The sequence below is a fragment of the Flammeovirga agarivorans genome (assembly GCF_012641475.1).
GTDB classification, from domain to species: domain Bacteria; phylum Bacteroidota; class Bacteroidia; order Cytophagales; family Flammeovirgaceae; genus Flammeovirga; species Flammeovirga agarivorans.
Map to the genome: position 1 here is coordinate 1 of NZ_JABAIL010000006.1, position 57,671 is coordinate 57,671.

38 protein-coding genes (1 of these 38 running past the window's edge) are annotated in these 57,671 nt (G+C 34.0%); 29 read left to right on the top strand and 9 right to left on the bottom strand.

Annotated elements, in window-relative coordinates; all coding sequences use genetic code 11:
• Nucleotides 1-600 precede the first annotated feature (600 nt).
• The 4 genes from HGP29_RS18935 to HGP29_RS18950 form a co-directional block, all read right to left on the bottom strand.
• Nucleotides 601-2,109, bottom strand: coding sequence for a DUF1254 domain-containing protein (locus HGP29_RS18935; RefSeq protein WP_168883995.1), 1,509 nt, complete (start codon nt 2,107-2,109; stop codon nt 601-603).
• A gap of 425 nt (nt 2,110-2,534) precedes the next feature.
• Nucleotides 2,535-3,305, bottom strand: coding sequence for a hypothetical protein (locus tag HGP29_RS18940; protein WP_168883996.1), 771 nt, complete (start codon nt 3,303-3,305; stop codon nt 2,535-2,537).
• Nucleotides 3,306-3,426: 121 nt separating this feature from the next.
• Nucleotides 3,427-4,308 (bottom strand): ParB N-terminal domain-containing protein, encoded by an 882-nt coding sequence (locus HGP29_RS18945; protein WP_168883997.1) that lies wholly within the window; start codon nt 4,306-4,308, stop codon nt 3,427-3,429.
• Nucleotides 4,301-5,293 (bottom strand): ParA family protein, encoded by a 993-nt coding sequence (locus HGP29_RS18950; protein WP_168883998.1) that lies wholly within the window; start codon nt 5,291-5,293, stop codon nt 4,301-4,303. Before HGP29_RS18950 ends, HGP29_RS18945 begins: the two co-directional genes overlap by 8 nt.
• Before the next feature lie 1,083 nt (nt 5,294-6,376).
• On the opposite strand from HGP29_RS18950, the gene HGP29_RS18955 reads away from it, so the two are divergent.
• The 5 genes from HGP29_RS18955 (at nt 6,377) to HGP29_RS18975 (ending at nt 11,320) form a co-directional block, all read left to right on the top strand.
• Nucleotides 6,377-7,546: a replication initiation protein gene (locus HGP29_RS18955; RefSeq protein WP_168883999.1), complete on the top strand. Its 1,170-nt coding sequence runs from the start codon at nt 6,377-6,379 to the stop codon at nt 7,544-7,546.
• Nucleotides 7,547-7,730: 184 nt separating this feature from the next.
• The gene (locus HGP29_RS18960) at nt 7,731-8,366 is read left to right on the top strand and encodes a M15 family metallopeptidase (protein WP_168884000.1); all 636 of its coding nucleotides are present in this window, start codon (nt 7,731-7,733) and stop codon (nt 8,364-8,366) included.
• Nucleotides 8,367-8,406: 40 nt separating this feature from the next.
• Nucleotides 8,407-9,219 (top strand): DUF4846 domain-containing protein, encoded by an 813-nt coding sequence (locus HGP29_RS18965; protein WP_168884001.1) that lies wholly within the window; start codon nt 8,407-8,409, stop codon nt 9,217-9,219.
• Between the two features lie 56 nt (nt 9,220-9,275).
• Entirely contained in the window at nt 9,276-9,827 is a 552-nt protein-coding gene (locus HGP29_RS18970) for a DUF1353 domain-containing protein (RefSeq protein ID WP_168884002.1), read from the top strand.
• A 212-nt stretch (nt 9,828-10,039) separates the two neighbouring features.
• Entirely contained in the window at nt 10,040-11,320 is a 1,281-nt protein-coding gene (locus HGP29_RS18975; protein WP_168884003.1) for a thioredoxin family protein, read from the top strand.
• A gap of 53 nt (nt 11,321-11,373) precedes the next feature.
• On the opposite strand, the gene HGP29_RS18980 is transcribed toward HGP29_RS18975, so the two are convergent.
• The 4 genes from HGP29_RS18980 to HGP29_RS18995 all read right to left on the bottom strand — a co-directional run bounded on the left by HGP29_RS18980 (nt 11,374) and on the right by HGP29_RS18995 (nt 15,037).
• The gene (locus HGP29_RS18980; protein WP_168884004.1) at nt 11,374-11,835 is read right to left on the bottom strand and encodes a hypothetical protein; all 462 of its coding nucleotides are present in this window, start codon (nt 11,833-11,835) and stop codon (nt 11,374-11,376) included.
• 160 nt (nt 11,836-11,995) lie between these two features.
• A complete protein-coding gene (locus HGP29_RS18985; RefSeq protein WP_168884005.1) occupies nt 11,996-13,441 on the bottom strand; it encodes an FMN-binding glutamate synthase family protein in 1,446 nt (481 codons plus the stop codon).
• Nucleotides 13,442-13,550: 109 nt separating this feature from the next.
• A complete protein-coding gene (locus tag HGP29_RS18990) occupies nt 13,551-14,180 on the bottom strand; it encodes an START domain-containing protein (protein WP_168884006.1) in 630 nt (209 codons plus the stop codon).
• A 149-nt stretch (nt 14,181-14,329) separates the two neighbouring features.
• Complete coding sequence (locus HGP29_RS18995; RefSeq protein ID WP_168884007.1) at nt 14,330-15,037, bottom strand: CatA-like O-acetyltransferase; 708 nt, start codon at nt 15,035-15,037, stop codon at nt 14,330-14,332.
• A 170-nt stretch (nt 15,038-15,207) separates the two neighbouring features.
• On the opposite strand from HGP29_RS18995, the gene HGP29_RS19000 reads away from it, so the two are divergent.
• From HGP29_RS19000 to HGP29_RS19060, 13 genes are all read left to right on the top strand, one after another.
• The gene (locus HGP29_RS19000) at nt 15,208-16,608 is read left to right on the top strand and encodes an ATP-binding protein (protein WP_168884008.1); all 1,401 of its coding nucleotides are present in this window, start codon (nt 15,208-15,210) and stop codon (nt 16,606-16,608) included.
• Nucleotides 16,609-18,270: a response regulator gene (locus HGP29_RS19005; RefSeq protein WP_168884009.1), complete on the top strand. Its 1,662-nt coding sequence runs from the start codon at nt 16,609-16,611 to the stop codon at nt 18,268-18,270.
• 2 nt (nt 18,271-18,272) lie between these two features.
• Nucleotides 18,273-19,202, top strand: a complete 930-nt coding sequence (locus HGP29_RS19010; protein ID WP_168884010.1) for a bestrophin family protein — start codon at nt 18,273-18,275, stop codon at nt 19,200-19,202.
• 172 nt (nt 19,203-19,374) lie between these two features.
• Nucleotides 19,375-19,605 carry a hypothetical protein gene (locus tag HGP29_RS19015; RefSeq protein WP_168884011.1) on the top strand — a complete coding sequence of 77 codons (231 nt, stop codon included), beginning with the start codon at nt 19,375-19,377 and terminating at the stop codon, nt 19,603-19,605.
• A 261-nt stretch (nt 19,606-19,866) separates the two neighbouring features.
• On the top strand, nt 19,867-20,280 hold the full coding sequence (locus HGP29_RS19020) for a hypothetical protein (protein WP_168884012.1): 414 nt from the start codon (nt 19,867-19,869) through the stop codon (nt 20,278-20,280).
• A gap of 199 nt (nt 20,281-20,479) precedes the next feature.
• Complete coding sequence (locus tag HGP29_RS19025; RefSeq protein WP_235958329.1) at nt 20,480-21,889, top strand: sulfatase family protein; 1,410 nt, start codon at nt 20,480-20,482, stop codon at nt 21,887-21,889.
• A 118-nt stretch (nt 21,890-22,007) separates the two neighbouring features.
• On the top strand, nt 22,008-23,585 hold the full coding sequence (locus HGP29_RS19030) for a sulfatase family protein (protein ID WP_168884013.1): 1,578 nt from the start codon (nt 22,008-22,010) through the stop codon (nt 23,583-23,585).
• Nucleotides 23,586-24,003: 418 nt separating this feature from the next.
• Nucleotides 24,004-25,044, top strand: coding sequence for an NPCBM/NEW2 domain-containing protein (locus HGP29_RS19035; protein WP_168884014.1), 1,041 nt, complete (start codon nt 24,004-24,006; stop codon nt 25,042-25,044).
• 197 nt (nt 25,045-25,241) lie between these two features.
• Nucleotides 25,242-27,224 carry an alpha/beta hydrolase family protein gene (locus HGP29_RS19040; RefSeq protein ID WP_168884015.1) on the top strand — a complete coding sequence of 661 codons (1,983 nt, stop codon included), beginning with the start codon at nt 25,242-25,244 and terminating at the stop codon, nt 27,222-27,224.
• Between the two features lie 71 nt (nt 27,225-27,295).
• Nucleotides 27,296-28,846 carry a sulfatase-like hydrolase/transferase gene (locus HGP29_RS19045; protein WP_168884016.1) on the top strand — a complete coding sequence of 517 codons (1,551 nt, stop codon included), beginning with the start codon at nt 27,296-27,298 and terminating at the stop codon, nt 28,844-28,846.
• A gap of 45 nt (nt 28,847-28,891) precedes the next feature.
• Nucleotides 28,892-30,292 carry a sulfatase gene (locus tag HGP29_RS19050; RefSeq protein ID WP_168884017.1) on the top strand — a complete coding sequence of 467 codons (1,401 nt, stop codon included), beginning with the start codon at nt 28,892-28,894 and terminating at the stop codon, nt 30,290-30,292.
• Nucleotides 30,293-31,042 (top strand): hypothetical protein, encoded by a 750-nt coding sequence (locus tag HGP29_RS19055; RefSeq protein WP_168884018.1) that lies wholly within the window; start codon nt 30,293-30,295, stop codon nt 31,040-31,042.
• 43 nt (nt 31,043-31,085) lie between these two features.
• Nucleotides 31,086-32,999: a hypothetical protein gene (locus HGP29_RS19060; protein ID WP_211093341.1), complete on the top strand. Its 1,914-nt coding sequence runs from the start codon at nt 31,086-31,088 to the stop codon at nt 32,997-32,999.
• A 151-nt stretch (nt 33,000-33,150) separates the two neighbouring features.
• Here HGP29_RS19060 and HGP29_RS19065 read toward each other — a convergent pair whose 3' ends face one another.
• Nucleotides 33,151-34,677, bottom strand: coding sequence for a sulfatase (locus HGP29_RS19065; RefSeq protein WP_168884019.1), 1,527 nt, complete (start codon nt 34,675-34,677; stop codon nt 33,151-33,153).
• 274 nt (nt 34,678-34,951) lie between these two features.
• Here HGP29_RS19065 and HGP29_RS19070 point away from each other — a divergent pair, with 274 nt between their 5' ends.
• The 11 genes from HGP29_RS19070 to HGP29_RS19120 form a co-directional block, all read left to right on the top strand.
• Nucleotides 34,952-36,433 (top strand): sialate O-acetylesterase, encoded by a 1,482-nt coding sequence (locus HGP29_RS19070; RefSeq protein ID WP_168884020.1) that lies wholly within the window; start codon nt 34,952-34,954, stop codon nt 36,431-36,433.
• Nucleotides 36,434-36,635: 202 nt separating this feature from the next.
• Entirely contained in the window at nt 36,636-38,468 is a 1,833-nt protein-coding gene (locus HGP29_RS19075) for an alpha-L-fucosidase (RefSeq protein WP_168884021.1), read from the top strand.
• Nucleotides 38,469-38,574: 106 nt separating this feature from the next.
• Nucleotides 38,575-41,001 (top strand): hypothetical protein, encoded by a 2,427-nt coding sequence (locus HGP29_RS19080; RefSeq protein WP_168884022.1) that lies wholly within the window; start codon nt 38,575-38,577, stop codon nt 40,999-41,001.
• Between the two features lie 819 nt (nt 41,002-41,820).
• Nucleotides 41,821-43,341: a formylglycine-generating enzyme family protein gene (locus tag HGP29_RS19085; protein WP_168884023.1), complete on the top strand. Its 1,521-nt coding sequence runs from the start codon at nt 41,821-41,823 to the stop codon at nt 43,339-43,341.
• A gap of 14 nt (nt 43,342-43,355) precedes the next feature.
• Nucleotides 43,356-44,270 (top strand): T9SS type A sorting domain-containing protein, encoded by a 915-nt coding sequence (locus HGP29_RS19090; RefSeq protein WP_168884024.1) that lies wholly within the window; start codon nt 43,356-43,358, stop codon nt 44,268-44,270.
• A 34-nt stretch (nt 44,271-44,304) separates the two neighbouring features.
• Nucleotides 44,305-46,683, top strand: a complete 2,379-nt coding sequence (locus tag HGP29_RS19095; RefSeq protein ID WP_168884025.1) for a hypothetical protein — start codon at nt 44,305-44,307, stop codon at nt 46,681-46,683.
• A 428-nt stretch (nt 46,684-47,111) separates the two neighbouring features.
• Nucleotides 47,112-50,312, top strand: a complete 3,201-nt coding sequence (locus tag HGP29_RS19100; RefSeq protein WP_168884026.1) for a SusC/RagA family TonB-linked outer membrane protein — start codon at nt 47,112-47,114, stop codon at nt 50,310-50,312.
• Nucleotides 50,313-50,328: 16 nt separating this feature from the next.
• Nucleotides 50,329-51,954 (top strand): RagB/SusD family nutrient uptake outer membrane protein, encoded by a 1,626-nt coding sequence (locus tag HGP29_RS19105; protein WP_211093342.1) that lies wholly within the window; start codon nt 50,329-50,331, stop codon nt 51,952-51,954.
• A gap of 16 nt (nt 51,955-51,970) precedes the next feature.
• A complete protein-coding gene (locus tag HGP29_RS19110; RefSeq protein WP_168884028.1) occupies nt 51,971-53,602 on the top strand; it encodes an Ig-like domain-containing protein in 1,632 nt (543 codons plus the stop codon).
• A 77-nt stretch (nt 53,603-53,679) separates the two neighbouring features.
• On the top strand, nt 53,680-55,008 hold the full coding sequence (locus tag HGP29_RS19115; RefSeq protein WP_168884029.1) for a hypothetical protein: 1,329 nt from the start codon (nt 53,680-53,682) through the stop codon (nt 55,006-55,008).
• An 18-nt stretch (nt 55,009-55,026) separates the two neighbouring features.
• On the top strand, nt 55,027-57,671 hold the 5' portion of the coding sequence (locus tag HGP29_RS19120) for a T9SS type A sorting domain-containing protein (protein ID WP_168884030.1). The gene runs 1,936 nt beyond the window's last position; only the first 2,645 of its 4,581 coding nucleotides appear in the window; it begins with the start codon at nt 55,027-55,029; its stop codon lies beyond the right edge, outside the window.

Consider the following 57,671-nt stretch of genomic DNA (forward strand, 5'->3'; position numbering starts at 1 on the left):
GAATTGTCTTTTATGGATCCGCTTTCGCTGATCTTGTAATTACTTTTCAATACATTAAAAGAACGTTTGAGCCATTGCCCAATGAACTGTATATCAGTTTGTTTTATGCTACTCCGTTTGAGAAGCGAGTGCAAAGGTAAGAACTAAATTTTAATCTCCAAACTCTTTTTGAAAAAATTTTATTTTATTTTTTCGAGCTACTTTCTGAAGATTTTCAACCTCCCATTCTCTGCTTAAAAAGCCCAACGTTTTAGTCTTTTATAACCGCCTCTTTTCAGAAGCGAGTGCAAAGGTAAGAAGAGAAATTTAATATGCAATGCTTATTTGATTTCATTTGAAATTTTAATTTACATCACTGTCTTCTTTGCAAAATGTTGAAATGAATAGTACTTACTAGAAGTGTTTTTCATTTGGCCTTCCGTTTGAAGGGAGTGCAAAGGTAATAGCTAACTTGATAAATGCAATACCATTCATATATTTTTTTATATAAATTTCATTAAACTACTTATTATAAGTACTATATAAAAATTATCCTCTATTATTTAATGGTTTTTTAAATTCATGAACCATTAAATAATAGAGGAGTATATTCTTGGATTATTACTTTCCGATATCTAAAGTTGAAATCTCTTCAATTTCATTTAATCTCCATTTCCCATCAATCCATTCTTGTTCTGGCCCGTAATTTCTAAAAATTGTGAACCATGATTTCCCAGGTATTGTCTGTAACCAGTTTCCTTCTTTTCCTTCTATAGGTTCCGGTGAAAAGTATATATCAATTGATCCATCTTCATTATACACTAAATCTTTTTTATTACTATCTAAAGATGGGTGGACTTGATTTGTTTGAATCATGGATCTTGTTTGTGTATCATATAAAGTAACCGCCCAGAATCTTGCAGTAGGAACATCTGCATCTATATGCAATACATAAGTCTTGCTACCATCATATGCTACACCGTCTTTTGCAACATAAGATATCCCATAGTCTGAACCCTTTCCTGCTATCTGCATTGCCATGGCTGGAGTAATTCCTGTATAAGGGTAGTGGAACATATCTCTTGCCTCTTTCTTGACGGCACCTTGATCATTAAAAAATACATCTCTATCCGCAAACCCCATTCTCCAAGAACTATTAGGGTCATCCTCATAAAGATTTACTCCTTCTCGTCTTGGATACCATACAATCGATCTAGCACTTGCATTACCCAAAGCCACTGCTTCATTTAATATTCCGACCATTCTTTTATCAGGGTTGAACTCAACACCCTTTTCGATTCCTATAGACCTGAATGTACCTAAGATTTCAGCATCAAAAGTTGATGTAGATTCATACTGTACCATTTCATTGATTTCATTATAGAACTCAATATTATTTGAATGAATAGTATTCATTTCTTTTCCTGTAGCATGTATGAAATTCATGTCATCTCTCAATTCAGGTTGACTAGCTGGATACGATCTATATTTTGCAATTACATTATCTATTGTCTTTTGACCTCCATTCATCCTTAATAACACCCAATTGATATGAGATTTTGAATAGACTGGAAAACAACCTTCTGGTATTTCTCCTTCGTATCCGACGGGAAGAATCGCATATTTCCCTCCTTTGCCTTTATCTCTACCAATCATTCCTAAATCACAGATGTAATTGAATGACATATCATTTACGAATCCCAAAGCACCGTCAGGAATTTCAATAATTACTACACCATCTCTTTTTGTATCAACAAAACCTGTGACATACATTGTTGAGGTATTAGCCGTTAAGAAAAGTGATTTAGAATCCATCATGCCATCAAATATCAATGTAGAGTTCGCAGTGGTGTTGCCCATTTTATAATGACCTTTATATAAAGACCAAATTGAAGCATATTTCATCCCATCCATAAAAGCGGTATATGCTCTAGATTTATCCATGAAATTATAGGCTGTTTCAACCGTTTCTTTTGAAGGTACACCATCAAAGAAGTTTAACTCTCCTTCTGATGTCTCAATCTTATCTGGAGTAATGACACTCTCAGGAATATCTGTTGACATTTTATATTGAGCGTTTGCTAATAACGAAGATGATAACAACAATGTAGAGAAGATTATTTTTTTCATGATAACGATTTTTGTTTTGATTTACTTAATCTAACGTCATCACATGAGAAGAAGAATATTAAATTTTAATCCTGTTTTAATAAATTTTATTCGTTCATGAAAATTTTCTCTAAGAATACATTAAAAGAAGTGAGGCTGATAATGATGAACTCATCTTTCGTTTAATCAACACTTCATTTTAAATGGTTCCATGCGCTTACATATTTAATTGATTTATGTAAGTGGCCAGTACATTGGTTGATATTACAGTCTATTAAAGAAATAGTTAATGACAAGCAGAACGAAATATTATGAGTTCTCTTCGTAAATAAGTGATTTTAAATAATCTATTCTAAGATAAAAAATAAAGGTCCCATTTTGGGACCTTTAATGGAAAATGTCAGAAATAGAATAGAGGTCCCAAAATGGGACCTCCTGTATAATAGTTAAAAACCAATCTTTTGCTGTGAGGGTTTGAAATTTTGTAATAGAAAAAAAGCTTCTTCTTCAGGCAAATTGAAATAATCAACTAACATTTTAATATTAGAAATTTCACCTTCTTTTATTAATTCTATAATCTTAGATTTTTTCTTATCCACTTCATTTAAAGTTAATAGTTGATTTTCATTTTCAACATTAATTGATTTTCTACTTTTTGTTTCAATTGAAGAAGCTAGAAAAGCTAATAAAAATAATATTACTGAAAAACATCTAAATTGATTAGCAAGAATATTAGCTTCTGTGAGATCTTCTTGCTGTTGAATTAATAATTGTTCTCTTTTTTGTTCTGCGGTTTTAAGTTGTTTTTGTGAATCTAGGAACGTTTGATATAATGCCCAATTCGTTTTTCCTTTTATAGTATGGTTTGAACTTCGCTGGATTGTTGCTTCAATATTTTTGATTTGTGTCTCAATTTCAACTGTAGAAGCAATGCCAATACTTTCTTTAGCATGTACAAACTGTCCATTCCATTCTGAATAAAAAACAAAAGCTGTCAATGATAAAGATAGTATGATGTACTGATTTAAAGATTTTGTAGCCTTATAATATATGATAGACTGATAAGTATAATGGTGGGAGAGAAATACAATAAAGACTGATATCAGTAAAGATGGTAGAAAGGATGTGTGTTCTGATAAAAATAAAAACATCACATAGGAACTATAACACATTGAAATCACTACCAAAGAGTAATCAATGATTTTTACAGGTTTCATGAAAATAACTATATTTGAATTAAACAATTTGTAGTTGATGGGGTGAGATACTTCAACTACATCGCAGGGAATCTGCAATTGGATTTATTGGGATAGTCAAAATTGACTATCCCTTTTTATATTAAATATCTAATTCGTATTTAGATATTAATTCTTTTATTGACTCTTCCATTGATAATTTTTCGGCTTTACCTAATTCCTTATCTAATGGAGTATCTATTAATGTTCTAATCGTTTTATTTACCTTATTAAAGGTAAAAGGCTTAGGAATATTATTTACAGCTCTTGTACTTGCTTTTTTCTCTACAGCCTCAAGTTCATTTAATAAGTACTTTTCTAAATCTTCAACGACAATTTCTTCAGTAGCTAAAGCTTTAGAAGCATCTTCAAACTTAGCAATAGTAATACTATGTTCTCCATCAAAGTATGCATGTTTGAATTCATCGGAAACTTGATCCAATAATTCAGCAATAGTGGCATCCCTTAAGATTGTATTTTTTCCAACACCATATTCTTTTGCTAATACATCATACAGTTTTCCTCTACCGGTAGTATACCCAACTTGTCCTTTGTGGGTTAAATAATGATGTCCTCTGTAGAAAGACATTTCTCGTTTAGAAAGGTTTCTTTTACCGATTTGGTTCTTGATCATCCAAAGTTTTGCATCTTCGATATTGTCAATATCTACAATTACTTCTTCAAATTCGTATCCATAATCAGCCCCTCCAAGTTCATTGACTATCTCAAAACGATTGTGCCCATCTAAAAGGATCTTTTGACCATTCTCCATATAGAAGAAGGTTAGAGGATCTCTTACTCCTTCTTTTTCGATTGATTCTTTTAAATTTTGACGTTCTGAACTCGTTAGTGGGCGAATCCATTTCTTTAATTCAGGTAAAACATGGACAGAGTCAGTTGACATTTCTTCCTTCTTCGAATCGATTAGCTTGGATGATTTATTACTATTTGGTAAAAAATCTCCGATATTAATTTCATTAGACATACTCAATAAATTCTGTGGCTAAATTTGTATGTTCTTCCATACCTTTTTTAATTCCTTCTTTTTCTTGTCTTTTTAGAGACTCATCTTCAAATAATGAGAAGATGTCTTTACCATAAAGTGGGCCTTTATTATAAGCCATATCTCTTACAGCAATTTCAGTATTGAATACTTTGTAGTTTGTTGAACGAAGTGCCTCCTTATATTTATTCATATCTTTTGTTCTACCTGATTTGGTGAACAAGAAGCCTAGAATTTCAAGGTTAGGATTTTCTTCTTTATAATCATTGATGTGATTAATTACATTATTAATTCCTCTAAATGCAAATTCTGAAGCGTCTACAGGAATTAAAGCTCTATTGGAGGCAATCAAACATGCATCATTAGTGATTAGGGCAAATGAAGGAGATAGATCAAAAAAGATATAATCATACTCCATTTCAATTTTATCAATTACTAATCGCTTTACCAATTTATAAGAAGAAGGACCTGAGTTCCTATTTAAGTTTTTATTAGTAAAGTCAAGATTGGTAGTTGATGGAATAATATGTAAGTTTTCCTGATATTTTAAAATGGAATCATTTACATTACAATTTCCTTCAATTACATCGGATAACTCTCTACTCTCAAATTGTTGAGGATCTTTGTATCCTAAATGTTGTGTTAAGTTTCCTTGTGGATCAGCATCAATTAATAGTACTTTCTTACCCATTCTTGAAAGTGCTGCTCCTAAATTACATGCAGTTGTAGTTTTGGCTACACCACCTTTGTTATTAATAATAGAAACTACTTTAAATTTATCCTTTAATTTTAATCCAAGTGGGGTAAGTACTTGTATTAGTTTTTCAATGTACTCTGGCTTTAAGTTCTGTTCGCCATTTAATGCTTTGTATAACGATCTAGTAGGTATACCAGCCTTTTTTTCTACTACAGAAATCTTCAGCATTTCATTTTCCCCTACAAAATCAAGAATATCTTTTTGTGTCATTGATTGTGTTGAATTTAAATTTGATAATACAAATCAAAACAAATTTTATTGAATCAAAAACAATTTAGTACTTTTTTTTACTTTTTACACCTTAAATTAATCTATAAAGTACTTTTTTTTACTCTTAGGGGAATTTTTTTATCTAAATTGAGGTGTAAATTTTATAAAGTAAACTAAATCCTAGTAGTTAGACCATAATATGAGTATAAATACAAGTAGTTTACTCAGTTTTGGAACCATAAATTTATAGATCATAGTGATTAGACCGTATTTCAATCATTAATCCTAGTAGTTGGACCATAAAAGATCCCTTTTTTCATTAATTTTTATTCCATTAGGGTTCTAATTACGGACTTCAACTAGTATTTAATATATTCAATAGAAAAAAATATAACCAAAAGACTATATTTAATAGTACTTTGTTATTTAAACTTTATATATTCTTATTATTTATACTAATCATAACTAACTGATAAACAGTTTTATATATCTAATTTGTATAGTAGTTAGACCATATATATCATAGTACTTTACTCTTTTAATCCTAGTGGATAGACCGCAAGTAGCATAGTAGTTTGCATAAAAGGTATAGTAATTAGAACAAAAGTATAGTAGTTAGACCGTATATTTAATGATATTTTAGCTATTCTAATCTTAAAAACTAGTGAATAGACCATAAAAATGTACTAAAGTATAGTGAATAGACCAATAAATGAGCTTTTCCGGTTAGTTCAAGACTATTCATTGGCTCATTTCATACAAATTGTATGGTCCAAAGACTTGTATTTATTAAACCATAGTAATTAGACCATAAGTATTTGAGTAAAGTACTATGTATTAACCCTAGCATTTAATTATGAAATACTTATAAAGTATAGTAGTCTACTCTTTAAACCATAGTAATTAGACCATATATTTTAGATAATTTCACTAAAAACTAGTGCAAGTCCGAAATTTTTCTTCAGTTTTATTGTAAAAACTAATGTTAGTCCGTAATATGCATCGGACTTAACTTAGTATTAAGCTCAAAAATTAATAGAGAATCTGATTTTTTACTTCAAAACTCTAAACTTTTTTACTGAAATGAATAATATTTTAACCAAAGTATGGGTAAAAAGACATAATAACCTTGTGAGGGCTCATCAAAAAAATACGATGAGTTTAACTGCCCAAAAATTATTATTGTTTGCATTTACAGTGAAAGACCAGGACTTGGACAAAGTACTTGAGTTTAGAGTGGCCGATTTTCTAGGAAGAAATCCTGGAGGTAAGGATATTAAGAATATTGATCAAGCTTGTGACGAACTTTCTTCATCTAAAATTAGAGAGGGTAGTGGTATCAATGATGCTGATTATGAATCAGATGAATTTAATAGAAAGTATATTACTTTATTTGATACGATTGAATTAAACAAAACAAGAGTAGCATTTAAGTTTAATAGAACTTTTAAAAAGTTTTTGGGCCCAGCCAACAATTACACTCAATACCTATTCAGTAACCTGAAGGACATGAGGTCTCCACATGCCGTTCGTTTGTATGATTATTTGATTGGTGGTGTAGGTAAATACTCAGAAAGAAGAGTTGAGTTACAAGAGCTTAAAGCAGTGTTAGGTGTTGCTGATAAAAAATCGTACAATGTCTTCAATACTTTCAAAAATACTGTTCTAGAGCAAGCAGTGAAGAGTATTAATCAGACTTCAGACATACATTTAGCTTATCAGCCCTTAAGAATGTCTGGTAGAAAGTATACTCATATTTATTTTACTTTTAGTAAGAAGCAGGAGATAGCTAAGGTCGAAGCATCTAATGATATGGGATTAAGCCCAGAAAATGCTGCTAAAATTGCTTCTATGAAAGAAATGAACTTGCCTGAGGCAATTATTCAAGCAACCGTAAAAGAGCTTCTGAGCCAGCAAAAATCGGCTCCAATTGATATTACTGAGGTAGAGGTAGTTACTGAACAGGAAAAAACATCTTCAAATATTGCAGGTGCAGGGCAACAAGATTTATTCTCACAAAATACTGCACAACCAACTGGTGATGATTTTGAAGAGAAACTACATAGATTACAGATTAGACTTAAAGAAATTGGTCTAACTCAAGCTGTAATCAAGGTCGCTGTTGTAAAATATAAGAAGAACCCTTCATTGAAAATATGGGGTGAGATAAATAAGGTGAAAATGGCTATGCGTGATAATGCACAGTTTCCTAATAAACATACTCTAAAAAAGTGGATTGAGGAAGCTGCATAAGTACATGTAACATTAAACACTAATTACCGATTGATGAAGACAACAATAGCTATAAACACTTAAAAAACAGTTAATTATTGAAAATTATCTAAAATGGTATATTTCAAAAACAAGTTCGGAAAATTTATTGTGTGTCATTAGACTAAAATATTTGCTTTAGGAATGATTCTTCTACCATAGTCTAATGAAAAGTCTCTATAAAAAATTAATCATTGTATGTTTTAGTTTATTCTTATTACTCGGTGGTATCACAGGGATTTGGTCGTATGATAAGTATTGGTGCGTTATTGATTCATCCGAATTAAAACACCTTACCGTCTATCAATCCGGAAACATATCTGGAAGTAATTTTAAAAATATCTATCTGCATAAATCATTTATCAAGAATATGATAGAATTAGATTCTATGTTAGAAAAAAATGGTCTTGAAATAAGGGTTAATCAAGGATATAGACACAAAAGACATCGATTAATAGGTGCAGTTGTTTCTCCTTCTTCTGTTTCAAATCATCTAGCAGGAGAAGCTTTAGATTTCTATTTAGTAGGAAAAGAAAAGAATTACTATCACAAGGATTTAAAAAGGGAGAACTATTCTCAATTGCCAAAAGAGGTCAAGCAATTTTTTAATGATGTAAGAAATTCTGCTTTGTTACGATGGGGAGGAGATTTCAAAAGAGAAGATCCCATTCACATCGATTTCCCGTTAAATCAAAGAAACCGAAAACTGTACCATCAACAGGCAAAATTATGTTTTCAAGACTATGAAAATGCCATTTATACTTATGATAAAGTATGGAATCAGCTTAAATCGAAGTTGTAAGGTAGCTTATCATTAACAATCACTCTAAATACTTCACGATATGCTAAAACATATAATTATATACCAAATATTAAGCATCATATGCTTGTTTTCAACACAAAAAGGCATTGCTCAAGATACTGTTAAAGATAGAGTGAAACCTCCTATTGGGTATACAAGGGTAACTGTTGAGGAAAACAGTTTTGGAGCATTTCTAAGGAATATGTCTCTACTACCAAGTGGAAGTCCAGTATTAGATTACAGAGGTGAAGAAATCTATGATCAAGACAATCATATTGGCATTATCAACTATGATGTAGGGCATAAAGACCTACAACAATGTGCTGATGCAGTAATTCGATTACGTACAGAGTACCTTTGGTCACAAGAGAAATATGATAAGATATCATTTCATTTTACAAGTGGAGATGTTTATAGTTGGGAGGATCATAAAAAAGGGATTAGGCCTATTGTGAGTGGTAATAAAGTAAGTTTTGCTTCTAAAAAAGGGTACGATGATTCTTACAGAAATCTAAAAAACTATCTTGATTATATCTATATGTATGCTGGTACTATATCTATAAATAAAGAGATGAAAAAGGTAGGACTACAGGAAGATATACATATTGGGGATGTCATTGTAGTACCAGGTAGCCCTGGACATGCAGTAATAATTATTGATGAAGCTGAAAATACCTCAGGAGATAAGGTTTTTCTACTTGCACAAGGGTTTACACCAGCTCAGTCTATTCATATTTTAAAAAATAATGGTGATGTAAATTTGAACAATTGGTACTCTATTAAGAATGGAGAAACAACAACTACTGCAAGGTTTGTCTTCTATGATACCAATGTTCGTAGATTTAAAGATTGATGATATTATTAATTTAAATTATATTGCACATTAATAAGTAATACAAAAAGTAAACTATGACTCTTCGACTAAATCCACAAGACAACAATTACTATGAACTCATTGATAATGGGAATTATAGAATTTCACAAGAATTGACTATTGAAATTGATAACTTCTTGGGTAATGATCTTACATTTAAAGTATTACCAGGCTATATCACAGACTTTAGAACGGGTCCAAAGATAATTGTAGATCTATTAACGGATGTACCTCAAATTGGAGATCTTCGTACTGCCATGTGTTGGTTAATTCATGATATCACTTATGATGGACTTTTACCTAGAAAAGAAGCTGATTTGCTTTTATTTCAGATGTTGGAGGAGTTGAAAGTTGAAAACCCAGTTAAGTATGGAGATTTCAATTCTAATACAATATATACAGGCCTCAGAATGGTAGGAATGTTTGCTTACAAACGAGAGGGCTATTTAGCTGATAACTATAAAGTGATCTTCTCAAAAACACCTTCTGCTAGTCCCTCAGAAGATATTGATACCACAGTGAATATTGAAAAAATTCAGTTGGATAAGATAAGAAGTGCAGCAAAAGAGCTTAATATAAATTTATAACAGCGAAGCTAAATCTTAAGGCAAATACATGTGTTCATCCTTTAATTATTGATCACATATTCTTCTATACTATTGCATAAACTATAAATAGAGAATTCATTAAATGTCCCCAAAGATGAAATCTCTCTTCTATATATTCTATTCTTAAATACAATCTAAAAACGCAAACTCAATAGGAGTTTAAAATGAAAATGAAAGACAAACTATCAATAATGAGAACCTTAATACAGGTGATTTTACTGTTATTCTCATTCAATTTATCGGCTCAAGGTGTTCGTACTATTCATGGGAATGTAATCGACAATAAGAACAGACAGCCAGTTGCAAATGTTCAAGTATCATCTAATCATGCTTTTCAAAGCGTTCAGAGTAACGAAAAGGGGGAATTTACGCTTGAAATTAATAAAAGTGATGGACGAGATACTCTAAAACTTGTACACGCTAATTATCAGATTGCGTATCATCCTCTAAAAAAATCAAGGGATTATTGTATTGTATATATGGAACCCGGTATGCCGACACTAGAATTTGATGACGATGTAAAAGAATTAAGTACTGTCACTGTAAAAGACAAAAAAATTAAACTTGAAAAACCTTTTTTATCTATCTCATTGGATTCTGCTCTACAGTTAGCTTACCAAGAAAACAAACAGGTTTTATTATATGTATCTACCTCTTGGTGTGGTCAATGTAAGCTACTTGATAAAAAGCTATATCAACAAGATACTGTAATCTATCGGTTAAAAAATGATGTGATTGCAGTGGAAATCGATGCAGATACGTTTGAAGGAGAAAAGGTGAAAAAAGAGTTTACAATTGCTGGCTATCCTACTTTTTTAATGCTTAATCCTCAAAGAGAAGTGACGAATAGAAACGTTGGGATCATTTTTAAAAAGCATAATTATGATAATCCCAATGGACTTTTTGAGTTCATTGATCAAGGATATCTTAATAATGGAAACAATACAGTTGCTATTTCCAATGAAGAATTAAAGCGTATTCAACAACGGAAGAAAGACCATGAAAAAATGCGAGTGGGCTTAAGGTTTGCTATGCATTTTAATTCTGCTGAGACGACAACAGAAGAAAATAACAATCATACAGGCTATGAAATAGGAGCATTTGTTCACTTTAATAAAAAGAGATTTATGCTTCGTCCTGGTTTGAGTTATTTAAAAATTAATGATGTTTCTTCACTGCTAGTTTTTTCGGACTTAGGCTATGCTTTTTATAAGAAATCTACTTTAGGATTACCTTCAGAGATCAAGTTATTAGTTACTCCTTTTTACCAGTACAACTACTCATTATCAGACAAATTGATCAATGCGAATAATTTTGGAATGAGATATGGGTTTGATTTTCAGATCGGTGGAGAAAGTACTTTAGGATTTACCTTGTGCTATCAACATAGCTTTGATGAATATTATACAGCTTCGAATGTTGGCTTCAGTGGTATTTATTTCGGAACGAACTTAACTTTATTTCTACACTAAAATTACAATGTAGTATCCTAAGGTATCATCATTAGTATGTTACCTTAGGAATATCATAATTGACTAAAAAGGTGATAAGATCGAATGATAAATGTGACATTCTTTCTTAGGCCTTTTTTTATTTTTAAATCGTGAATGATCATGTATTGACATCCATTTTTTTGAGTATAAAAAAGAACATAATCTTGTTCAGGGACTCTTTTGATGGTATCAAATGAGATATTATATTTTGCTTCGATGACCGCCATAAATTCTTCTAATTCTGAAGCAGTCATACGGTTATAGTACTTTCTTTTATGGTTATAGTCTGGAGAAAATGATATGGAATATATTTGTGCTTCGTCTGTTGTATCCCAAGCAAGAAAACCATCCATTTCACAGAACTGTTCCTTTTTACCAAAACGATTGGAATGTTTGTTAGAAGCATCTTTTAATGAAATACCATTAATATCTTGAGCAAAATTTAATGATGAAAATATCGTAAAGAATATAATTGATAAGGTTAATTGTTTCATGATCAAAAGTGAGTTAATCAATATCGATTGACATATTGTTGTACTTTGATGAATTATTATTGAGATGAAATATGTATTGATATATACTTAAAAAAAGGAATTGAATGCTATAAGCTTATGCTCAATTCCTATCAAAAATTAACCTACCTATTTGATATCTTTAGTTATGAATCAATTCTTTGTTTAGTTCTGATATATCATTGCAACCAACGGTCTTCATAATCTCCAAAAAGGCATCAATTGTATTTTTATGATAATTATACACTCTATTACTCTTAACAGTAGGGTCTAATCCCTCTTGTAATGCTTTATCCTGTGTTGCAATTCCTGTAGGGCAAGTATCTGTGTGGCAACGTAAAGATTGAATACAACCTAAAGAAAACATAAACCCTCTGGCACTATTACAAAGATCTGCACCTAAACAAAGGGCTTTTAATAAAGTAAACCCGTTCATTACTTTACCTGCATATATAATTTTGATTTCTCTTCTCACTCCCTTTTCCTTTAATACTTGGTCTACAAACACAAGAGCATCTTCCCCCTTCATTCCGATATGATCCGAATATTCTAAGGGTGCAGCTCCAGTACCTCCTTCAGATGCGTCGACTGTAATAAAGTCTGGTATATTTCCTTGAGATACACAATAATCAATCAGTTGCTCGAATTCTGATTTAACACCTATACAGAGTTTAAATCCGACGGGTTTTCCATGAGAAAGCTTTCTTACTCTTCCAATAAATTTTGGTATATCTTCAATACTTGAAATTTCCGGATTTAATGGGGGAGAGAATACATCGGTATGAGGTTGAACTCCTCTTATTTTTGCGATTTCATTTGTATTTTTTGCTGCAGGTAAAACACCTCCATGTCCTGGTTTTGCACCTTGTGATAATTTTACTTCTACCATTTTGACTTCAGGAAGTGCTGTCTTTTCAGTAAACTTTTGGTCATTGAATGAACCGTCATCATTTCTAAAACCAAAGTTACCTGTACCTATTTGTAAAACGATATCACCTCCTTGTTGGTGGAAAGGTGTGAGGCTACCTTCCCCTGTATTATGATAAAAGCCTCCTAGTTTAGCACCTTTATTTAATGCAATAATAGCGTGGGCACTTAAAGCACCAAAGCTCATGGCTGATATATTTAAAATGGAAGAATTATATGGTTTATCACAATTTGAATTACCTATCAAAACTCTAGGTTGTGTTTTTCTCTCTTTCCCAGGAATCATAGAATGACCAACCCAAGAGACTTCATTCTTATAAAAGTCTAATTCACTACCAAATGGATGAAACTCTTCTTTATTGTCTGACCTTGAGTTAATTAAATTGATTTCATTTTTTGTGAATGGATGTCCACTAGTGTTGGTTTCAATAAAATATTGTTGTAGTTCTGGTGCGATAGCTTTGAGCATATATCTTGCATGTCCCACTATAGGATAATCTCTGAGGATGGCATTTTTCTTTTGAAGTACATCATACCAACCCACAAAAATCAAAATAATAAGAAGGGTTAATAAGATGGATTGATCAGGTAAATAGAAATATGTTAAAATTAAAATAGGGAACAATAGAATACTGATAAGTATATAAGTTCTTCTGATCATCTTTAATAGGTTTTGGTAGAAAGGTTTTATCGCAACATTAATTTAAAGAAAAATGGGAATCAAACCTATTAAAACCTTTTTGTTATTCCTGATCGTTTTATTAATCCTACTATCTCATTTTATCGATTAAGCCTCTATGTATTTCTCCATCTTCACTTGCCAATAGATAAATTGATTTGAGCGTATTGATGGGCCAGTTTCTTTGTATCATATTGACAAATAACTTGGGCATTTTACCTTTTGGGTCTACTTGTATCTCCACCGTAATGTTGGTCTTATTGGGTGTGACCTGCACAAGTGTATATTGTAATAAATATAGTTCTCCTCTTACCCGGTCATTTCTTAATGGAAATTGTGGACTTTGAATAGATTTTGTTGAGAAGGTAACCGTAGGTAGGTATTTTTTATCAAGAACTTCCCATTGAGACTGTAAAACATATTCTCGATCTTGTATGGGCCACATCATTTTATAATGCTCATACGATTTAAAGGATAGTGCTTCTTTATCAACATTAAAAGAATAATGTTCATTAATGCGATTGATCCATTTTTTTCTTGATGCTATATCTTCTAAAACAAAAGCAACTCGAGGTAAACCAATAGGAAAAGTGGTACTGGCTTTAAAAGTTTTCAGATGATTTTGGGCATTCTCATTTATCTCAAGGTTTGCATTGATCTTTGAAGAAATAGTATGCATACCTAAGTGTCTCCAATTCTCTACAATAGTGTGTGTACTCATTTCATTCATAGCTTAAGGTCTATTATTATGACAACATTTAGCTTGAAATAATTCCTTGATCGATAGGTTATTTTGAGTACAAAACTGTATAAGTTGAAAAGAGAAAAGATCATCAATAAAGGGTAAACTGAATTGATGATCTTTTTATATTATGCTGGATTAATAATCTTGTCTAGGTCTTCCATGAACGCTGAAAGTACAAAAGGATCTAGGTTAGAGTGATCAAATGTAACAGATAAAGGAATGAACCATTTTTCTCCTTGCTGATACCTTTTACCAAAGTAGAAGAATGGCCTTGCAGAGTCTAATGCGGAAGCATGTAATTGAAATCCTGTAAACTGTAAATTAGGAAGGTTTCCAATAAAGTGAGCAGTCGCCCAAACAATAGGAGGTAAAGGTTCAAAATTACCATCACCTACTTTGTTAAAAGCACGATCTACACATTTTCTATAATTCACAAAAAACTCTTCTAAGGTAGAGAAAGCAGGGTTTTCTACTAAGATTTCAGTAAAACGAGTATCTCCACCAACAGCAATTGGAGAAAAAACAGGAAGATTGTCAAAAGAATACCATTCACCTTCAATCATTCTGTAATTAAAGTATGGATGTTTTTTCATATTTTGAACAAGTGCCCACATCAGAAAACCTGTAAATGATGCTCCTTGCATCTTTTTTAAGGTATTCTTGTAGTAATCCATTCCCTTAGTTACATCCACCTGAAGTGTCATCTGTAAGTTAGGTTCTCTAACAATCTCTTTATTGTGGAAGAAATTTAATGACCACTGTTCGTAAGAACTGATCTTACTGAAGTCAATTTTTTTACCACCGAATTTCTCTAAAATCTCTTGCTTTTCCATAATACCAATGTTTGGGCTACAAATATGAAAATTATAAATCGATTGACCTTTCCTGTTGACTAAAATTAAGAATTAGTAAAGGTTGTAATTCTTGTAGTGGATATGATCATAAATATCTTTTGATATCGTATAAAATCCACTATTTTAGATAGACCAAAACAAAAAACACTATGCAGACTATCACTGTCGAACAAATTAAATCAATTCCTACTTTTACTAATGTTCCTGACGATCAATTACAATGGATGATTGATAATGGTACTTTAAAAAAGTTTACCAATAAAGAAAAGCTGTTTGAACCTGGATCCAAAGCAGAGTTTATGTTTATAGTTCTCGAAGGAGAATTTAGAGTATATCAGCTGAATGAGAAAGAAACTAAGTTCTTGGATACGGTAGGAAAAAACACTGTATCGGGTGTATTACCTTTTTCGAGGATTCAGCAATATTCTTCCTTATGTTATTCCTGTGGTGATAGTTATTGTTTTCTATTGCCAAAGGAGAAAATCGGAGATATGATTCGCAAGCATTACGAGTTAACCGAATGCTTGGTACATTCAATGACCACTAGAGTAAGGGAATTTACTAAACAAGCATCACAGAATGAAAAGCTAATGGCGTTAGGTAAAATGAGTGCAGGCTTAGCCCATGAGTTGAATAACCCAGCTAGTGCAATGGCTAGAAGTGGTAAGGAGCTGAAAAGGCATTTATCATCTGTACCTCAAAAATTTAAAGCCATCATGAAAATGAGTGTGGATGATGAATCAATCGATTTTGTGAACGAGTTGATTCATTCGAAACTAAAGGCTGATCTACTTCCATTATCCACTTTGGAGAAAAGTAACCTTGAAGACGATCTATTAGACTTTTTAGAGGAAAAGAATGTGAACGATGCAGATGAGATTGTCGAAGCATTAGTGGAATATCAATTTGATGAAGATGAATTAGAAGAAATGTTTGATGTGACCGGAGAAAAGAATTTCGCTCCAACAATCATTTGGGTAGCAAGTCAGTTGGTCACAGAAAAAATGGTGAACGATATAAAAGACTCCTCTGACCGTATTTCATCACTGATAACATCTATCAAATCTTTCTCTTATATGGATAGAGGGCAGGATATGACCACTACAGATATTCATGAAGGGATTCAATCCACCCTAAAATTATTAGAACATAAAATCCAGAAACAAGGACATCAGTTAGACCTTAAGTTGGACGTTAACTTACCTCATATTAAAGGTATGCCAGGACAATTAAATCAGGTTTGGATGAACATTCTTGCCAATGGTATTGATGCATTAGAAGAGAAAAAAGGAGTGATTACAATTGTTACTTCTTTTGATATTGAAAATGTAAAAATAGAACTGATTGACAATGGATCAGGTATTCCTGAAGAAATTCAAAACCGAATATTTGAACCCTTTTTCACTACAAAAGGCGTTGGAAAAGGCACTGGTTTAGGGTTGGATATTACCAAAAAAATAATTGACAGACATCAAGGAAAGATCAAAGTATCAAGTACTCCTGGACATACAAATTTTACAATAATACTACCAATCGATAATAAAATATAGATGGCAAAGAAACCGATATTATTACTCGTAGACGACGACCCTCAGGTATTACAAGCGGTGAAGGGTGATATGAGAAATAAATACAAGAAAGAGTTTAAAATTTTAGCTACAACTTCTGCTCAAGAAGCGTTGGACTTAGTGAGAGAGCTCAAAAATAAAGGAGAAGATATTGCCTTATTTTTGAGTGATCAGAGAATGCCAGAGATGCAAGGAGTGGACTTTCTTGAGAAAGCAAAAGAAGTGTACCCTACTGCAGGTAGAGTGTTATTAACAGCCTACAGTGATACAGATGCAGCTATTAAATCTATCAATGCAGCACAAATTGATTATTATTTATTGAAGCCTTGGGATCCTCCAGAAGAGAAATTATACCCAGTTATAGATGATATTCTGTTAGAGTGGCAAGCAAACCATAGGCCTGCATTCCAAGGGATACGCATTATGGGGTACCCTTTCTCTAAATTATCTCATGATATAAAAGACTTTCTTGCTACGAATCTGATCCCTTACAAATGGTTGGATGTAACTAAGGACGAGGAAGCAATTCAACTTGTTGAAAGTAATCAATTAACGTCTGCCGATCTTCCTGTAGTAATTATGGAAGATGGTACTATTGTTAAACAGCCTGCACCTTCAGAGTTAGCAGGACACTTAGGTTTTAATGATGCAGCGAAAGAGGAGGTCTACGATGTTGTGATTATTGGAGCTGGTCCCGCAGGTTTGGCTGCTGCAGTATATGGTGGTTCCGAAGGGTTGAAAACCCTGTTAATTGAAAGAAAAGCCCCGGGAGGTCAGGCAGGAACAAGCTCTAGAATTGAAAATTACTTAGGTTTTCCTAAAGGTTTAAGTGGTCAAGACTTAGCCAGAAGAGCGATCACACAAGCTACCCGATTTGGGATAGAGTTTTTGAACCCGAAATCAGTAAAAAAAATCGATTTCGTTGATAAGTATAAGGTATTAACCTTGGAGAGTGGTGAAGAAATCAAATCCAAAAGTATTGTACTCACTACAGGTGTAGATTATAGAAAGTTAATGACTGATGGATTACCTGAGCTTACAGGTGCTGGGGTCTATTATGGAGCAGCAACGACTGAGGCCAATTCATGTAAAGATTGTCCTGTATTTGTTGTTGGAGGGGGAAATTCTGCAGGTCAAGGTGCCATGTATTTATCTAGGTTTTCTAGCCATGTAACAATATTGATACGTAGAGAGGATCTCTCCTCCACGATGTCTCAATATCTAATTGATCAAATTGCTGCAACACCAAATATCACCGTTCAACCGTTTTCTCAAATTGTAAAAGCCAATGGATCTGAACAGTTAGATAGCTTAGTGATTGAAGATATAAAATCTAAAGAAAAAGAAGAACATAAGGCAAAGGCAGTATTTATTTTTATTGGAGCAAAACCATATACAGAGTGGCTTCCTGCAACTGTCACAAAAGATGAAAAAGGATTTGTAAAAACAGGTAGAGACCTGACAGGAAACACCTTTAAAGCCCAATGGAAAGAAGAAAGGGATCCTTACCTTTTAGAAACGTCTATTCCGGGAATTTTTGCGGCAGGAGATGTCCGTTCTGGTGCAATGAATAGAGTAGCCTCAGCTGTTGGAGAAGGGGCAATGAGTATTTCTTTAGTTCATAAATATTTAAGTGAGTTCTAAATATGATTATCTATAAGGCAAATGACAATTGGTTTGGCGACATTAAACACCTAGCTAAAAGCTGGACCATGGTGAGAGTAATGAGAACAGTGCTATTTTTTGGTGTATACACCACTATAGTATGGTTACTTCATCTGAATTTTTTTCCTGAAAAAGACCAAAGTGTAATCAATTCGGCATTTTCATTTCTTGGTGTAGTACTAAGTATTTTGTTGGTATTTAGAACTAACAGTGCTTATGATCGTTGGTGGGAAGGAAGAAAACAATGGGGGGCATTAATCAATAATACTAGAAATTTGGCAGTTTATGCACATACCATTTTACCCAAAGAAGATAAGGGTATTCGCTTTTACTTGGCAGTACGCATTAGTAATTTTTGCCATGCTATGGTGGAACATTTAAGACAAGGTACAGATTTAGATCAACTGATTCATTTAACGGAATCAGACCATAAGAAGTATGGAAAAAGAGCACATGTACCGAATGCAATTACTCATGAAATATATGAGACTATTGTTCACCAGCATAGGGAGAAATTAATTACTGATCCTGATTTGATAAATTATGGACCTCTTCATAAATCGTTATTGGATATCATAGGAGCTTGTGAGAGAATTAAAAAAACTCCTATTCCGTTTTCATATGCAGTCTTTATGAAAGTATTTATTTCAACTTATGGATTATTGTTACCATTTGCACTAGCACCTCAGATGGCGTTTTGGTCTATTCCGGTAGTGATGTTGGTAATGTTCGCCTTTGTTGGGATAGAGTTAATGGGTGAAGAAATTGAAGACCCATTTGGTTTAGATTGTAATAATTTACCAACGGGTGATATGGCCAATACAATTCAGAATAATGTATTTGAAATTTTTGAATTGGATGAAGAGGTAGTAAAGAATGCAGAACGTAAACTTTATGATAAAGTATTCTAAAGTGCTAATAGTGAGTTCATTTTATTAATAATTGTTTCTCTCTATTATCATTTATTGAAGTTCGTGTGATAAAAATTATTTGTAGTTTTCGGTAAAAGTAAATATGTTTATAGCAAGACACCTTTAGTATTATAAATTTTACTTTTCTAGAACAATTAACTGTGTAATGACTATGAATAAGCAACAAATCACCGACTTGATTGAACAAGAAGTGGCACAAGAATCTCAGCTTCTACAAACAGCGACAGAGTATTCTTATTCTGCTGCAACTATCTTGTTTTCAAATGTCAAGAAAAAGATCCAATCTTCGTACACTATTGATGAAGAACTTCTCAACGATGTGCTAACAGATATGAAATATGATATCAGAAAAGAGTTACATACTCAAAGTAGACTATCATAACTACTAGACGTTAGTACGGTAAGAAACAATAAAGCGGTCTATCCTTTAAATTAAGGGTAGGCCGCTTTTTTATTTAGAGTGTTCCATAATCAAACAGAATGTAATATTTAATGAACGTTAACGAACACTTACCTATTCTGATATACTTTAAAATACATGTATAAATAACTGAAATTCAGTATTTTATAATTTTTTGGTACACTTGTAGTTTATGTAGTAGTGTGTGCAAACATATTATATTACTCTTAAAATAACATCATTATGAAAACTCTATTCTCAGCAACGCTATTGTCTCTTTTTGTACTGTTATCATCCTTTAATACAGTTTCTGCAGAAGAGGCACCGGCAGAAGAAAAAATGTCTTTACTGATCAAAATGGTTAATTCAGCAGATAAAAATGATTGGCAGACATTAAATAAAGCAGCCATGTTTTGTATTAATTGGAATGCAGATTTAGAATTAGCAAAACAATGGATTGAAGCCTCTATCCAGATATCAGATAATCCAGAAGCTTACGAACTTATGGGTGATTATTACCTAAGAACAGGAAATTTAAGAAAAGCTTATGGCTATTATCTAACATCATTAGAGAAAGGTTTATTCTCATTAAATAGAGAAGACTTGATTAGAATCCAAAGAAAAAACGTTACGTTCGGAAGAATGTTAATGGATTAATAAGTTCTAGATATATATGAGCCCAGGAATTGAAAAGTTTCTGGGCTTTTTTGTGTTTACATACTTCAGGGAAATTAATCGACCAATTTAGAGGGCTCTTTTTTACAGGTAAGGAAGAAGATAGAATTTTTTCTGAAAAGCATTGTTTATTGAGTTAGGTTGGATGTATACTTTTTGAAACCTCTAATCTTGATCAACGATGAAGCTTATATGTACTCTTTTATTTATGACGATAGCCTTGAATAGTTTGGGTAATGATCATAAAAGAAAAAGTAAATCTCCTAATATTCTTATTATCGTTTCTGATGATCAGGGATGGGCTGATGTAGGCTTTCATGGTTCTGATATCCCTACACCCAATTTGGATGCCTTAGCAAAAAATGGAATTACTTTCTCTCAAGGCTATGTTAGTCACCCTTACTGTAGTCCAAGTAGAGCCGGTTTGTTAAGTGGAAGGTACCAACAGAAATTTGGGCATGAGAATAATATACCTTACGTTAACCCAACAGATAATGACGGTTTACCTTTAGATGAACAACTTCTTTCAGAATTCTTACAAGAAAATGGATATCAAACATGTGCAATTGGGAAGTGGCATTTAGGAGATCATCCTCGATTTTGGCCCAATAATAGAGGTTTTAACCATTGGTTTGGCTTCTATGGTGGTCATTCTGATTATTGGGGAAATTATAAGAATAATGATCCAATCCATGGTATTTTGAAAGATGGTAAACCTGTAGACAAAGAAGAACTCACTTACCTGACCGATGATTTTAGTACAGCAGCAATCAATTATATAGAAGCATATACAAAAAGTGATTCCCCATTTTTTATGTATTTGGCTTATAACGCACCACATGCACCAATACAGGCACCGAAGAAATATCTGAACAAAGTAAGTCACATCGAAGATGGTGAAAGAGCAGCTTATGCCTCATTAGTAGTAGGGATGGATATAGGTATTGGTAAAATCGTTCAAAAGTTAAAAGAAGAAAATGTATATGAAAACACAATTATTATCTTCTTAAGTGATAATGGCCCACATATTATGGGAGCAAGTGGGTATCCATTCAGAGGACATAAAGGTATGTTGTTTGAAGCCGGTATAAGAGTTCCTTTTATTATTTCTTGGCCCGAGCAATTACCAAGTGACACAACGTATGATGTACCGATCTCTTCATTAGATCTTTTCCCAACAGTCGCATCTGCTGCAAAATTAAAAGTTAAAAAGAAAGTAGATGGGGTGGACTTATTGCCATTTCTTACTGAAAAACAGAATGGAGATCCACATAAGACTTTGTATTGGAGGTATTCGGATGGAGCAGGATACGCCATACGACACAAAAATTATAAGTTGATTTACTCTGGGTATAAAGAGAAACATTTCCTCTTTGATCTAGACAAAGACCCTTATGAGACGAACGATTTATTTGATAGTGAAAAACAGGTCGCTCAAAAATTATCACAAATGTATAAGGATTGGAATGGGGAAACAGTTCCTGCAAAATGGCAAGACCCTCATGCAGAAAATGTATTGAAAGAAGAGAAGAAAAGGCAATACTTTATTGACAAGGCATCTAAAGGTGAAAAACAAAATCAAGATAGTTAGTGGGGGCATATCAACGATAAATTAGGGGGTGAAACTTCATACTTTAGAAATTGGTTGATGTATAACACTATATCGTTGTAAGTTGTGATCGGTATAAATGAATGAACTATTTACAAACATGGCAAAAACTTACTTATTAATACTTGTAGCATTGAGTATTCTATCTTCTTGTTCATCAGAGAAGCAAGAGAAGAAACCAAATATCTTGTACATTATGTCGGATGATCATACTTCGCAAGCCATTGGAGCATATGAGAGTAGACTTAGTGTATTAAACCCTACACCGACAATTGATCAATTAGCGAAAGAAGGAGTATTGTTTCAAAACGCTTTTTGTACCAACTCAATCTGTACACCATCAAGAGCTACGATTTTAACAGGACAATATTCTCAGACCAATGGAGTATTGGATTTAAGTGGAAAATTATCTCCAGAAAATCAGTATTTACCTCAAGAAATGAGAAAAGCCGGGTACGAAACAGCTATGATTGGTAAATGGCATTTAGTTGAAGAACCTGCTGCTTTTGATTACTATAAAGTATTACCTGTACAAGGAAAATATTTTAATCCTGTATTTAGAGAAAGGGGAGATAAACAGTGGCCCAAAAATACGTCGAAATATAAGGGACATTCTTCTGATAGAATTACCGATATATCATTAGAATGGTTGAGAAATAGAGAAGATAAATCGAAACCATTTTTCTTAATGCACCATTTTAAGGCACCTCATGATTTCTTTGAATACGCACCGAGATATGAGGAGTATTTAAAGGATGTTGAAATTCCAGAACCTAAAAGCTTATATGATAATAAAAATAATGGATCTATAGCAACAAAAGGAAAGGACAATGCACTTATCCATAAAATTGGATCATCGATATCTCAACGTAATACAGGTAGAGATATGGGAAAGGATTTAAAGATAGATCAGTCTTTAACAGGAAATGCTTATACACACGCTTCTTATCAAGAATACCTAAAACGTTATTTGAGATGTGTAAAAGGAGTTGATGATAATATTAAGCGTTTATTGAATTACTTGGAAACTACAGGTGAGTTAGAAAATACGATCATTATTTATACTAGTGATCAAGGAATGATGCTTGGAGAACATGATTATCAAGACAAACGTTGGATGTATGAAGAATCGATGAGAATGCCATTTATTGTACGTTATCCTAAGAAGTTCCAAAAAGGCATTAAATCTGATGCGATTATCAATAATACCGACTTCGCACCAACACTAATCGACCTTGCTCAGAGTAATATTCCTGAGAAAATGCATGGAAAGTCTTTCGCGTCTATTTTAGAAACAGGAAATGAACCGACTGATTGGCGAAAGTCAACCTACTATAGATATTGGATGCATATGGCTCATAAACATGCCAACCCTGCTCACTTTGGTGTTAGAACAAAACAATATAAACTCATTTTTTTCTATGGAAAACATTATGACCCAGAAAACCATGAAGGTGAATGGGGAGGTGACTATAATTTTGAAACACCTGTGGCATGGGAATTATATGATTTAAAAAATGATCCTCATGAACTCAACAATGTTTATGGTCAGGAGGAATATGCAGAAGTCGTTAAATCATTGAAGTCAGAATTGATCCATTTAAGAGAAGAGTTTGATGAAACGGATGCTAATTATCCGATTCTTGCAGAGGTAATTGATGAAAATTTAAAATCATAATAGCGAAATAGTGATATAATCATAGTTAGATATAATAAGTATATTATTAAAGAGGTACCAAATTGGGACCTCTTTTTTTATTTCCTTTCAATTGCTGATAACACTGTTAATTATACCTATCCCCTTTTTCTCCTATATATTTTTACTTACATTGCGATACTGGTAATGTCTATAAACAAACATTTTTTAAACGATTTATCATAAGTTTCTTAATATCAATTCATTAATCAATTAGTAATTACTGTTTATTTTAAAGCTCTATTCTTTTGTTATATAAAATGAAAGATAAGAGAAAAGCCAGATGTGATACAATACCTACCTTTAGGATAGATTTTAACAGGATGGAAGACACCAGCATTTTAAACTTTTTACTGGGAAGAGTACATCAACAAAGTATGACTTTTTAATAACAACCGAAATGAAGATTCAAAAGAAATTAATAGTAGCGGCTTCAGTTTTTGTGGCAACATCATTAAATGTATTTGCACAAGAAGCAGCAACAGGAGAAACTGCAGCAGCAGTAGAGGTAATGAAAGGTAAGAAAGTATACCTAAAGTCAACAGCTACAGTAGGGGCAACTTCTTCTTATTGGAAAATTAATCAAGATAAAGCCGTTAGTAACGAAAAACTAACAATGAAAGGTGTTGAATATAAAAAAGGTCTTGGTGTTCACGCACCATCAAAGCTTATTTATGAAGTACCACCGAAGGCAGAGTTTTTCTATGTAGTACCTGGTGCTGATGATGCCCACCAAGGTTTATTAAAAATGAATATTTTAGTTGATGGCAAAGAAGTATTTACTACGGGTAACATCAAAAGTAAGTCGGATAAATATATGCCTAAAATGGTAGCCATTGATGTAAAAGGTGCTTCCAGCTTAGAATTAGTGGTAGATCAACTAGAAGAGAATGGCGGGGATCATGCAGACTGGGCGGAAGCTTTTTTCGTTGAAGGTAAGAAAGAAAATGCTCCAAAGGATGCAAAATATGCTAAAGCGTTTAAGCAATCGTTAGAAGATGATGAGTTACCTGGTGCAAAAGTATATTTAACAAAAGAAAAAGCTTCTTTAGTAGATTCTTTCTGGAAAGTAATGAACGATGAAGGTATTGAAGGAGGTAAAATCAGTATCTCAGGAAAAAAATATAACCATGGTTTGGGTGTACATGCACCGTCAAAATTAGTATTCCCTATTGAGTCAAATTATAAGACTTTTGCTGTAATACCTGGTGCCAATGATTCAAATGGAGGTCTTATTAGAATGAGAATTTTAGTAGACAACAAAGAAGTGTTTAATAGCGGACCTATCAGAAGTCAAAAGCAGAAGCCGGAGTTATTACAAATCGATGTTCAAGGCAAGAAAGAAATTACGTTAATTGTAGATGAAGAAGATGGTGACAAAGGTGGAGACCATGCAAGTTGGGCAGGCGCGTATTTCATGATCGATGGCGATACAAAATAAGTAAGTAATTCTTTACTTTAGATATTATAGAAAGCCTACATCTAGAGTAGGCTTTTTTTATAAAAACACCCTCAACTGGGCTAAAAACATGATACATTAATTATCAGCAAAGCTTTGAAATATTTAAACCTATCAAGTTTTAGTATTCAATATACCTTTACCTAACACACAATACGTACAATCGAAAATTACTTGAAATGAAAGAACTGATAATAAAATATTTGACTACTCTTTTATTGATTTGTGGACTATTCCTACAATCAAATGCTCAAAAATCTGCCTCAGATGTTTGGAAAGACTACGATCCCAGAGCGGAAGATCTCAATATAGAGGTGATCAAAAAATGGGAGAACAATTACGGTACTATTGAATATGTTCGATACAGTGTTGGAAAATTAGAAGGGACGAACCGTTCAGCTAATCCAATTATGGCGGCTTATTTTGGTTATCCTAAGGATGCTAAAAATGTACCGGGCATTGTTCATATTCATGGAGGTGGACAAAAAGCAGAGAAATCTAGAGTAGAAACTTGGATGAAAATGGGTTATGCTTGCATCAGTATTAACTGGGGAGAAAAGCCATTTGAAAACGGTTTGCCAAATACAGAATGGGACGGTTTGGCTGTGGGTTTCTTAGGAAAAGCAGAAGGTCTTGGTTTTGAAAATAAAGTAAAGCCAAGAGAACATACTTTGTATAAAGAGGAAAACCCATTTAATAGTAGTTGGGTGCCGATCTCAATTTCAGCAAGAAGAGCGATTACATTCTTAGAAGAAAGAGAGGAGGTAGATCCGAATAGAATTGGTGTAGAAGGCCATTCCATGGGTGGTTTTGCTACTGTAATGACCGCTAATGATGATAGAATTAAAGCAGCAGCTCCGTCAGTTGGTGGTTCTGGATATTTAATGAATGATATGTGGGGTTTGCCAAAGAGTAGACGACATATGAGAGAAGACGATGGGTTAGATTTATACCAAAAAACAATTGCTTCACATGCCTATTGGCCTTTGATTAAAACACCGATTTTGTTTTTGGGAGCGACGAATGATTTCAACTCTCCAACGGAGAATATCATTAAATCAATGTCTCTTTTACCAGAGGGTACGGAGAATATGTTGGTACTTACACCTCATTTAAATCACAGGTTTACGGAAGAGACCAATGCTGCCCGTTTCCTTTGGATGGATGCACATGTAAAGGGTGATTTCAAATTCCCGAAAACATCATCTTCAGAATTAAAATTAAAGACGAAGAAAGGTATCCCTGTGTTTACAGTAGAGGTAGATAAATCAACAGATTTACCAATAGAAAAAGTAGAGATTTTTTATGGATACAGCAGAGACCCTAGAAACCGTTTCTTCCATACTGCAGTTAACGTCACTGAAAAGAAAGGGAAGTATTCGGCAGAGTGTCCTGTATTTGATGTAGACGAACCATTATTTGCTTTTGCGAATATCACTTATAAAATAGAACGCACTATTCCTTCTTATCCAGGAAAAGAGGAAACGAACTTTTTTACGATTAGTTCGGAATATCAAATAGCCTACCCAGAAGATATCAAAGCAGCCAAAGTAAAAGCAACGGAAAGAAGACACGCAGTGATCGATGATTTCTCTGATGATATGCAAGATTGGTATACGTTATTCAGGCATAATTATCGCCATTGGTTGTTTGGTACTCGTAAGTTAATGGATCCTTGTTTTATGGGACCTGAAGGCGGGAAATTGCAAATTCAATTGGAGACAACTGAGGCAAATAATAAGGTAGCAATTGGTATTGAAACCAACACTTGGCAAAATTACACAGGTAGAAGAAAAGAGAATTTTTATGCAGTAGTGAACTTGCCTGAGAAAGGGTTAAATACAATTACTTTAACAGCTGAAGATTTCAGAACAAACGGTAAGAAGCCATTGAAAGATTGGGATGAAATCACAGAATTAACCATATTCCCTGCTTCAAATATTAATAACTCTATGAAGGTAGAGCAGAAGTGGGAAGGAGACACTCCAACAATGAAATCTATGAAATGGATAGGTGGAGATTATTCAAAATGGAGAAGAATCTATCCTCATGAAAAACGAGGAGATGCATCTGTTCAAAAGACAATTAGCTTTGACAATGAATTCCAAGATGCTATTGATAAATCGGTCTCTAATGAAGATTTAGATCAAGAACTGAAATAATAAATAGAACAAATAGGCTAAGTATATTTTATATATTTAGCCTATTATCATCAACTATCTGAACTCCAACAATGAAACTTTTCATATACAATTTATTCCTTTTATCGGTTCTGATTAGCAATGCTTTTGCACAGAAATCAGAGAAACCTAATGTATTATTAATCTATTGTGATGACTTGGGGCCAGGCGTTTTAGGAAGTTATGGTCAGAAGCTTATCGCAACACCTAACATTGATAAGTTAGCCAAAGACGGTATGCTTTTTACAAGTGCTTACGGAGCAAATGTTTGTTCTCCAGCGAGAGCTTCAATGTTGACGGGTTTACACAATGGTCATGCTCCAAGACATACTCCAGGAGGTTTACAAAATGAGTTGTCAATTGGAGTAATAGATCAGGCAACTTTTGATAAAAAGGTAACGATCAAAAGCAATCAAGGACATTATTATATAGGGCAGATGGCTCAAAGTGCTGGGTATAATACGGCTTATATTGGTAAGTTGGGTTTTGGGTATTCAGATACTAAAGAAATGATTGATAGCTATGGTTTCGACTATCATGTGGGTTTGTATGATGCAGTGATGTGCTGGAGTTTTTACCCTCCTTATTACAGATTAAATGGGGAAACAATTCCATTGCCTAACAATCCGAAGTTAACCAAAAGAGAACCTAATTGTCCATTGGTTGGAGGAGAAAATATGACGTATGTAGAAGATGTTTGGGTAGATCATGCTTTGAAATATATGGAAGAGAAGAAAGACGAACCTTTCTTTATGATCTATGCGACGCAATTACCACATGGTCCAGCTTCTATTGCCCCAAAAGATTTTAAATATAAAGGTCATGAAGGATGGACCAAAAAAGAACAGGTATTTGCTTCGATGATTTATAAACTAGATCAGTCGGTGGGGAAGTTATTAGATAAGCTAGATGAACTAAACCTTTCGGACAATACCGTAGTGATTTTTACAGGAGATAACGGTCATGAACCTCAATCTTATGTAAACATGAATCCAAATGCAAAGGATCCTGATATCGTTTATGATTACAGCTCAAATACTTTTGATCAAAGCAAAGTGAAAAAGGAAAAGAAAAAGGAGTATTGGAATGGTCATCATCAAGGAGAAGATATTTTTGAGGGGACTTTAGGAAGAAGAGGAATCAAAAGACATAACCATGAAGGAGGGATTACCATTCCTTACATCGCAAAATGGCCCAAACATATTAAAGCAGGTAAGAAAAGTGATTTTATCATCACTGATTATGATATTATGCCTACTGTAGCTGATTTGATGGGCGTAAATCTTGAGGTGACTGATGGCATTTCGTATCTTCCTACATTACTTGGAAAAGGCAAGCAGAAATCACATGATTTTATATTTTTCAAATGTACAACGGGTGTGTCTCAAGATGTGATTATTAAGGACGGTTGGAAGCTAATCAATGAAAGAGATATAGAAAAAAGTGACTTCGAAACACAAGAGAAAGTATATAAATGGGCACTTTATCATCTAGATAAGGATCCTTACGAAAAGAAAGATTTAGCGGCTAAATATCCTGAAAAAGTAAAGGAATTGAAAGCGTTGATTCGACAACAAAACCAACCACTTTCAAGGGCGAATTAATCGTCTGACTAGACTACAATTTTTTGATCTATTGATGGAATGACAATGAAGAAAACAAAATACCTATTCACTCTATTGACTTGCCTATTTGTCCATCTAAGTGGGGCACAAAACAAACCGAATATTGTCTTGATTAATGTAGATGATATGGGTTGGAAAGATGTGAGCTATATGGGCTCAAAGTTCTATGAAACACCTAATATCGATGATTTGGCATCACAAGGTATCATTTTTTTGAACGGTTATGCAGCTTCTGCGAATTGTGCACCAAGTAGAGCCTGTTTGATGTCTGGACAATGGACGCCAAGACATGGAGTGTATACAGTAGGTCCATCAAATAGAGGAAAAGTAGAAGATAGAAAGCTAATTCCAACGGAAAATACATGGTACCTATCCAAAGATTTTGAGATCATCCCTCAGGTTTTACAAAAGAATGGCTATACAACTTGTCATGCTGGTAAATGGCATGTAGATGATGATCCAACAGGTTTTGGTTTCGATTACAATTATGGAGGTGGGAAAAATGGTCACCCGATAAGCTATTACCCTCCTTATAAAAATGTGAAAAGTTTAGAAGAGGAAGGGGATATGTATTTGACAGACCTTTTAACGAAGAAATCAATTGGATTTATAGAAGAGGCTGAAAAACCATTCTTCTTATATTTCTCTACTTATGCAATTCATACACCGATTAACCCTGTAAGGTCACTGATTCCTAAGTACAGAGCCAAAGAAAAAGATGGAGGGCATAAGAATGTCAATTACGCTACGATGATCGAAAACCTTGACCGAAATATAGGTTTATTGATTGAGAGTTTAAAAGAGAAAGGAGTGTATGAAAACACATTGATCATTTTTACTTCAGACAATGGAGGTTTGCATGGAATCACAGATCAAAAACCACTTAGAGCAGGAAAAGGAAGTTACTATGAAGGAGGGATCAGAGAGCCTTTCTTCTTTGTATGGCCTAATAAATTGAAGAAGCCGAGAACGTCAGATGTTCAAATCACCAATATGGATATCTACCCAACAATCTTAGCTGCTGCAGGTATTAAAGATCACCAAGGAAACCTTGACGGTGATGACTTATTGCCTGTTTTGAAATCAAAAAATAAGAAATTAGAACGTACACTTTTCTGGCATTTCCCTATCTATTTACAAGCCTATGTGATGAAAGGATTTGTACCTGAACACAGAGATCCATTGTTTAGAACTAGACCGGGATCAGCGATGAGAAAAGGCAATTGGAAGCTGCATTATTATTTCGAAGACAAAGGCATTGAGTTATATGATTTAGCCAATGATCTAGGAGAGCAGAACAATATTGCAAGTCAACACCCTGAAGTTGTTAAAGAACTAATGGCTGAATTAGAGCAATGGTGGAAAGAGACAAACGCACCTATTCCTACAGAGTTGAATCCGAAATATCAGCCTCAGAGTAAGTAATTGAAAGAATATAAAGAAGCAAACATTAAAACTAGAGAATTGAATAAGAGCAAATTAAGATTATTAAGATTTAATTTTTTAATCATTGGATTTTTGATGATAGGATGTAAAGGTGATGAACTCACCCTACCTGTTTTTTCTGAAAATCTTACTCTACCTACTTTTTCTGAAAATATTGTTTTTGAAGAATTTAACCAAGATTGTGATTGGGAGCTGAAACAAACTGATGCAGCTAGTATGACATTAGAAAATGGTGGATTAGTGGTAGAGAAATTTCAAAAATCTACTGAAAATAATTTCTGTTTATGGTATGCAAAAAATATAGAAACTTTTGATACATCTAGTGATTTTTCAATGGAGTTTGATGTGGAAATTATAGAAGGTTCACAGGATTATATAGCAGAGTTTGATATTGCATGGGGACAGATAAGTGGTAAAGAAAAATCCTTTTATCAATTTACATTGAGTGATAAAGGAGTATGTAGAATTAATAAATTTGATAATACTATTGATGGTAAATATTGGAGTTATTTGAAGGAGATTACTCTTCTAAACGTGAATGAAGGCGACGTAAATCATATCAATATCATTCAGCATCAAGGAGAAATGTTGGTGATGTTTAATGAAAAGGAAATCTTCGAATTTCAAACATCTACAGTACAAGGAGAAGATATAGGGTTTATTACATGTCAAAAGGTTAAATGGCAACTTGATAATTTAAAAATTACAGATAAAGTATTACCTCAATAAGAAATATAATTTTTAGTTAACCATATTTCATCATTACTAAACCATGGAAATCAAAAGAAACTTCATTTTATTAATTGTATTGATTAGTATATTCTCTTGTACTAAAATTAATAATAAAAGTACTCCAGAACCTGCTTATTCAACAGAATTAGATAGAGCTGCCACTGGAGAATGGTGGAAAGTAGCGAAAGAGGCAAGAGAAGGAAAAATCAAAGCGAAATACAATTTTCCGGATAGTATTGTGGTTACAGGTCGTCATTTTTTAGACTTAGAATGTCCAAGAGATGAGGTAGTAGCATTTGCTCTTTACACAGTGCATGATAATATTTTGAAGTTATCAGCTCAACTCTACCCTTTATTTCCAGAGGAAACTAGAACAGTTCGACTAGAAATTCAAAAAGAAAATGGTGAATGGGAAGAAATACAAATAGCTGAAGTAAATGAGTTAGGCTGGTCTACTTTATTTAGAATAGAAGGTTGGGATGAATCAAAATCAGTTCCTTATCGAGTAAGACATGGTGAGAAAGCATTTTTTGAGGGAGAAATACGAAAAGCTCCTAAGAAAGATGAAATTGTAATGGTAAGTATGTCTTGTAATTCTTCAAGAGATAAAATGGGACGCCCGAATTATATTCGAAATATTAATGCAATTGACCCTGATGTTTTATTTTTCGCTGGCGATCAACATTATGATCACACTGAACATACAGCAGGCTGGATTATGTGGGGGACTCAATTTAAAGATGTAATTAGAAACAGACCAGTAATTACCATACCAGATGATCATGATATTGGACAAGGAAATTTATGGGGTGAAGGTGGTATTAAATCTAAAACTGAACCTGGTGATTGGGGAGGTTATTTTTATGATGCAGAGTATGTAAAGCAAGTTGAAAGATGTCAAACATCTCATCTACCAGACCCATATGATGCAACGCCAATAGCTCAAGGAATCGGTGTTTATTATACCAATTACAGATTAGGAGGAGTTGATTTTGCGATAATCGAGGACCGTAAATTTAAGACTGGACCTAATGGTAAAATTCCTCAGCAAGGACCAAGACCAGATCATATTAGAAATCCAGATTATGATCCAAAAAGTATTGACTTAGATGGCTTAAAATTATTAGGAGACCGTCAACTTGACTTCTTGAATAAGTGGTCGGAAGATTGGACTGATGGAACACAAATGAAAGCAGTTTTATCCCAAAGTCCATTTGCAGGAACTTCGCATATTCATGGAAGACCTGATAATAGGTTGCATGCAGATTTGGATTGCCATGGGTGGCCTCAAAAAGGGAGAAACAGAGCGCTTAAAGAAATAAGAAAAAGTTTCTCAGTTCATATTACTGGTGATCAACATTTAAGTACACTTTTACATTATGGTATTGATGAATACAATGATGGACCATGGTCTATTGTTTCTCCTGCAATTGTCAATAGTATTTATGGAAGATATTGGCACCCTGAAGATGAAAAAGCGGGAGGAAATGCAGAGAAGAATGCACCATTACCTTGGACTGGAGAATATAAAGATGGGTTTGATAATAAAATTACGATGTATGCTTATGCTAACCCTGATAGTAAAATAGCAAAGAAAAGTAGAGCAGCAGGTTTTACCGTAGTAAAATTCAATAAAAAAGATAGAACAATTACAGCTGAAACTTGGGATCGATTTGCTGATCTAACAGATAAAAATGCAAAACCGTATCCTGGTTGGCCAAGAACAATCGATCAGCTAGATAATTTTAATCCTAAATCTTGGGAAACTTTAGCAACATGCAATTTTGATATTGAAAACCCTGTGGTTCAATTAATAGATGCTGAAACAAATGAAGCTTTATACACAATTAGAATCCAAGGAAATACTTTTACACCTCATTCTCCAAAAGGTAAAAAGGTTATTTTGAAATATGGACAAGATAAAGCTGATAAGGTCTATCAAAAGGCCATCTAAGAAGGTAAGGTGTTAAAATTCAATCACCTTCAGTAAAGACAATAAAAATTAATACTAAAAGAAGTCCTTTAACACATTCATCTGATGAGTTAAAGGACTTCTTTATTTGGCTAGATTTGGAATAATTCTAACTGTTCATTACCAAGTGGCACTAATTTATCTGAACAGCATTTTTGTCCTTCGAAATATCATAATTGTTATTTTTAGTAGGCATAACAGCACCAGTCTTTTCTCTCCATTCATGTAGCTTTTGTTTCATTTTAGCCGTCAAATTAGGGTGCTCTTTGCTGATATCTTTTGTCTCTCCGATATCATTTTTAAGGTCAAATAATTCACAAGTCATATTTTCAAAGCGTTCCACCAATTTATAATCACCCATTCTAATTGCTCCTGCAGGTCCCATACTATTGACACTATGGTAGTGTGGCATATGGAAATAAATGGCTTCTCTATCTAATTTAGCCTTACTATTTTTTAATAGAGGTTTCAGACTAATACCGTCAACATGTTGTTCTATCTGCAGATCACTTCCAATCATATCTAAAATTGTAGGGTAGAAATCAGTCGATACAACAGGTTCTTCACAGACTTTACCCTCCTTTATTTTTTTCGGCCAATGTATAAGAAGGGGTTCGCGTATACCTCCTTCATATACCCATCCTTTACCAGCTTTTAGAGGTAAATTTGAAGTAGGAGAATTAGGATGCTTATTCGTTGATAAACCACCATTGTCTGAGGTGAAAATGATGATTGTATTATCTGCTAAGCCTTCTTCTTTTAATGTTTTTAGTAATCGACCAATATTCTCGTCCATACTTTCTACCATAGCAGAATAAGTAGGGTTATTTTGATATTTACGATGATAAGAATTGAATATAGGGTCAGCTTCATTGTTATTTTGGATACCCATCTTTTTGGCTTTAGCCCTGTATTTTTCTTCTTTTTCCTTTTTACCTTCTATAGGCGTATGTACGGTATAAAACCATAAATTGAGAAAGAAGGGTTGTGTTCTATCTTCTTTAATCACCTTTATGGCTTCATCTGTTAATCGATCCGTAAGATATTCACCGGGTATACCATCTTCTAATCCAGGAACATTTGACCATTTATGTACAGGGTGTTCATAAGGAAAGAAGAAAGAGCCTGGTTGTCCTCCATTGTGACCTGCAACATTAAAATCAAAACCATGGGCTTCAGGAAAGTGTTCTTTCCCTTTTTCATGATGACTTTGCAAGTGCCATTTCCCAATATGAGCTGTAAAATAACCTTCATTTTTCAATGACTCGGCTAAAGTAAGTTCTGATGTAGGTAAACTACCAACAGATTTAGGAGGGATCAATTTATATCCTACGCCTTTTGGTCCAGCTATCCCACTATGATTCGTCATTTTTAGTCTACTTGGGTATTTCCCAGACATTATACTTGCCCTTGTAGGCGTACAGACAGGGTTAGCAGCATAGGCATTAGTAAACATCATGGACCTTTCAGCAAGTGCATCTAAATTGGGTGTTTCGTAAAAAGAACTCCCATAACAACCAAGATCTTTATAACCAAGATCATCTACTAAAATAAAGATGATATTAGGTTTGGGTTTGTCTTTAGCTTCCACATGATTGCATAAAAAAAGTGAAATCAGAAGGGTACAGATTAAATCAGAGAATCTAATTTTATAGCTCATTTCTAATTATAAGTTTATCAAAAAATCAATTCATTTCAATGCTATCAAAGTACTTATTACCAACCTGATTCTTTGCCTTATATATTTCATTACCTTGCTAAAATATAATCTACAGTAATTTTTTTTGGTAAATACTGTTCAACTTTTCTTATTGGTGTCCAATTACCTTCTTCTTCCATGATGAAACAAATTAATGATAGGAGAGAACAAATAAGTTAAACTACAAATGCCCAATTTTAAACATCAATAAATAACGTCTACTTATTCTAATAGTATGGAATCGAAATTTTTTAAGGCAAGTCTTACAATATTACTTGCGTGTTTTTTAGCGATGAACGTTTCTGCACAAACTTTAAAAGTTGCAGAGATTTTTACCAACGATATGGTAATCCAAGCAGACAAAGAAATTAGAGTCTGGGGAAAAGCCGATCCTAAATCTAAGGTTGAAGTTTTATTAGGTAAATCTAAAGTTTCTGTAGAAACAGATAATGAAGGAAAATGGAAAGCGATTCTACCTAAAATGAAATATGGAGGACCTTATCAGTTAATGGTCAGAAGTAAAGAAACAATCACCCTAAATAACGTAATGGTGGGTGAAGTTTGGTTCTGTGCTGGACAATCAAATATGCGTTGGCATGTAAGAGGTTCTAAAAATAAGAAAGAAGAAATTGCTGCTGCCAACCATCCAAATATTCGATTCTTTACAGTACCTGAATCGGGGATTGATACGCCTCAGGAAAATTTTAAAACTAAAGTAAAATGGGAAGTTTGTACGCCAGAAAGTGTAGATGATAAATCAGCAGTTGGTTACTTTTTTGGAAGAAAATTACAGGAAGAATTAAAGGGTGTAGCTATAGGACTGATCGATATTTCTTATGGAGGTTCAAGCATTAGTACCTTTATGGATGCTGAAACAGTTAAAAATTCAAAGGCTCCTGAAGGTATTGCAAATAGAAACAAAGGTTTTTTAGCTGCATATGAAAGAAGAATGGAAGAATGGAGAAAGGATACTAGCAAAAAGGAACCCTATTACCCAGAAAATTGCTTAGGATCTTTTTGTTACAACTATATGTATCATCCTTTAGTACCGTATTCTGTTAGAGGAACAATTTGGTACCAAGGGGAGACCAATGCAGGAGAGCCTGATCCTTACGTAGTATGGTTTGGTGAATATGTCAATATGATGAGAGATCGATTTGAGAACGAAGACATGCCTGTTTATTTTGTACAATTGGCAGGGTTCTTAGGCCGTAAAGGAGCTGAAATGAAATATCCATCTTGGGCAAAGTTTAGATTGGCACAAGCAGAATGTCTGAAACTGGAAAACACTGGTATGGCAACCGCTTATGATCTTGGAGAAGATTACGATATCCACCCTAAAAATAAGCAAGATGTAGGACTAAGATTATCACTATTGGCACTTAAAAATACTTATGGTAAAAAAATTGTGGCTGAAGGTCCATCGTATAAAAAATTCAAAATTGATGGAGATAAAGTGGTTATAGAATTTTCTAACGTAGCAAAAAAACTAGTAGCTTCAACAGGGAAAGACACGATTCATGGGTTTATGTATGAAACTTCTCCGGGAGTTTATGAAGATGTAGAAGCAAAAATCATAAGTAAAAATAAGATTGAAGTACCCTATAAAGAAGCTACGTTATACTTCTCATATAAAAACTATGACGTTATAGAATTGTATAATAGTGAGAATTTGCCTGTGTATCCATTTAAGGTATCTATCAATTCAACGATGTAAACTAAAGCAATTATTGGAGGTAGTAGAGTACTGTCATATATCATCAAATAGCTTCTATAGTATTGAAAACTTATCTTTTCGATGATTAAAAGTTGTCTGATAGATATGTTACTAACGAAAGCAAGATAAGAGCAAAAGTAAGTCTTACGATATCTCTAAAATTGTATTGTGATTATTTTTTCAAGCGAAAGCAAATTAAAGTATGAAAAAGATATTATTAGCCGCAACATTTATTCTGACTTCTCTTTTTGTCTTCGGACAGAAAAAGGAGAAAGGTATGGACGAGCTTTGGGGAGAAAATTCAGAAAAAGCCAACTATACAAATAAAGACTACCAATGGTATAAAGAAGCAAAATTTGCTATGTTTATTCATTGGGGGTTATATTCTGAATTAGCAGGTGAATATGAAGGAAAAAGATATTATGGGATCAATGAATGGATTATGCGTAGAGCAGCCATTAAAACAGAAGATTACCGTAAACTTGCAGATACTTTTAATCCAGTAAATTTCGATGCTGAAGAGGTGGCTCAATTGGCAGTAGATGCCGGAATGAAGTATTTAGTAATTACAGCTAAACACCATGATGGTTTCGCCTTATTTGATTCAAAAGTAAGTGATTACAATATTACAAATACTCCATATAAGAAAGATATTGTTAAGCAGTTAGCTAAAGCATGTAAGAAAAAAGGAATCCGTTTTGGTTTCTACTATTCTCAGATGCAAGACTGGAATGAAAAAGATGGTTTTGGAAATACATGGGAATTCAACGCAGATGAAGCTAACGTTCAAAAATACATGGAAGAAAAGGCACTGCCTCAAGTGAAAGAGTTAGTGACAAACTATGGTGATATTGGATGTATTTTCTTCGATACTCCAGGTCCAATAAAACATGAGCAAGTATTGGAGTTGAAAGCTTTAGTAGATAAATACCAACCAGATTGTTTAATTAACAGTAGAATTGGTAAAGGTCTTGGTGACTTCAAAACGTTAGGTGATAATGAGATACCTTCAGAACCTGTCGAAGGACTTTGGGAAACTTGTGATACACACAACAATACTTGGGCGTATAGCAAATTGGACTTCAACTGGAAAACGCCAAAAGAAGTTGCTCATAGACTTATCGATGTGATATCTAAAGGAGGAAACTACTTATTCAATATAGGTCCTAAAGGAGACGGATCTGTTCCTGAAGTTTCTGCAATGATTTTAAGAGAAACGGGTAAGTGGTTGAAGAAATATGAAGAAGCAATCTATGGTACAGATGCGATGTATTTAGGTGGTCAAACTCAGTTTGCGGCAACACAAAAAGGTAATAAAATGTATTTGTTTATTAAGGAGTGGCCGAAAGACAATAAGATTTACTTACCAAAGTTTAAATCAGGGGTGAAGAAAGCCTATTTTATGGATGATAATTTAGCGGTGACTACAACTAATTTAGAATCAGCTACTCTAGTCAATTTCCTATTAAGAATGCCAGATCCTGTAGCTTCTGTTATTGTGGTTGAGTTTGATGGAAAACCTGAACTTAATGCAGATAAAGTATTTAATACAGGACTGACAACGAAGTTGTTACCTCACGAAGCAAAACTTACTGCTTGTACTTCTGAAAAAATCAGATGGATGGAAATTTTTGGTGATTGGCATGCCGTTCCATCGATTATGAAGTGGGAAGGCAAAGGCAGTAAAGCAGAATGGGAAGTAAACGTTCCAAAAGAAGGAATGTATACAGTAACATTAAATTATGCTTGTACTGAAGCTGCGGATATGCAAGAAGGAATTCTTACTATTAATGATACAGAATATCTGTTTGTACCAACGTACAGTGGTGATAAAAAGCAAATTGAAAACAAGTTCGAGAAGAGAAGCATTCGCGTTTTCAAAGACAGAAAAATCGGAGTAGTTAATTTCGATAAAAAGGGAAAACAGACGATCTCTATCACATTAAATAGTGATAATGCGTCAAATTGGATTGATCTTGCGTCAGTGAGTTTTGAACCAATTATCCCTGTAGAGGATAACCAAATTTCCAACTAAATACATATCATAGCAAGGTATTAGTGATATCTAAAAGGTAATACTGATATCTTGCTTGAATTTTTTTATTAGATTGTATTGGGATGTCTTTGAACCACCTCATGTTATGAAAAGAATTGCAGTATTATTTTTTTTCTGTTTTTATTTAATATCAACTACTTATGCCCAATTGCCCGATGAATTGTGGCAATATGCTGGGACGAATACGTATATGTATTTTGAAAATGATATTTATAAAAACTCTCGTTTCTTTATGCAAACGGATAATCATTTTTTAACCTTCAATTATAAAAACTTTACTCTAGAACAACTTCGCCTAATCAATCAAGATGAAATAGGAAAAAACTATCTGGACAAGGAACAAAAAGAACCTTTGGACCTCTTATCCATGTTTGTAGAAATCAAAGGAACTAAATATAAAATAGTTCGTTTGGAGGATGAACAAAACTACGCTGGAGAACTTATTGAAAGTGGTAAGTTTTATCAACGAAGATATTATACAGATCTAAAATTAGAGAACGGTCCTGAGGTAAAGCTTTCCTTCGAAATATATACTTGGAATGATGTCTTAGGGTTCAAACTAATCTTTGATGAGGGTAAAATACCTATGGACAATAGTAAACTGATTATAGAATTAAAGCTTCCAGAAGATCAGTATAGTATTAAAAGCAAAAAAGGTCAGATTATCGCGAAAGCGAAAAACGGAAAGTCTTGGTTGCTTGAAAATCAGATAAATACTAATAAAGTATCAAAGGATAAAGGCGTACTCATTGCTGAAACAGCAGTGACAAATAAAGTGGCTAACCTTATTTTACATAGTGCAACATCTAATGAAGGAAAAGTAAATATTACTGCTTCGGATCTAAATAATACACATAAAGAGGTGGTAGTGAAAAAGGATGTTGAACAACAGGCTACTGTTATCTCATTAAACGATACTTTCAAACCTGTTGATGGTATGGAAAGAGTGGCATTGACATTAGAAAATACATCAGACAAACCACAATTACAGCGGTTAATCTTTCAAAGATTGAAAAGTGTAAGAGCTATAACAGGAGTGTCTATCATTTTAAGAGACAAAGAAGGCCATCCAACAGGTATACCCATTCAGATTTCTAAAAACTGGCATGGACAGAAAAATACTTGGTTTAAGTTTAGGGGACCATGGCTGAGGGCTTATACAATGGTAAGTCTTCCACCAAATTCTACAGTAGAACTAGAACTTTCGAAAGTTTCAGGATTCTGGGGAACATTACCAGCTGTTTCTCATAACCAATTATCCTTAACAGGATGGGGAAAAAAGAGAATTGGTAATCATCAGCTTTGGGACCAGACAGCAATGGGTGCCTTTGGCGAAAGTATTTGTTATGAACCGGACGGGGGACAGGCAAATACGTTAATTACAGACGTTAGGCCATTTTTAATAAAAAGTGATGACGACAGTAAAATAGGCCCTAGGAAGTGGAGTTGGACTCCCAATGTGGGGGGAGGAGACTTTATGCGTGTTTACGATGAAAAAGGAACAAAACATAAGATCAAGAGAATCAAATCACATATAAAACGTAATTGTCCCAACCTTACTGAGGTAACCTATACTGGAGTTACAAGCGATGATGCAGCAAATTATAGTTTGACAGCTAGCATTATGCGAAATGATGATTATGTAAGAGGTGTCTACACCCTAGAGGTTGAAGTAAATGATACTTTTAATTTTGATCGATTAGCATTAGCACAGTTTGGTTCAGAGACTTATTCTTATTCTGTTGAAAATAAGATAGCATGGGGCAACGCTGAAGGATTGATTAAAGAAATGAACAACATTCACAAGGAAAAGCAATACACAAATAAGGACCTTATCATTGAAGGTAAAAACCCTTGGTTTAGCATGCATGAAGCAAAAAACATGGAAAGTAATAATTATGCTGTATGGGGAAATAAGGGTGTAGTACTGAAAGAATGGTCGGCTAAAATTGGAGGGCAGAAAATAGCACCAAGATTTTCTACCTATTCATCTAGTAAGACAAGAGCCAAAGAGCCGGTTACTTTAGTAGAAGTGAATTTACCTTCTGATATAAAACAGTTACATAAAGGGGATAAAATTAGAATGGTGATGGAGCTTTGTGTCTTCCCACAGGAAGCTAAAAGTTATTATGGAACTAATGAAGAGTTTAGAAAAGCACTAGTGAAAGATGAGAACACTTGGCGATTAATGTGGAGAGAATCTTTGCAAAACGATGTAAAAGTGAAGGTCAAGAAAGGGAAAGTTGTTCGTAACTATCCGTTGAAGATTCAAGCAAAAAACAATGAGGTGAGCGTGGATCTTGCTAATGGATTAGGGTATGTGCCTGTAACAGTTTCTAATCTATCGGACTATAAAGACTTTAATTTTACTTTTAAATACGAAGGAAAAGAAATAGTTTTTGATCAAGAGCGATTCGGTAATGACTATTACCAGGTGGATTATGATCCAACAAATAAGACATGGGAGGTCACTTTTTCAGTACCTACAGATAATCATTCATTAGAAAACTAAGACAATAAACAGATACAAAAGACTTACTTATACACCTTTAAAGTGAGTCTTTTGTAAACAAATAATACTAATTGTATTACAATTAACTCTCAACTTAGTTATTGATAATTAAAGTATTATCAATGTTAAAACTAGACCAATAACTTATTTAATATACTAGGAATTGTAAGTGTAATATTACTATCAGTAGGGATATACTATTCTGTATCTCAAACTAATAAGTAACATTGAGTGTAAACCGTAATTATAAAGAATAATAGACAGACATCATTCACTTAAACAAACATTTTATTTAAGTGATTATCGATAGAAGCATATACATTTAATTTTTAGAAGAAAAGTTAAAAAGTAATTATTATTAATAGTCATTATACACAAGTTGAACACTGTTCTGCTTGTGTTTTTTTTTGCTCATTAGGTATTTTTCATCTATTATCACCGTTGTTATATTTTTCACTTGAACTTTAATAGCATCTGTTATTTTTAAGCGTATGTTAAGCTTATTGTTATCTTAAAATAGTTCAAATTTTATCATTTAGATAGTTACCCTATTTATTGAGTTAATGCTTTGAAATAACAATTTAGCACTAGCTAACACTTATCTTACTTGTGAATTATATTAGTACAAAATTGATAGAAATACACTCTAAATACTATAAAATAGCTTGTTTTTAGAGTTGATAGATGAAGACAAACTTTTGAAAGATGTATAATTTACAGTTAAAATAGGATTTATGATATTGCGTTTATGATCAAGGAATGAAATTGAAAATATTATAATTGATCACTCTTAATATCATGAATTAATACTTACTAAATATGAACAAGACATTTACTATTTACTCTTTTACGCTGTTCTTATTTTTACCTCTTTGTACTTGGGCGAACAACTTACAAATTGGTGACATTACGCTCACAAGAAATAATGATGGTAGCCAGTCTGCTCAGATTTCATTTTCTGTAGATTGGGAGAATTCTTGGCGAGTAAATAGTGGTCAGAATAACTGGGATGCAGTCTGGTTATTTGTAAAGTTTAAAAATCAAGATAGTGATTACTGGCAGCATGCAACATTAAGTAATGGGAGTGGTCATACAGCTGATAATGGAGGTCAAATTGATACTTCAAATGATACTGGAGATGGTTATGCACAAGGGGCATTTCTCTACAGTTCATCTACCAAGACACAAGGAGCGGCAGATTATGAAGTGTCTCTACGTTGGGAGTATGGTGTAGATCAGCAAGGCGAAGGAGATCTATTCGAAATCAATGTATACGGTATTGAAATGGTATATGTACCTCAAGGTAGATATTCTTTAGGAACCGGAGGGGGTGAGAATAACACATTCTATTTAAGGTATAATGATGGAGGTTCAAAAGATAAACCTTATGTAGTATCTACAGAAGATGCGATTACAGTAGGTACTGAGTATGGAAATTTACATTGGGATCTTATAGGACCAGTTCCTGGAGACTGGAATAGTGGAACCATACCTGCGGCTTTTCCAAAAGGGTATCAGAGTTTCTATTGTATGAAATATGAAGTGACCCAAGGGCAATATGCCGACTTCTTAAATACTTTGACAAGTGATCAGGTAGGAGAAAATGATTACCCTGTAACAGTTTATAATGGAACAAATAGGAATGGTTTAAGACAAATAGGTGATGAGTTTACATCTGATCATCCATATCTACCATTATTCTATTCAAGTCATAAGCTATTATTTAATTATCTGGATTGGGCATGTTTGAGACCAATGACCGAATTTGAATATGAAAAGGCCTGTAGAGGTACTGAAGATCCAGTGGCTCGAGAGTTTTCTTGGGGTACAAGTTTAGTTTCTACAGATGACTATTCGATTACTGATAATGATTTATCCTCAGAATACATTAGTGCCAATTACTCAGATACTGATGTAAATGCTTCTACAGGAAATTCGACTATTGATGAAAATAACGACGTGGTTCTTGGACCAACAAGGGTTGGTATTTTCGCAACAAGTACTTCTAATAGAATCGAAGCAGGAGCATCATACTATGGTATCATGGATATGACGGGTAATGTATGGGAAATGGTGATAACGGTATCTTATGAAGAAGGACATAGTTTTGATGGTTCACATGGAAATGGGAATCTAGATAATATAGGAAATTACACTATTTCTGGATGGCCAAATATTTCCGCGAGTAATCCAGCTACAGGAATTAGAGGAGGTAGTTTTGAAAATACTCAAGATAGAGCTTACATATCTGCAAGAGGTTATATAGGTGAGGATTTTTCAACTTCATCGGGAAGAAGTTTTGTTGGCGGTAGAGGAGTTAGAACAGCACCTAATAACTAACAACTACTGTCATTATGATAAAATTAAAGAAGTTAGTTGGATGGATAATTTTCCTTATATGTAGTACATATAATGTAAATGCCCAAGATATTTTTTCTGGGGGGTCGGGGTCAGGAGATGATCTTAGCTATTTGAAAGAGTCGGGTAGTATAGTATCCGCCAGTATTTTTGGTGGAGGTAGCGGTGCAGGAGACGATTTAAGTCACTTGGAGGAAACGGGTAGTGTGGCTACAGGAGATATTTTTAGTGGAGGTAATGCTTCAGGTTATGATTTAAGCTCAGCGACAAATCAGTCCATAACAACTCCCGATCTCTCGAATGAGATTTATAAAGGTGGTCAATCAAAAGGAGATGATTTTAGCCATTATGAGGCGGAAGACCCTCTTGAACAAATGGATCTTCCCATTGAATTGGCAGATTTCGAAGTTGTTAAACAAGAGAACAGGGCCATTATCAAATGGATAACGTTAACGGAAATCAACAATGATTATTTTATACTGGAAAGATCTAAAGAAGGGAAAAATTGGCAGGAAATAATGAGAATTGATGGTCAGGGTAATTCTTCAATATCACAAAAGTATGAAGTAGAGGATACCTCTCCGATTAGAGGGCAGTCTTTTTACAGATTAAGAAATGTTGATTTTGATGGCACTATTCACTATTCGGATATTCGATCATTTATCAATGATACGTTAGATGATTTCGAGCTTCTTGCTTACCCCAATCCATTTATAGATGAATTTACATTAGTATTAGATGAAGCGTATCATTCTAAAATAGAAATGTATGCAATAGATGGTAAGAGGATCAACTTTGATGTTCTTCAATCTGATGATAGAAAAATAAAACTATCACTACCAGAATTAAGAAAAGGAGTTTACCTAATAAAGGTAGCTTCAAAAAGTACTTTAATACTTATGAAAAAGTAACATAGACCTTTAAGACTTACTAGAAATTAAGACAATGAAAAACAACAAATACTTGTATTTACTTTTTGTAGTAATACTTCTAATCTCTTCCTATAAGTCGTTTCAATCAGATCTAGTGATGATTGAAAATGATTTTGTGAGAATCGAATACGATGCTCAAGAAGGATATTATCATATCTATGATAAATCTCAAAAGAGGTTTGTTGTTGAAAAAGCGTTTACAAAAGTCAATAATTATTATTCCACTAATTATTCAATTCACCAATCTACTATTGAAGAATTAAATGATGGATTAGGTGAAGGTCAGAAACTTACAGTAGTAAGTTCAAAAGGGGGCAACCCAGATATTATTGTAGAATTTATGTTGTATAACTATAATAGTTATTTGGTGTTGAATCTTGGAATAGATAATACTACAGATAATAATTTACGTATCCATACAATGTCACCTTTACAAAAAGGCATTGCTTATGACAATACAAAGTTTGAATCTTATATTGCCTTAGATGGATACAGTGGTGGTTCACTAGGATGGGAATGGCCTGGACATGGACATACAACAAGTGTTCATACTCAAAGCCTTACTTCTGAAAATAATTTGATGCTTACTTTTGGTAAAAGTCTAGACGAAAAGAATACTCTTGTTATGGGAGGGCTTACTTATAAAGAGTTTGCCAAGAAAGCAGAAGCAAAAAAATATCTCAGCCACCTTGAACTGTCCCTCTGGTGTGAAGATGGCGTCGGTAAACTTGTGGATGCTAACACAAAGTACTTACCGAATGAGAAGTTTTATATTGATTTTAATGAAAAGAACCCTTTTGAAGCTTTAGAGAAATACGCTCTAATCGTAAAAATGGCTCAAAAGGTAGAGCTTAACTATTATACTTTTCCAACACTGTGCTTGTGGTATACGCATACAAATAATACTACGGATGGTGTAAAACAAATGGAAGCAGCCGTTGAAAAAGGAATCACAAAATATTCTTCTTTGGGTATCAGAATCGTTCCGGACAATTACGATGATAACAATATTAATGGTTGGTTTGACGATGAACATTGGCAGAAGTACGGTTTTTATACGGCACCCTATGAAACATCAGAAAAATTTGCTCAAGCAATCATCGAGAGAGGAGGAATTCCATTTCAATATTTTCAATCTACTAAAACATCTACTGATTATAGTGAGCAATTTCCAGAACAATGTCTTTTCAATGAGGGTACTAAAAAAACCGGTAATCTTGGCCCTGATTGGAACATAATTGGAAATGGAGGATATGATGTAACGGATAAAGATTTTGAAAAACATTTAAAAGATGCTTATGCTCATATTTATCAAGCAGGTTTTAAAGGAATTATGATTGATTATCCTCATTTATCATGGCATGAAGATGGAGGATTTGATGATAAGTATACCACGACTGCGGGCTTTCATAGAAAGTATTTTGAGTTAGCTTATAATGGTTTGGGTGGAAAAAAGTCATTTGTACATGAAAGGATGAGAGATTCTGATGTTACGTTAGGTGCTGTTTCGTCTAAACGTACAGAAGGCGATACTTGGTCTATAACACCAAACATGATTAAACATACTTCGTTAAGGTGGTATAAAAATAGAGTTTTGGTCAATTGGGATATGGATGCGAAAGATTATACGAAGGTAAAATCAAAAAATAGAGATGCCATTCGTACGATGTTTACCATGACTTATGTAGTGAGTGGACGGTTATTATTAGGACATAGTTTGTATGATATGCCCGACTCTGTAACTTATGATCTCACAAGAACTTTACCTTATCCAGCTTTACCACAAACGGCTCGTCCCTTGGATGCTTTTTCATTAGAAAAGTTTTGCCCAGAAATTTTTGATTATAAAGTCAACGAAAAATGGCATCAGCTAACACTATACAATAGTAAACACTGGAAAGCAGAAAATATTAGTGTAGATCTATCTCAAAATGTCAATTTTAGTGGTCTTGGGTTAGATATGAACAAAGAATATCATGTATATGATTATTGGAATGATACTTATGTGAGCAAGGTGAAAGGGGGTGAGACACTTACACAAACCGTTAGAGGTGGAGAAGCCAGAATGTTAAGTGTACATGAGGTAGAGGAAAACCCTCAATTTATATCTACAAACAGGCATATAATGCAAGGTATGTTGGATTTGTATGATGTAGATTGGAGCAAAGCAAACAAAACTCTGACGGGTACTTCTAAAGTTATCGCAGAGGATACATATGAAGTAGTAATTGCTAAAAACAACTATAAAATACAAGACTTTGAGGTTTCTTCAGGTAAAGCAGAACTTGTTGAAATCAATGATGATTTAGTGAAGTTAGTCATTAACTCGCCAGAAAATAAAGAAATAAAATGGGGTGTTCAGTTTAATAAAAACATAAAAGACATGAGATAATAAAGATATCTATCCAAACTAAAATGCCCAATTCGGTAGGCTAAAGTACATTGTTATTTAATATTCTAATGATTTAATGTGGACAATTACCGGAAGTAATCAGGTCATCATTTATGATGAAATACAACAATCAAAGCATTAAACCCATCGATTAGTTTTAACTTAAATTAAGTTATTCGTTTTTAGTTTAAGGATTAAATAGGTCCCGATTCGTTATCATTTTGATAAGTACATTGTTACAAGCCCTAAATATTAGGACAAGATTAAAAATGTTAACAGCATATTGAAAAACATTATATAATTATGTAAAAATCTTGTAATTATATAATTTTACAAACAATTGAAATATTAGGACAAATATTTAAACTGACGATTTACCTAATTTTGAGCTAATCGATAAGCATGAAATCTATTCAATGAGTTAAAGTATGATGAAAAGAATTATACAGATAGCCAATTTTTTAATACTATTCATTTTAACATTTTTTATTACTAATGTCGCTAACGCACAAGATATCACTGTTAAAGGAATTGTTCATGATCCGAAAGGAATCACAATACCTGGTGCATCAGTTTCTGTAGTAAATGAGTTGAAAGGAACAATATCAGATATTGATGGAAAGTTTACTGTCTCCAATGTGAAAGTGGGCGATATTATCCTCATCTCTTTCATAGGTTATGAAAAGTATACTTTCACTGTAAAAGAATCAATGAAACCCGAAATCAAAGTTTACTTAAAAGAAAGTGTAAGTGAACTGGATGAGGTAGTTGTTATCGGTTATGGTGAACAGAAAAAAGAAGACCTTACAGGTGCGATAAGTAGAGTATCAGGTAAGGATATCGAGAGATCAACCAATGCCTCTTTTGAGAATGAATTACAAGGTCGAATGGCGGGTGTTAGAGTAGTATCTAACAGTGGTCAGCCAGGAGCATCATCATCCGTTTCAATTAGAGGAGTCAACTCAATTGGTGGAAATAACAGACCATTGTATGTAATTGATGGAGTGCCAATCATTTCTGATGATAATATGGGTTTTGCTCAGAATGAAGGTTCGGGGCAAAGTGCAATGGCGGACATCAACCCTGCAGATATTAAATCGGTCGAAGTTTTAAAAGATGCTTCTTCTACTGCTATTTATGGATCTATGGGATCAAACGGTGTGATTTTAATTACTACGAAACAAGGTGAAGCGGGAGATATCAAAACCAATGTCAGTGGCAAATACGGTGTACAAGAATTACCAAAATGGATGTATAAAGATGTTTTGGATACACCTGGTTATATGTCATTAAGAGCAGAAACAAACAGATTATCTTCTACAGACTCTCTAAACTATTTAGGAAATACATCAGATACATTGACCAATACAAATTGGCAAGATCAATTATATAGACAAGGATATGTTGCGGATATAAACGCATCGGTATCGGGAGGAACAAGAAAATTTAACTTTAGAACTTCTGCTAACTACTATAAATCAGAAGGTATTATTGAAAATTCAGGTTTTGAAAGAATAACATTCAATGCCAATGTTAACGGTCAAGTTTCTGAAAAATTGAGAATGTCATCTACCATTTACATTGCAAACTCTGATGCACAACAGGTGAATACAGGTACTGGTTTTGACCCATCAAAAGGGCAAGGGAGTGTGGTTTTACAAGGTTTGAGAGCTCAGCCAACTTTGGATCTTGAAGGAAACAATTTGATAAATAACAGCCTTGCTTTATTTAACAATACACCATTGGATATGGTGAGGTTGAACAGTATGCAAAACCTAACGAATGTGTTGGTGGGTAATTTATCATTGGATTATAACATAGGAAAAGGGTTTGCATTAACGACTAGATATGGTGTAAACAACGGTAATAGAGAAAATAACTTCTATAGAGCTACAAATCCAGCGAACAGAATTGATGATATCGATGGCTGGGCAAAGAGACGTTTTTCTAGCTTTTCTTCATGGAACTGGGACAATCAAATCAGATACAACAAGAAAGTCAATAAGTTCAATGTAAATGCTTTATTGATGTCTTCATTGAGAAGTTCTCAAGACAACTGGTCAAGCCAAGAAGCACAAAACTTCCCTTCAGACGCTTTAAAGTGGTACAATATGGGAGCAGGAACATCTCAGCTTTCAAACAATAGTGGTTATGGAAAACGTACTTTAATGAGTTTTACAGCCAGAGCCATTTTAAGTTATGACAATCGTTATTTCTTAACTGTTTCGGAGCGTATAGATGGAGCATCACAATTCTCAAAGAACAATAAATGGGCTTCATTCCCTGCAGTATCTGCTTCATGGAAAATCAATCAAGAAAAGTTCTTTAGTGTTCGTAATGTAGATCTTCTGAAATTAAGAGCGAGTTACGGTACAAACGGTTCGCCTGCAAGTAGAATTGGACAATCATTAGCCATTTATTCTACACACTACGGTGTTCTAGGAAGTGAAACAAAGTATAGATCTCCAGCTTTAAGAGAAGCTTTCTTTACAAATGATGAGTTAAAGTGGGAGCTGACAAAAGAATTAAACTTTGGTCTAGACTTCAGTTTCTATAAATCAAGAATAACTTTTACAGGAGACTACTACATCAAAAATACTGATGACCTGCTATTGAATACTAATGTTCCGGGTTACACTGGTTTCAAGGAGGGTTTAGTAAATGTGGGTTCATTACAGAATAAAGGTCTTGAGTTGATGTTGAAAACTACAAATGTAGAATCGGGTGATTTTTCTTGGTCGAGTAGCATTATGTACACCAATGCTAAGACGTACATCACAGATTTAAATGTAGATAAATTAAATACAGGGTACCAAAATCCTTGGATTAACGAAGGAGCAACACAACGTTTAATTATTGGAAAAGAACTAGGTACTTTCTGGGGTAGAAAGCAAGAAGGGGTATTCCAATACGAAGACTTTAAGGAGTTTAGAGGAATGACAACTGAGGAAGCAGCCAGAAAATATAGAGAAGACCTAAAAGAAGCGAAATACCAAGTAGGTGGTTTAAATGGTAAGTACACTCCTTGGAAGGAAAAAGATGTTGGACAGGCAAGATACCCTGGTCAACCGAAATACAAGGACTTAAACGGTGATGGCAAAATTAACTCTGAGGACTTAACAGAAATCGGAAATGCTCAACCAGACTTTGTATGGTCATTAGGCAATGATTTTACATACAAAAACCTAACACTATCGATCTTTATTGTGGGTGAGCAAGGTAGACAAATGGCTAACTTGAATAACTGGCAGTTGAGCTTCCTAAATGGATCTCACAATACAACACAAGAGATCTTTGATAACCGTTGGACACCTGAAAATCCAACAGAGGATACGCATATTGCTTTGGGAAGTAACAACCAATCTACGATTTCATTCAGTGATGATTTTATCGAAGATGCCTCTTTCGTAAGGTTAAAAAGAATTGACCTGATGTATCGTTTTGTGAGAGAAAAATTTAATGCAAACCTTACTTTCTCAGTAAGTGATATATATACTTGGACAAATTACAGTGGTTATAATCCTGATGTTTCATTAGGAGGTCACAATGCCTTAAAAATGGGGCATGACTACGGTATTTACCCATTACCAATTACATATAATGTCGGTTTAAACCTAACATTTAAATAAGCACATGTTGAAAAGTATGAATTATAAAAATATTGTTTTTTGCCTGTTGATGCTAGGCGGAGTGAGTTGTAACTTCTTGGAAGAAGATCCAAAAGGTTATATCACAGAAAACGACCTACCGCAGACTTACGAAGGAGCACTTTCTTTGGCAATGGCTCCATATGAAAATTGGGTATCAGGTGGTAATTTATTCGGCAGATGGTTTTATCTGTGGGAATTAGGAACTGATGATATGTCAAGTCAGGAACGTCCAGAAATTTCAGGACCAAATGCCAATTATCTCCTACATACTGCAAATCCAGACGAATACTTCTATTACAATGGTATTTGGGGACCACTTTGGAAAGGTGTTGCAGATTGTAACAATGCGATGGATAAGATTCAGAAAATGGATGGAGAAATCACAGACGAGGAGAAAGAGGAGATTATCGGTGAACTAAAGACAAATAGAGCATTGTACTACTATTTTTTAGTACGAATGTTCGGTGATTTGCCTAAAGTGACACAACCGATGAACTTGTTGAGTAATTTAGGTGAGATTCCAAGATCTGATGCAATGGAGATTTACAACGAAATCATCATCCCAGATCTAAAAGATGCTATCGAAGTACTGCCTGAAAGCTATGGTACAAGTTATGCTGGTAGATTTACAAAAACTTCTGCAAATGTATTATTAGCAGAGGTGTATCTTACAATGGCGGGATGGAGATATACTTCAGCAGGACAGTTGTTAAAAGGCGACTCTGAATTATATAGATATGCAATGGCATATGCAGACAGTGCAATCAATAATAATGGAGGTTTTGAGATTTTTACTGAAAATGAAGAATACGAAAATCCATTCGAGCAACCATGGAGACAGCATTTCTCTAAAGAATCATTGATTGAATTTGGTAACCTTTCTGGTCTTGGTAAAGGTGCTCAAGCAGAAGGTTTACAGCTTGTAGCAGAAACTATGGACCATGGTGCTGGCAAATTCTGGGGAGGTAATCCAAAGAAATTTCATGGTTCAGCAACAGGTATGTATATCCCAACTCCAGATTTATTTAGAGCTTTTGAAGAAGGTGATAAAAGAAAAGATTTTAGTATGCTGGTGAAAGCCGTTGATGCAAAAGGAGATACTTGTTACAGTCCACCTATTTATCATAAGCTATGTGATCCTTTTATTTATAGAGGTGAGCCAGGTTTCCAAGCGGCAGACGGTGATATCAATATTGTTTTATACAGAATCGCAGATGCATTATTGATCTTTGCAGAAGCATCTAACGAAGTAAACGGCCCTACAGCAAAAGCAGTAGAACAGATCAATAAATTAAGAAGAAGAGGTGGTTTAACTGACCTATCTACTTCGATGACTAAAGATCAGTTTAGAGAAATTATCTGGAAGGAAAGAAGAGTAGAAACAAATGGAGAAGGGAAGCGTAAGTTTGACCTTGTGAGAACAAATAGGTTAAAACAACTAGCTGATGCAAGAGATATCTATTATAGCTCATCAGACAACCCAGAGTATGCAAACGGTCAGAAAGATGATATTCTGATTAATACCATTTGTTTGCCTTATCCACAGCATGAATATATATGGCCTATTCCTAGACCAGATATGCTACTACATGACAATTGGAAACAAAATTACGGTTACTAAAACGGGAATAACTAAGATGAAAAAACTAAACTTATTAAGCGTTTTATTGATGTTCCTTGTTTTTGGTTGTAATGAACAACAAGTGGAGCAAGACATCAAAATTGATGAAGGAATCAGCGTTAGTCCGTGGGAGATTCCAACAGCATTTGAGATAAACGAAACATTACAGTTTATTGCTTATAATATTTCTGATTACGAAGAAGCAACTGGTATTGTTTGGTCTGTAGTTTCTCCTGATGGAGCTGTAGAAGTAGAAGAAGAAACAGGTATTGTAACAGGAACAAAAGAAGGTTGGGGTAAGGTAATAGCCACTTCGTCAATTACTAATCTTTCCGATACAACTTATGTTGTAGTAGGACATGAGAATCCATCGGTTGACTTCTTAGAGCCTGTAATCCAAGAGTTAGAAGTTGTAGTCGGTAGAAGTATTCAAGTAGAAGCCATGACACTTCCTTACAACGTTAGTGATTTAGGGTTAATATGGTACGAAGCAGATGAACCAGAAATGATAAATGTAGAAAGTCACGGTCTGGTAAAAGCGAAAGTAGTGGGTGTTACTAATGTATTGGCACATACCATTAGAACGGAAGATAGGGAGGTTTTAACAACGTCAATTCGTTTAAATGTAATGCCTGAAATCGCTGTTGATACTATTTTATTTGCTGAAGATGTGATTACTCAAACAGAAACAGAAGAGTTTGGTATTGCATTTAACTACTTACCAGAAAATGCTAACGATACTACTTTCCATTACTATGTTTCTGATACCTCTATTTTAGAAATTAATGAAGAAACAGGTTTGATTTTAGCGAAGAAACCGGGTTCGGCATTAGCTTTTGTTTCTAACGATAGAATTTTATCAAAAGCAGTAAAGGTAACAGTAAATGAAAAAGTATTTGCTCAGGGTGTAGAATTAAATTATCTACTGGCAGGACCGATTCAGTTTACAGGTCAATCTGTTCAAATTGAAGCGAATTTTACTCCTGAAGAAACTTTTGATCAGACTGGTGTTTGGACGTCATCAAATGAGTTAGTAGCCTCTGTTGACCAAGGTGGTGTTGTAACTGCAGTAAGTGACGGAACAACAATCATTAAGTTTGTCTCTAATGATGGAGGTTTTACCGATGAAGTGGAAGTTACAGTAGATGCCACCTACTATTACTTTGCAGCAGGTGAAACAAACAATGAGGTTTCGGTAAGACCAAGAAAAGATTTATCGATTGAAGAAATTGTAGGTACTAACCATGCCAATGAGGAGGTAGATCTTATCCAACTGACAAGAGTAGCAGGTGATGGTTGGCCGTTATACGATATTTCGACACAAAACTCGGCTATTGTTAATTCAGATTATGGTTTAGAATATTCATTATGGGCAAAGGCCATAAAGGCAGATGAGAAGTTAAGTCATTATAATATTAGTCTTATTCTTAAAAGCTCTAGCAGTGGAGTAAGGGTGAAGAAAGTGGTAGAAGTGAAGGAGCCTATCTTTAATGAATGGACAGAATATAAATTTAACTTCGACGATACCGAAGCCATCAATGAAGATATCGACCAAATGGAATTAATTTTCTGGGATGGTCACTTTGGAGATACTACATTAAACGCACAATATATCATCGAAGGTCTTACAGGCCCTAGATTAAGATAATAAAAATTAGGAGACGCGAGCAATCGCGTCTCACCTCGATATCATTATCCAAACTATACACTTTTCATAAATTTGAGATGAGATTTAAGCTATACATAACATTCATTCTCTTTTTATCTTTTATCAACACAACCGTATTTTCCCAAGTACAGGTATATGGTGAGAAAGGGATATTAGACACGCCAATGTCATGGGGTAGTTCTTTTGACATTTCAAGTTCTTTTCAAGGAAAAAAAGAAGTGATTCACCTAACACGTAATCATGCAGTATATGGAGGGGTGATGTTTGATTTAAATATGAAATTGGATCTCTCTAGTTCCAAAAAGATTTCATTTACAGCATTTTATCCTCAACCGATAAAAGAGATAAGTGAACATACAATTATGTTAGGTGTAAGAGAGAAAGGAAGTAATACCCAATTTCAAGCACTTAAAAAGTTTAAAGTCACAAAATTCAATTCATGGGAAACTTATGAAGTGGAAGTGGATCCTATTAAGGGAGTTGATTATAAATCTGTAGTGATTCTTGTTCAACCCGGAAGTCAAAATGGGAAGGCAGATGGTTTGGAGATTTACATTAGCGAAGTCAATGTTCCAGGAGTTGAGGCCGAGCATGTTCTTGTACAATTATCCACAGATAACATTGGAGAGAATGTATTTATTGATATTCTATCGAATGGAGATATTGATCAAAAAGTAAAGAAGACTGTATTTTCATTGATTAAAAATGGCTATAAAACAGTTCCTATCAAGAATGTCAAAACGGATCAAAAACGCATTACACTTCAACTGAGTGAGCCAATTACATCTAATGATAATTTATTATTATCGTTTGGAAAAGGAAAAATAATTGACGCCAATGGTAAAGAACTACTTCCATTTAAGCATAAAGTAGTAAAGAATAATATACCAATTGATTATGAGGTATATACTGATTTCTGCTTTGAACATAAGTATACAGATGGGAAGTTTTATGATTACTGTTCTAACCTAAGAAGAGGAGTACAAGATCCATCCGGCAGTGATAAACAAGTGATGTTAATAGAAAGTACTGATGATAAAAATGCGGCTGTTCTTTTTGACCTTCAGACAGAAATTGACCTCACAAGAGAAAATAAATTTAAGGTAAATGTTTTTGTACCTACACCTCCAGAGGGTGTTCAAAAAATTGCTATCAAACTATGTTTAAGAGAGGATAGAAAAGATTTAAAACAGCTATCTAAAGAGATCACACTATCCACCTTCAACAATTGGGTCGAATGTACTTTCGATTTGGAAGATATAAAGGCTCAAAAAATAACATACAACTCCTTTTGCCTCATTTTTAACCCCGAGGATAGGGGTTCGATCAAAGGATTGGAGTTCTATATCAAAGACTTTAAAGGACCAAAAAAAATTATTTACTAATACCAAAAATTAAATGAAATGAAAGAATTATTTACCACTTTAAAATCCTTGTGCTGTATCATAGGAATATTACTTTCTATGCAGGTTAACGCACAAACAGACTTTCCATATTATCAGTCACATCAAAAAGCGATTGGAGATGTGACTCAGGTAGTGGGTGTAGGTTTTGTATCAGGTTCTGATCCTGCAGGTCAGGCTTGTCATAATATCAATAGAATAGACCGTAGAGAAAGTATTAATGGCTCTTTTGGTTTACATCTTTATGGCCCAATTGACTTCTCAACGGGAACAGATTTCCATGTGAGATTATACGCAGAATCACCTTCAGTTATACCTTCTAACAAAACAATTGCATTAGGAGTTAGGCCTTCTAACGGTACTAATGAAGATGAGGTAGTAGAAGTGTTGGAGATCACTCAGTTTGATCAATGGGTAGATTACACTTTTGATTTTTCATCAATAGATCAGAGTGTGGAATACAATCAAGTTCATTTGTATTTCATCAAAGATGATCAAACCAATGAAGCGGAGGGAATGCATTTTTTTGTAGACGAGGTAAAGGGACCAAGAGTACATCAAAATTTAATCTCAAATACAGCTTCTATCAATGAAGCAGGAAATATTGCTACTATTACTTTTAATGGACATGATGCTTTAGATAAAGTGTATAACCCAACTTTCCATCTTTTTGATGCCAACGCTCAGGAAATTGGAGTGAAGCAAACTTTAGTAAACGGAAACAAAATCGAATTGCTATTAGATAGAAAGATAGAGTTTGGGGAAGTACTAACTTACAGTTTTACGAATGGTATTGTAATGGATATCAAAGGCGCTGTATTAAAGGCATTCACAGGTGCATCTGTGATCAACCATTCAAATTATACTTCTAAAGCAAATACACTATTAACCTCATTTAATGAGGAAGAATCATTGGTTGATTTTCATAGAGGAGTATTCTTTGGATTCGAAAAAGCTGCTAACCCTACTAATGCTAATGAAACAGTGGGGAAAATAGTAAGAGCGGCAAATTCATGGTCGAATCTTGAATTTAAATTTAAGGAGAATACGTCATTAGATGTTACCAATGGTAAAGTATTCACCTTAGATATTTACTTGGAAGACACAGGTATTGAGAATATCAATAAAGAAGTGAGCTTTGCGATCAAGCCTAAAGACGGCAATGATAAAATGTCTGGTATCTATCGTGAAATTACTTGTTATAATCAGTGGCAAACATTGATTTTTGACTTATCAGATTGGGAAGATAGTGAGTTTGATAATATCGAATATCTAAAATTCTTTATTGGTTCTAGAGACGAAGATAACAAAGCGGAAGGCTTAACAGCATATATTAAAGATGTAAAAGGGCCATCATTTGTATCGAACAAAATTGAATTTAAAGCAGAAGTAGCAAGTTCATTGGACAAAGTAAACTTAGATGTTTTAACAGCATATGCTATTCAAACTGTTGATCAAACAGGGTTTACAGTGACTTCAGGTGGTTTGGATCAAACGATTTCTTCAGTTACTTATACGGAAAAGCAAATTGTATTGAATTTAGATAATCCACTTAATGTAAATGAAAACATCTTGGTATCATTTGATGCAACATCTGGAAATGTTGTGGATACAGAAGGGTACACATTAGCTTCTTTTACTGATCTAATGCCTACACTACCAGAAATGGAACATGAGGAAAAAGTGACGATTGATAATGGGGTATTCTACTATCATGATGAAACGAGTAATGATTTGTTTGTTCCTTTCTCAACAGGAAACTTTACTTCTGAAGTAGTAGATAATCCTTATATCACAGCTGATGTTTCTGATGCTAAGGTGACAAAGATTACAAGAGCACAAACATCTCATGGTAACGCCAACTTTTATACAGTCAATGATTCATATATCAGAGGCGATCGAAATTTAGTCTTTAAAATGATGGTATATCAGGAAGATGATCTACCTGAATTATCATGGAATGCTATTGGGTTAGAATTATTGAATAAAAATGATAACTACGGTATCAAAGTAGATCCTCAAATTACGGAAAGAGGAAAATGGATAGAGCTTGTTTTTGATTATTCTCAGATTACGGAAAATAGAGATTACAAAAATGACCCTGATAATCCAGCACCTCCAGTAAGTGAATCTATGTATAATCGTTTCTCGATTACATTTGGTGTAGATGGTAGTCCAGTAGATGAAAGAATTGATGGTGTAGTTTATTATTTGACAAATTTATACGGACCTCATGTTCAGTCTCCTGCCGATGCTTTATTATATTCTTTAGTAGTAGATGGTAAATTGGTTGATGGCTTTTCAAGCGATAATTTCAATTACACAGTAGATATTCCTTTTGGTCATACGCCAAGTATCAAAGCTGAAGCTTTTAATGCAGATGCCACAGTAGAAACAGTGGATGTAACTGAAAGTGGAGCAACAATAAAAGTGACTGCAGTAGATGGTACAGAACAAAATTATACATTGTCATACAATGAGTTAGATCCGTCTACAGTAAACACATTAGCATCTATCACAGTAAATGGATTACCACTCAGTGGTTTCGAGTCTAGTACTGAGGATTATTCATTGACATATTTAAGAGGCTCTGATAACGTACCAATGGTTGAAGCGATGGTTACAGATGAGCTATCAACAATAAC

Coding starts and splice junctions, on each gene's coding strand:
- HGP29_RS19115 (WP_168884029.1), top strand. CDS start 53,680: ATGAGATTTAAGCTATACATAACATTCATTCTCTTTTTATCTTTTATC.
- HGP29_RS18985 (WP_168884005.1), bottom strand. CDS start 13,441: ATGATCAGAAGAACTTATATACTTATCAGTATTCTATTGTTCCCTATT.
- HGP29_RS19040 (WP_168884015.1), top strand. CDS start 25,242: ATGAAAGAACTGATAATAAAATATTTGACTACTCTTTTATTGATTTGT.
- HGP29_RS18970 (WP_168884002.1), top strand. CDS start 9,276: ATGACTCTTCGACTAAATCCACAAGACAACAATTACTATGAACTCATT.
- HGP29_RS19060 (WP_211093341.1), top strand. CDS start 31,086: ATGGAAATCAAAAGAAACTTCATTTTATTAATTGTATTGATTAGTATA.
- HGP29_RS18940 (WP_168883996.1), bottom strand. CDS start 3,305: ATGAAACCTGTAAAAATCATTGATTACTCTTTGGTAGTGATTTCAATG.
- HGP29_RS19025 (WP_235958329.1), top strand. CDS start 20,480: ATGAAGCTTATATGTACTCTTTTATTTATGACGATAGCCTTGAATAGT.
- HGP29_RS18965 (WP_168884001.1), top strand. CDS start 8,407: ATGCTAAAACATATAATTATATACCAAATATTAAGCATCATATGCTTG.
- HGP29_RS19070 (WP_168884020.1), top strand. CDS start 34,952: ATGGAATCGAAATTTTTTAAGGCAAGTCTTACAATATTACTTGCGTGT.
- HGP29_RS18975 (WP_168884003.1), top strand. CDS start 10,040: ATGAGAACCTTAATACAGGTGATTTTACTGTTATTCTCATTCAATTTA.
- HGP29_RS19005 (WP_168884009.1), top strand. CDS start 16,609: ATGGCAAAGAAACCGATATTATTACTCGTAGACGACGACCCTCAGGTA.
- HGP29_RS18945 (WP_168883997.1), bottom strand. CDS start 4,308: ATGTCTAATGAAATTAATATCGGAGATTTTTTACCAAATAGTAATAAA.
- HGP29_RS18990 (WP_168884006.1), bottom strand. CDS start 14,180: ATGAGTACACACACTATTGTAGAGAATTGGAGACACTTAGGTATGCAT.
- HGP29_RS19080 (WP_168884022.1), top strand. CDS start 38,575: ATGAAAAGAATTGCAGTATTATTTTTTTTCTGTTTTTATTTAATATCA.
- HGP29_RS19050 (WP_168884017.1), top strand. CDS start 28,892: ATGAAGAAAACAAAATACCTATTCACTCTATTGACTTGCCTATTTGTC.
- HGP29_RS19010 (WP_168884010.1), top strand. CDS start 18,273: ATGATTATCTATAAGGCAAATGACAATTGGTTTGGCGACATTAAACAC.
- HGP29_RS19100 (WP_168884026.1), top strand. CDS start 47,112: ATGATGAAAAGAATTATACAGATAGCCAATTTTTTAATACTATTCATT.
- HGP29_RS18980 (WP_168884004.1), bottom strand. CDS start 11,835: ATGAAACAATTAACCTTATCAATTATATTCTTTACGATATTTTCATCA.
- HGP29_RS18935 (WP_168883995.1), bottom strand. CDS start 2,109: ATGAAAAAAATAATCTTCTCTACATTGTTGTTATCATCTTCGTTATTA.
- HGP29_RS19015 (WP_168884011.1), top strand. CDS start 19,375: ATGAATAAGCAACAAATCACCGACTTGATTGAACAAGAAGTGGCACAA.
- HGP29_RS19020 (WP_168884012.1), top strand. CDS start 19,867: ATGAAAACTCTATTCTCAGCAACGCTATTGTCTCTTTTTGTACTGTTA.
- HGP29_RS19110 (WP_168884028.1), top strand. CDS start 51,971: ATGAAAAAACTAAACTTATTAAGCGTTTTATTGATGTTCCTTGTTTTT.
- HGP29_RS19000 (WP_168884008.1), top strand. CDS start 15,208: ATGCAGACTATCACTGTCGAACAAATTAAATCAATTCCTACTTTTACT.
- HGP29_RS19075 (WP_168884021.1), top strand. CDS start 36,636: ATGAAAAAGATATTATTAGCCGCAACATTTATTCTGACTTCTCTTTTT.
- HGP29_RS19090 (WP_168884024.1), top strand. CDS start 43,356: ATGATAAAATTAAAGAAGTTAGTTGGATGGATAATTTTCCTTATATGT.
- HGP29_RS19045 (WP_168884016.1), top strand. CDS start 27,296: ATGAAACTTTTCATATACAATTTATTCCTTTTATCGGTTCTGATTAGC.
- HGP29_RS18995 (WP_168884007.1), bottom strand. CDS start 15,037: ATGGAAAAGCAAGAGATTTTAGAGAAATTCGGTGGTAAAAAAATTGAC.
- HGP29_RS18950 (WP_168883998.1), bottom strand. CDS start 5,293: ATGACACAAAAAGATATTCTTGATTTTGTAGGGGAAAATGAAATGCTG.
- HGP29_RS19065 (WP_168884019.1), bottom strand. CDS start 34,677: ATGAGCTATAAAATTAGATTCTCTGATTTAATCTGTACCCTTCTGATT.
- HGP29_RS19035 (WP_168884014.1), top strand. CDS start 24,004: ATGAAGATTCAAAAGAAATTAATAGTAGCGGCTTCAGTTTTTGTGGCA.
- HGP29_RS19030 (WP_168884013.1), top strand. CDS start 22,008: ATGGCAAAAACTTACTTATTAATACTTGTAGCATTGAGTATTCTATCT.
- HGP29_RS19095 (WP_168884025.1), top strand. CDS start 44,305: ATGAAAAACAACAAATACTTGTATTTACTTTTTGTAGTAATACTTCTA.
- HGP29_RS18955 (WP_168883999.1), top strand. CDS start 6,377: ATGAATAATATTTTAACCAAAGTATGGGTAAAAAGACATAATAACCTT.
- HGP29_RS19105 (WP_211093342.1), top strand. CDS start 50,329: ATGAATTATAAAAATATTGTTTTTTGCCTGTTGATGCTAGGCGGAGTG.
- HGP29_RS18960 (WP_168884000.1), top strand. CDS start 7,731: ATGAAAAGTCTCTATAAAAAATTAATCATTGTATGTTTTAGTTTATTC.
- HGP29_RS19085 (WP_168884023.1), top strand. CDS start 41,821: ATGAACAAGACATTTACTATTTACTCTTTTACGCTGTTCTTATTTTTA.